The 57,671-nt window shown below is 57.7% G+C and carries 47 protein-coding genes and 1 pseudogene (2 of these 48 running past the window's edge); 21 read left to right on the forward strand and 27 right to left on the reverse strand.

From position 1 onward, the window contains the following. Positions 1-2,209, reverse strand: the 5' portion of a protein-coding gene (gene purL / locus AABM55_RS23810) for a phosphoribosylformylglycinamidine synthase (RefSeq protein ID WP_347927928.1). 1,688 nt of this gene lie to the left of the window's left edge; 2,209 of the gene's 3,897 nt are visible here — the first part of the coding sequence; its start codon is at positions 2,207-2,209; its stop codon lies beyond the left edge, outside the window. A 286-nt stretch (positions 2,210-2,495) separates the two neighbouring features. Between purL and mltF the strand changes: the two genes are divergently transcribed. After that, positions 2,496-3,956 carry a membrane-bound lytic murein transglycosylase MltF gene (gene mltF / locus AABM55_RS23815; protein ID WP_054593870.1) on the forward strand — a complete coding sequence of 487 codons (1,461 nt, stop codon included), beginning with the start codon at positions 2,496-2,498 and terminating at the stop codon, positions 3,954-3,956. 120 nt (positions 3,957-4,076) lie between these two features. On the opposite strand, the gene pdxJ is transcribed toward mltF, so the two are convergent. The 8 genes from pdxJ to lptF all read right to left on the reverse strand — a co-directional run bounded on the left by pdxJ (position 4,077) and on the right by lptF (position 12,528). After that, entirely contained in the window at positions 4,077-4,820 is a 744-nt protein-coding gene (gene pdxJ / locus AABM55_RS23820; protein ID WP_054593871.1) for a pyridoxine 5'-phosphate synthase, read from the reverse strand. Positions 4,821-4,869: 49 nt separating this feature from the next. Further along, a complete protein-coding gene (recO, locus tag AABM55_RS23825) occupies positions 4,870-5,559 on the reverse strand; it encodes a DNA repair protein RecO (protein ID WP_054593872.1) in 690 nt (229 codons plus the stop codon). Between the two features lie 201 nt (positions 5,560-5,760). After that, positions 5,761-6,663, reverse strand: coding sequence for a GTPase Era (gene era / locus AABM55_RS23830; RefSeq protein WP_054593873.1), 903 nt, complete (start codon positions 6,661-6,663; stop codon positions 5,761-5,763). Next, complete coding sequence (gene rnc / locus AABM55_RS23835; RefSeq protein WP_019691997.1) at positions 6,656-7,345, reverse strand: ribonuclease III; 690 nt, start codon at positions 7,343-7,345, stop codon at positions 6,656-6,658. The genes era and rnc overlap by 8 nt, the downstream gene beginning before the upstream one ends. Positions 7,346-7,524: 179 nt before the next feature. Then, positions 7,525-8,379, reverse strand: a complete 855-nt coding sequence (gene lepB / locus AABM55_RS23840; RefSeq protein ID WP_347927929.1) for a signal peptidase I — start codon at positions 8,377-8,379, stop codon at positions 7,525-7,527. A 5-nt stretch (positions 8,380-8,384) separates the two neighbouring features. Next, complete coding sequence (gene lepA / locus AABM55_RS23845; protein WP_054593875.1) at positions 8,385-10,184, reverse strand: translation elongation factor 4; 1,800 nt, start codon at positions 10,182-10,184, stop codon at positions 8,385-8,387. Between the two features lie 171 nt (positions 10,185-10,355). Then, positions 10,356-11,417 (reverse strand): LPS export ABC transporter permease LptG, encoded by a 1,062-nt coding sequence (gene lptG / locus AABM55_RS23850; RefSeq protein WP_054593876.1) that lies wholly within the window; start codon positions 11,415-11,417, stop codon positions 10,356-10,358. Next, entirely contained in the window at positions 11,410-12,528 is a 1,119-nt protein-coding gene (gene lptF / locus AABM55_RS23855; protein WP_054593877.1) for an LPS export ABC transporter permease LptF, read from the reverse strand. Before lptF ends, lptG begins: the two co-directional genes overlap by 8 nt. Before the next feature lie 307 nt (positions 12,529-12,835). Here lptF and AABM55_RS23860 point away from each other — a divergent pair, with 307 nt between their 5' ends. The 4 genes from AABM55_RS23860 (at position 12,836) to AABM55_RS23875 (ending at position 16,306) form a co-directional block, all read left to right on the forward strand. After that, positions 12,836-14,326 (forward strand): leucyl aminopeptidase, encoded by a 1,491-nt coding sequence (locus AABM55_RS23860; protein WP_054593878.1) that lies wholly within the window; start codon positions 12,836-12,838, stop codon positions 14,324-14,326. A 60-nt stretch (positions 14,327-14,386) separates the two neighbouring features. Continuing rightward, positions 14,387-14,815 (forward strand): DNA polymerase III subunit chi, encoded by a 429-nt coding sequence (locus AABM55_RS23865; RefSeq protein ID WP_347927930.1) that lies wholly within the window; start codon positions 14,387-14,389, stop codon positions 14,813-14,815. A gap of 7 nt (positions 14,816-14,822) precedes the next feature. Further along, entirely contained in the window at positions 14,823-15,245 is a 423-nt protein-coding gene (locus AABM55_RS23870; protein ID WP_347927931.1) for a DNA polymerase III subunit chi, read from the forward strand. A gap of 185 nt (positions 15,246-15,430) precedes the next feature. Next, entirely contained in the window at positions 15,431-16,306 is an 876-nt protein-coding gene (locus tag AABM55_RS23875) for an Ig-like domain-containing protein (protein WP_347927932.1), read from the forward strand. 428 nt (positions 16,307-16,734) lie between these two features. On the opposite strand, the gene AABM55_RS23880 is transcribed toward AABM55_RS23875, so the two are convergent. Continuing rightward, on the reverse strand, positions 16,735-17,040 hold the full coding sequence (locus AABM55_RS23880) for a hypothetical protein (protein WP_347927933.1): 306 nt from the start codon (positions 17,038-17,040) through the stop codon (positions 16,735-16,737). Between the two features lie 594 nt (positions 17,041-17,634). Between AABM55_RS23880 and AABM55_RS23885 the strand changes: the two genes are divergently transcribed. Together AABM55_RS23885 and AABM55_RS23890 are read left to right on the forward strand one after the other, a co-directional pair. Continuing rightward, on the forward strand, positions 17,635-20,481 hold the full coding sequence (locus tag AABM55_RS23885) for a valine--tRNA ligase (RefSeq protein WP_347927934.1): 2,847 nt from the start codon (positions 17,635-17,637) through the stop codon (positions 20,479-20,481). A 343-nt stretch (positions 20,482-20,824) separates the two neighbouring features. Further along, positions 20,825-26,122: an RHS repeat-associated core domain-containing protein gene (locus AABM55_RS23890; protein ID WP_347927935.1), complete on the forward strand. Its 5,298-nt coding sequence runs from the start codon at positions 20,825-20,827 to the stop codon at positions 26,120-26,122. A 409-nt stretch (positions 26,123-26,531) separates the two neighbouring features. Here the strand turns inward: AABM55_RS23890 and AABM55_RS23895 are convergent, their stop codons facing one another. Beyond that, complete coding sequence (locus tag AABM55_RS23895) at positions 26,532-26,960, reverse strand: hypothetical protein (protein ID WP_347927936.1); 429 nt, start codon at positions 26,958-26,960, stop codon at positions 26,532-26,534. A 268-nt stretch (positions 26,961-27,228) separates the two neighbouring features. Between AABM55_RS23895 and rlmF the strand changes: the two genes are divergently transcribed. Next, positions 27,229-28,251 carry a 23S rRNA (adenine(1618)-N(6))-methyltransferase RlmF gene (gene rlmF / locus AABM55_RS23900; RefSeq protein WP_123585122.1) on the forward strand — a complete coding sequence of 341 codons (1,023 nt, stop codon included), beginning with the start codon at positions 27,229-27,231 and terminating at the stop codon, positions 28,249-28,251. Positions 28,252-28,398: 147 nt separating this feature from the next. Here rlmF and AABM55_RS23905 read toward each other — a convergent pair whose 3' ends face one another. Then, positions 28,399-28,680: an HU family DNA-binding protein gene (locus AABM55_RS23905; RefSeq protein WP_007905514.1), complete on the reverse strand. Its 282-nt coding sequence runs from the start codon at positions 28,678-28,680 to the stop codon at positions 28,399-28,401. 396 nt (positions 28,681-29,076) lie between these two features. On the opposite strand from AABM55_RS23905, the gene yejK reads away from it, so the two are divergent. After that, positions 29,077-30,081, forward strand: coding sequence for a nucleoid-associated protein YejK (yejK, locus tag AABM55_RS23910; RefSeq protein ID WP_054593883.1), 1,005 nt, complete (start codon positions 29,077-29,079; stop codon positions 30,079-30,081). Continuing rightward, a complete protein-coding gene (locus tag AABM55_RS23915) occupies positions 30,081-30,431 on the forward strand; it encodes a glutaredoxin family protein (protein ID WP_347927937.1) in 351 nt (116 codons plus the stop codon). The genes yejK and AABM55_RS23915 overlap by 1 nt, the downstream gene beginning before the upstream one ends. 162 nt (positions 30,432-30,593) lie before the next feature. Here AABM55_RS23915 and AABM55_RS23920 read toward each other — a convergent pair whose 3' ends face one another. The 5 genes from AABM55_RS23920 to AABM55_RS23940 all read right to left on the reverse strand — a co-directional run bounded on the left by AABM55_RS23920 (position 30,594) and on the right by AABM55_RS23940 (position 34,526). Beyond that, on the reverse strand, positions 30,594-31,529 hold the full coding sequence (locus AABM55_RS23920; RefSeq protein WP_103315703.1) for a glutathione S-transferase family protein: 936 nt from the start codon (positions 31,527-31,529) through the stop codon (positions 30,594-30,596). Positions 31,530-31,616: 87 nt separating this feature from the next. Beyond that, entirely contained in the window at positions 31,617-31,937 is a 321-nt protein-coding gene (locus tag AABM55_RS23925) for a GIY-YIG nuclease family protein (protein WP_054593886.1), read from the reverse strand. 39 nt (positions 31,938-31,976) lie between these two features. Beyond that, positions 31,977-32,447 (reverse strand): nuclear transport factor 2 family protein, encoded by a 471-nt coding sequence (locus tag AABM55_RS23930; RefSeq protein WP_054593887.1) that lies wholly within the window; start codon positions 32,445-32,447, stop codon positions 31,977-31,979. Positions 32,448-32,560: 113 nt separating this feature from the next. Then, positions 32,561-33,877, reverse strand: a complete 1,317-nt coding sequence (locus AABM55_RS23935; protein ID WP_347927938.1) for a CynX/NimT family MFS transporter — start codon at positions 33,875-33,877, stop codon at positions 32,561-32,563. Continuing rightward, positions 33,867-34,526 carry a FadR/GntR family transcriptional regulator gene (locus AABM55_RS23940; protein WP_103315706.1) on the reverse strand — a complete coding sequence of 220 codons (660 nt, stop codon included), beginning with the start codon at positions 34,524-34,526 and terminating at the stop codon, positions 33,867-33,869. The genes AABM55_RS23935 and AABM55_RS23940 overlap by 11 nt, the downstream gene beginning before the upstream one ends. A 399-nt stretch (positions 34,527-34,925) precedes the next feature. Between AABM55_RS23940 and AABM55_RS23945 the strand changes: the two genes are divergently transcribed. Further along, positions 34,926-35,408, forward strand: coding sequence for a type II toxin-antitoxin system MqsA family antitoxin (locus AABM55_RS23945; protein ID WP_347927939.1), 483 nt, complete (start codon positions 34,926-34,928; stop codon positions 35,406-35,408). Between the two features lie 58 nt (positions 35,409-35,466). Here the strand turns inward: AABM55_RS23945 and AABM55_RS23950 are convergent, their stop codons facing one another. The 4 genes from AABM55_RS23950 to AABM55_RS23965 all read right to left on the reverse strand — a co-directional run bounded on the left by AABM55_RS23950 (position 35,467) and on the right by AABM55_RS23965 (position 39,628). Further along, entirely contained in the window at positions 35,467-36,231 is a 765-nt protein-coding gene (locus AABM55_RS23950; RefSeq protein ID WP_008053474.1) for an amino acid ABC transporter ATP-binding protein, read from the reverse strand. A gap of 10 nt (positions 36,232-36,241) precedes the next feature. Continuing rightward, a complete protein-coding gene (locus AABM55_RS23955; protein ID WP_347927940.1) occupies positions 36,242-37,339 on the reverse strand; it encodes an amino acid ABC transporter permease in 1,098 nt (365 codons plus the stop codon). Between the two features lie 10 nt (positions 37,340-37,349). Further along, positions 37,350-38,531, reverse strand: a complete 1,182-nt coding sequence (locus tag AABM55_RS23960; RefSeq protein ID WP_054593891.1) for an amino acid ABC transporter permease — start codon at positions 38,529-38,531, stop codon at positions 37,350-37,352. A 65-nt stretch (positions 38,532-38,596) separates the two neighbouring features. After that, entirely contained in the window at positions 38,597-39,628 is a 1,032-nt protein-coding gene (locus AABM55_RS23965) for an amino acid ABC transporter substrate-binding protein (RefSeq protein WP_019691964.1), read from the reverse strand. A gap of 466 nt (positions 39,629-40,094) precedes the next feature. Here AABM55_RS23965 and AABM55_RS23970 point away from each other — a divergent pair, with 466 nt between their 5' ends. The 5 genes from AABM55_RS23970 to AABM55_RS23990 all read left to right on the forward strand — a co-directional run bounded on the left by AABM55_RS23970 (position 40,095) and on the right by AABM55_RS23990 (position 45,312). Continuing rightward, positions 40,095-40,751, forward strand: coding sequence for an alpha/beta hydrolase (locus AABM55_RS23970; RefSeq protein ID WP_347927941.1), 657 nt, complete (start codon positions 40,095-40,097; stop codon positions 40,749-40,751). A 96-nt stretch (positions 40,752-40,847) separates the two neighbouring features. Continuing rightward, entirely contained in the window at positions 40,848-42,323 is a 1,476-nt protein-coding gene (rhlB, locus tag AABM55_RS23975) for an ATP-dependent RNA helicase RhlB (protein ID WP_347927942.1), read from the forward strand. Positions 42,324-42,451: 128 nt separating this feature from the next. Beyond that, on the forward strand, positions 42,452-43,399 hold the full coding sequence (locus AABM55_RS23980; protein ID WP_347927943.1) for an ornithine cyclodeaminase family protein: 948 nt from the start codon (positions 42,452-42,454) through the stop codon (positions 43,397-43,399). Positions 43,400-43,468: 69 nt separating this feature from the next. Next, entirely contained in the window at positions 43,469-44,596 is a 1,128-nt protein-coding gene (locus tag AABM55_RS23985; protein ID WP_347927944.1) for an FAD-binding oxidoreductase, read from the forward strand. A gap of 89 nt (positions 44,597-44,685) precedes the next feature. After that, complete coding sequence (locus tag AABM55_RS23990; protein ID WP_103315713.1) at positions 44,686-45,312, forward strand: transcriptional regulator; 627 nt, start codon at positions 44,686-44,688, stop codon at positions 45,310-45,312. A 148-nt stretch (positions 45,313-45,460) separates the two neighbouring features. Here AABM55_RS23990 and AABM55_RS23995 read toward each other — a convergent pair. From AABM55_RS23995 to AABM55_RS24020, 6 genes and pseudogenes are all read right to left on the reverse strand, one after another. Further along, positions 45,461-46,237: pseudogene (locus AABM55_RS23995) on the reverse strand (ABC transporter substrate-binding protein). Positions 46,238-46,547: 310 nt separating this feature from the next. Then, positions 46,548-47,000: a molybdopterin synthase catalytic subunit MoaE gene (gene moaE, locus AABM55_RS24000; RefSeq protein ID WP_103315715.1), complete on the reverse strand. Its 453-nt coding sequence runs from the start codon at positions 46,998-47,000 to the stop codon at positions 46,548-46,550. A 3-nt stretch (positions 47,001-47,003) separates the two neighbouring features. Beyond that, a complete protein-coding gene (locus AABM55_RS24005) occupies positions 47,004-47,246 on the reverse strand; it encodes a MoaD/ThiS family protein (protein ID WP_347927945.1) in 243 nt (80 codons plus the stop codon). Then, positions 47,243-47,716, reverse strand: a complete 474-nt coding sequence (moaC, locus tag AABM55_RS24010; RefSeq protein WP_054593900.1) for a cyclic pyranopterin monophosphate synthase MoaC — start codon at positions 47,714-47,716, stop codon at positions 47,243-47,245. The genes AABM55_RS24005 and moaC overlap by 4 nt, the downstream gene beginning before the upstream one ends. A gap of 238 nt (positions 47,717-47,954) precedes the next feature. Then, complete coding sequence (locus AABM55_RS24015) at positions 47,955-49,346, reverse strand: PhoH family protein (protein ID WP_054593901.1); 1,392 nt, start codon at positions 49,344-49,346, stop codon at positions 47,955-47,957. Positions 49,347-49,695: 349 nt separating this feature from the next. Further along, a complete protein-coding gene (locus AABM55_RS24020) occupies positions 49,696-50,820 on the reverse strand; it encodes a polysaccharide deacetylase family protein (RefSeq protein WP_347927946.1) in 1,125 nt (374 codons plus the stop codon). Between the two features lie 305 nt (positions 50,821-51,125). Between AABM55_RS24020 and yaaA the strand changes: the two genes are divergently transcribed. The 5 genes from yaaA to algK form a co-directional block, all read left to right on the forward strand. Next, positions 51,126-51,905: a peroxide stress protein YaaA gene (yaaA, locus tag AABM55_RS24025; RefSeq protein WP_054593903.1), complete on the forward strand. Its 780-nt coding sequence runs from the start codon at positions 51,126-51,128 to the stop codon at positions 51,903-51,905. Positions 51,906-52,709: 804 nt separating this feature from the next. Continuing rightward, positions 52,710-54,026 carry a nucleotide sugar dehydrogenase gene (locus AABM55_RS24030; protein WP_054593904.1) on the forward strand — a complete coding sequence of 439 codons (1,317 nt, stop codon included), beginning with the start codon at positions 52,710-52,712 and terminating at the stop codon, positions 54,024-54,026. 74 nt (positions 54,027-54,100) lie between these two features. Next, a complete protein-coding gene (gene alg8 / locus AABM55_RS24035; protein ID WP_162491268.1) occupies positions 54,101-55,582 on the forward strand; it encodes a mannuronan synthase in 1,482 nt (493 codons plus the stop codon). Between the two features lie 35 nt (positions 55,583-55,617). Further along, a complete protein-coding gene (locus AABM55_RS24040; protein ID WP_054593906.1) occupies positions 55,618-56,787 on the forward strand; it encodes an alginate biosynthesis protein Alg44 in 1,170 nt (389 codons plus the stop codon). Positions 56,788-56,796: 9 nt separating this feature from the next. Continuing rightward, positions 56,797-57,671, forward strand: the 5' portion of a protein-coding gene (algK, locus tag AABM55_RS24045) for an alginate biosynthesis TPR repeat lipoprotein AlgK (RefSeq protein WP_347927947.1). It continues 550 nt past the right edge of the window; 875 of the gene's 1,425 nt are visible here — the first part of the coding sequence; the start codon lies at positions 56,797-56,799; its stop codon lies beyond the right edge, outside the window.

A 57,671-nucleotide genomic window follows, 5' to 3' on the forward strand; every position in this document is an offset into this window, starting at 1 on the left:
TCGCCGACAGTTTGATGTCGGAGATCTTGCCGATGCGCGAGGCCGCGATGTTGGTCAGGGTTTCGCCGATGGCCATGCGGCCCGACGCCGGAGCGTCCAGCAGTGCCAGCGGAGTACGCTCGCCCATGGCCATGGCTTCACCGGTGTAGACGTCGAAGCTGGTGGCGGTGACGGCAACGTCAGCCACGGGAACCTGCCACGGGCCGACCATCTGATCACGGGCCACGAGGCCGGTGATGGTGCGGTCGCCGATGGTGATCAGGAAGCTTTTGCTGGCCACGGCCGGGTGATGCAGAACGCGCTCGACGCAGTCAGCAATGGCCAGGGTCGATGGATCGAAATCGTCGCCCAGTTCGGTTTCGCGAACAGCCGAACGGTGCATGCGCGGGGCTTTGCCCAGCAGCACTTCGAGTGGCATATCCACCGGGCTATTGCCGAAGTGGCTGTCGGTCACGGTCAGTTGCGGCTCGGCAGTCGCTTCGCCGACAACGGCAAACGGGCAACGCTCACGTTCGCAGATTGCCTTGAAGCGTTCGAAGTCGGCCGGGCCGACCGCCAGGACGTAGCGCTCCTGGGATTCGTTGCTCCAGATTTCGTGCGGGGCCATGCCCGGCTCGTCGTTTGGAATGTTGCGCAGTTCGAAGCGGCCGCCGCGGTCGCCATCGTTGACCAGTTCCGGGAAGGCGTTGGACAGACCGCCCGCGCCGACGTCGTGGATAAAGCTGATCGGGTTGCGTTCGCCCAACTGCCAGCAACGGTCGATGACTTCCTGGCAACGGCGTTCCATTTCCGGGTTTTCGCGTTGTACGGAAGCAAAGTCCAGGTCGGCCGAGCTGGTGCCGGTGGCCATGGAGGAAGCCGCGCCGCCGCCCAGACCGATCAGCATCGCCGGGCCGCCCAGCACGATCAGCTTGGAGCCCACGAGGATTTCGCCTTTCTTGACGTGTTCCTCACGGATGTTGCCCATGCCGCCGGCCAACATGATCGGCTTGTGATAACCACGCACTTCATCGCCACGCGGTGTGGTGATGGATTGTTCGAAGGTACGGAAATAACCGGTCAGCGCCGGACGGCCGAATTCGTTGTTGAATGCAGCGCCGCCCAATGGGCCTTCGATCATGATGTCCAGCGCGGTAACGATGCGCTCAGGCTTGCCGTACGGCACTTCCCATGGCTGTTCGAAGCCCGGGATTTGCAGGTTGGACACGGTGAAACCGGTCAGGCCAGCCTTTGGCTTGGCGCCGCGACCGGTAGCGCCTTCGTCACGGATCTCGCCACCGGAACCGGTGGATGCGCCCGGGAACGGGGCAATCGCGGTCGGGTGGTTGTGCGTCTCGACTTTCATCAGGATGTGCACCGGTTCCTGCACCGCGCCGTACTGGCGGGTCTCAGGGTCCGGGAAGAAACGCCCGGCGACAGAGCCGACGATCACCGAAGCGTTGTCCTTGTAAGCCGACAGAACGCCTTCGCTGTGCATCACGTAGGTGTTCTTGATCATGCCGAACAGGCTTTTTTCCTGGCTCTCGCCGTCGATGTCCCAACTGGCGTTGAAGATCTTGTGACGGCAGTGCTCGGAGTTCGCCTGGGCGAACATCATCAGTTCGATGTCGTGCGGGTTGCGCTTCAAGCCAATAAAGGCGTTGACCAGGTAGTCGATCTCGTCTTCCGCCAGGGCCAGGCCCAGCTCGACGTTAGCGGTTTCCAGTGCGGCGCGACCGCCACCCAGAACGTCGATCGCCGTCAACGGCTTCGGTTCGGAGTGACTGAACAGGCCAGCAGCCTGTTCGAGGTTTTCCAGCACGATCTGGGTCATGCGGTCGTGCAGACCGTCGGCAATCAGCTGTGCTTGTGCGTCGGTGAATTCACCGGTCACGTAGAAAGCGATACCGCGCTCCAGGCGCTGGATTTTCGCCAGGCCACAGTTGCGGGCGATATCGCTGGCCTTGCTCGACCAGGGCGAGATGGTGCCGAAACGCGGCAACACCAGGAACAGACGGCCGGTCGGCTCTTGTACCGGAACACTAGGACCGTACTTCAGAAGGCGCGCTAGCACCTGCTGTTCGTCGCCGGTCAGGACGCCGGTGACTTCGGCGAAGTGAGCGAATTCAGCATATAAGCCACTGACAGCCGGGACCTTCTGGCTCAGTTGCTCAAGGAGTTTGCTGTGGCGAAAGGCAGAAAGGGCAGGAGCGCCGCGCAGGATCAACATCTTCGGGACAGCCTCGGAAGGGGGTGTGCTTTGAGGCCGTGCATTCTAGCCTAAACCGCCCGCGACAGCACCCGAAACGCTACACCCGGTATTGTCCGAACGTCGGCCTGGGGCTCAAAGCCTGTAACCCATGCGCATCAAGGGGCGCGCCGGGGGTTATTTTTGTTGTCGCAATCAGGCCCGAGCGCCTGTTCTTGCGGGCTTTTGCCGATTTTTGAACGCTCTAGCAGACAAGCCCTTTACTGTCGAGATATGGCGGCCGTGGTCCTTTGCGTATACTGCGCAGATGTTTTCCCCAACGGCTTTGCGTCCGCGATTCGCCAAATGGCTCATCGCAACCGGACTCTTCCTGATGCTCAGTGGCTGTGTTGATAAACCCAACACACTGGAGCGCGTAAAGGAGGATGGCGTGCTGCGTGTGGTTACCCGCAACAGCCCCGCTACCTACTTTCAGGATCGCAACGGTGAAACCGGCTTCGAATACGAGCTGGTGAAGCGCTTCGCCGACGATCTGGGCGTGAAACTCAAGATCGAAACCGCAGACAACCTCGACGACCTGTACGGTCAGTTAGGCAAACCTGGCGGCCCGGTGCTGGCTGCCGCCGGTCTGGTCGGCAGCGACAAACGCAAACAGCAAGTGCGGTTTTCCCACTCGTATCTGGAAGTCACCCCACAGATCATCTACCGCAACGGCCAGTCCCGGCCGACCTCGGCAGCCGATCTGGTCGGCAAGACAATCATGGTGCTCAAGGGCAGCACCCACGCCGACCAACTGGCCGCGCTGAAAAAGAAATACCCCGGCATTGAATACGAAGAATCCGACGCGGTTGAGGTCGTTGACCTGCTGCGCATGGTTGATGAAGGTCAGATCGACCTGACGCTGGTCGACTCCAACGAAGTCGCGATGAACCAGGTGTACTTCACTAATGCGCGAGTCGCCTTCGACCTGGGCGACGCCAGCAACCAGAGCTGGGCGGTGGCCGCCGGTGACGACAACAGCCTGCTCAACGAGATCAACGACTTCCTCGACAAGGCGCAGAAAAATGGCACCCTGCAACGGCTGAAAGACCGCTATTACGGCCATGTCGATGTACTCGGCTACATGGGCGCCTACACCTTCGCCGAGCACTTGCAGCAACGACTGCCCAAGTACGAGAAGCACTTCAAGGCCTCGGCCAAGGAAGAGAAAGTCGACTGGCGACTGCTCGCCGCAATCGGTTATCAGGAATCGCTGTGGCAACCGGCGGTCACCTCGAAAACCGGCGTTCGCGGCCTGATGATGCTGACCCAGAACACCGCGCAGGCCATGGGCGTGTCCAATCGCCTGGACGCCAAGCAAAGCATCATGGGCGGCGCGAAGTACCTGGCTTACACGAAGGATCAACTCGACGACTCGATCCAGGAGCCGGATCGCACATGGTTTGCGCTGGCGGCCTACAACGTCGGCAGCGGTCACCTGGATGACGCGCGCAAACTCGCAGCCAAGGAAGGACTGAATCCGGACAAGTGGCTGGACGTGAAAAAGATCCTGCCGCGCCTGTCGCAGAAACAGTGGTACAGCAAAACCCGCTATGGCTACGCCCGGGGCGGTGAGCCGGTGCATTTTGTGGCGAACATCCGGCGTTACTACGACATTCTGACGTGGGTCACGCAGCCGCAGCTTGAGGGCGATCAGGTCACCCAAGGCAACCTGCATGTGCCGGGCATCGACAAAACCAAACCGCCCGAAGAAAACCCACCGCTCTAGGTACCCCCCTCCTCCCGTAGGCGCAAGGCTTGCCCGCGATGGCATCACCGCGGTGATTCAGGCGGACCGCGGCGCCTGCATCGCGGGCAAGCCTTGCTCCTACGGGTATGAGGTTGAGCGTCAGGCTTTTGCTGCGGCGAGGATCAGCGCTTTCATCTCTGAAACAGCCGACTTGAACCCGACGAACAGCGCATGCGCCACCAGCGCGTGGCCGATGTTCAGTTCGTTGATGCCTTTGATCGCCGCAACTGCCTCGACGTTGTGGTAGTGCAGACCGTGACCGGCGTTGACGATCAGGCCTTGCGTCAAGCCAAACGCCACGCCATCCGCCACACGCTTCAGCTCTTCAGCCACCGCAGTCGGCGTCTCGGCGTCCGCATAACGGCCGGTGTGCAATTCGATGGCCGGTGCGCCAACACGTTTCGAGGCTTCGATCTGGCGCTCGTCGGCATCAATGAACAGTGACACTTCGCAGCCGATTTTCGCCAGACGATCCACCGCCGCCTTGATCCGCGCTTCCTGCCCTGCCACATCCAGACCGCCTTCGGTGGTCAGTTCCTGACGGGTTTCCGGGACCAGGCAAATGTGCGCCGGACGAATGCGTTCAGCGAACGCCATCATTTCCTCGGTGACGCCCATCTCGAAGTTCATGCGGGTTTGCAGCACGTCCTTGAGCAACAACACGTCGCGCTCTTGAATGTGCCGACGGTCTTCACGCAAGTGCACGGTGATGCCATCAGCGCCTGCCTCTTCCGCGTCCAGCGCTGCTTTCACAGGGTCAGGGTAACGCGTACCCCGGGCCTGACGCAGGGTGGCAACGTGGTCGATGTTCACGCCAAGAAGAATGCGATTGCTGGTGGTCACGGAAGCGCTCCAGAAGAAGAGAAAGTTCGGTGCACAGCATACGGGTTGATCAGGGCTTGCGAAACAATTCGCGACTGACCAGTGGACGTCCGCCCAGGTGAACGGCCAACGCCTGACGCATCAAGCGCTTGGCGGCGGACAAGGCACCCGGTGCGCTCCAGTCGGCGTCGGCCATGGCCAACAGTTCGGTACCGTTGAACAGACCAGGCTGCAGCAGGTAAACCCGCTCCAGACCTGCATCGACCTGCAAGCGATACAGGCCGTCGGGTGCGATAGGTTCGCCGTGGATATCCGCGTTCAGCGCAAAGCCGTAGCCCAGGTCATCGAGCAGCCGCCATTCGAATGAGCGCAACAAAGGCTCCAACGGACGCCCTTCGGCCAGCGCCAGCAAGGTCGCGGCGTAATGATCGAATACCGCAGGATGAGGATCTTCGGACGGCAGCAGGCGGATCAGCAGCTCGTTGAGGTAGAGACCGCTGAACAGCGCCTCACCATTGAGCCAGGTGGAAACGCCCGCGCTTTCCATGCGACCGACGTTCTTCAGCTCGCCCCGACCACGGAACTCGACTTCCAGCGGCACGAATGGCCGCGCCAGCGTTCCGGCCTTGCCCCGCGCGCTGCGCAACACCGCCCGCAGCCGACCTTGCGGCGTGAGGAAATCCACCAACGCGCTATTTTCGCGGTAGGCACGGCTATGGAGCACGTAGGCGGGTTGGCCGGTTGGCGCGGTGGTCGACATCAGAGTCCAAATCTCAGAGGAGATCAACTGTGGCGAGGGAGCTTGCTCCCGCTGGGCTGCGAAGCAGCCCCGACATCAAGCAGCCGCGGAGAGTCAGGCACACCGGGGCAAATGGTTTTGGGGCCGCTTTGCGACCCAGCGGGAGCAAGCTCCCTCGCCACAAAGGCCAGCACAAGGCCTTGAACCTTGTGCCAAACCTGATTACAGGTCGCCGTAACCCAGCGAACGCAGGGCGCGTTCGTCGTCGGACCAGCCGCCTTTCACTTTGACCCAAAGGTTGAGCATGATCTTGGAGTCGAACAGCAGCTCCATGTCCTTGCGCGCTTCGGTGCCGATGCGTTTGATCCGCTCGCCCTTGTCGCCAATGATGATTTTCTTCTGACCGTCACGTTCGACGAGGATCAACGCATGGATGTGCAGGGTTTTCCCCTGCTGCTTGAACTCTTCGATTTCCACGGTGATCTGGTATGGCAGCTCGGCGCCCATCTGGCGCATGATTTTCTCACGCACCAGTTCGGCGGCGAGGAAACGGCTGCTGCGGTCGGTGATCTGGTCTTCCGGGAAGAAGTGATCGTTTTCCGGCAAGTGACCGGCGATCACCCGCTCCAGCGCATCGAGGTTGTGCCCGTGCTGCGCCGAAATCGGAATGATCTGCGCGTTCGGCAGCTGTTCCTGCAACCAGCTCAGGTGCGGCATCAGCTCGGCTTTGTCTTCGATGCGGTCGGTCTTGTTCAGCGCCACGATCAACGGGCCCGTCACGTACTGAACGCGCTCGAGCACCATCTGGTCCTCTTCGGTCCACTTGGTGCGATCAACCACGAAGATCACCACGTCGACGTCTTTCAACGCGGCCGAAGCGGTCTTGTTCATGTAGCGGTTGAGGGCTTTCTCGCCACCTTTGTGCATGCCGGGGGTGTCGACGTAGATCGCCTGCACATCGCCTTCGGTCTTGATACCGAGCATGTTGTGACGGGTGGTTTGCGGTTTGCGCGAGGTGATCGCCAGCTTCTGACCCAGGATGTGGTTCAGCAGCGTGGATTTGCCCACGTTCGGACGGCCGACGATGGCGACATAGCCACAGCGAGTTGCAGTTGAATCAGTCATGGCCATTCTCCACGCCCAGGGCAATCAGTGCTGCGGCGGCCGCTACCTGTTCGGCAATACGACGACTCACACCCTGACCTCGGCTTTTTTCGTTCAGTAAGGTGATTTCGCATTCGACGAAGAACGTCCGGCAATGCGGCTCACCCTGGATATCCACCACTTCGTAACGCGGCAGTTCACAGGCACGCGACTGCAAGAACTCCTGCAGGCGAGTCTTTGGATCTTTGTTGGTGTCGACCAGCGTCAGGCTGTCGAACTCGGACGTCAGCCAGGCCAGCACGCGTTCGCGCGCCATGTCCATGCCGGCATCCAGGTAGATCGCACCGATCAGCGCTTCGAGGGCATCGGCGAGGATCGATTCACGGCGGAACCCGCCGCTCTTCAACTCACCGGACCCCAGGCGCAGGTACTCGCCAAGATCGAAACCACGCGCCAATACGGCCAGCGTCTCACCTTTGACCAGGCGTGCGCGCAAACGCGACAGCTGGCCTTCGCGAGCCAGCGGAAAGCGGTCGAACAGCGCTTCACCGGCAACGAAGTTGAGAATGGCATCACCGAGGAATTCCAGGCGCTCGTTGTTGCGCCCGGCAAAGCTGCGATGTGTCAGGGCCAGGACCATCAGTTCCTGGTCCTTGAAGGTATAACCGAGCTGACGCTCGAGACGGCTTAAAGAGACGCTCACGGTTTACCCACGCTGAGTTCGTGGTCGACGTCCATCACAGCAACGCTGCTAGGCTCTTGGACAATTAACGCTGTGTTCAAAAATTACATCCTGAATATCGTTGGCTTCATGCATCTGCGGTGACCTTCTACAGGCTCCAGAAATGCATTCGGCGCTGTGTTCAACAGCGCCGTGGGTGATTACTTGATCAGGCCAACCCGCGAGAAATTCGGCAGGTGACTGAGTTTGGGTTCCGGCCAGCTCATCCAGACGGCGAAGGCCTTGCCGACGATATTCTTGTCGGGAACCATGCCCAGCAGATCCTTGGGAATAGTTGGATCATCCCAGTAGCGACTGTCGTTGGAGTTGTCGCGGTTGTCGCCCATCATGAAGTAGTGCCCGGCAGGCACGGTCCATTGATGGTCCGGGGTTGCGCGGTAGCGGCTCATTTCCTTGCGGATCAGGTGCTCGGCGGCGCCGAGTTTTTCCTTGTAGAGCTCGGCACTGCCCAGCGTACCCGGCTCGGAGCCAACCAGCTGCTCTGCGATCGACTCACCGTTGACGAACAGACGCTTGTCGGCGGTGTAACGAATCTGATCACCCGGCAAGCCCACTACACGCTTGATGTAGTTGACGTTCGGGTCGCTTGGGTAGCGGAACACCATCACATCGCCACGCTGCGGATCACCCACCTGGATGACTTTCGTATCGAGCACCGGCAAGCGGATCCCGTAAGAAAACTTGTTCACCAGAATGAAGTCGCCAACGTCCAGGGTCGGCTTCATCGAACCAGACGGAATCTGGAACGGCTCCACCAGGAACGAACGCAAGACCAGCACGATGAACAGCACTGGAAAGAACGATTTGCCGTATTCAACCAGCATCGGTTCTTTGTTCAGTTTCTCGACCACCATCATGTCAGGCTCAGTGACGCTACCCTGATAAGAGGTAATGGCGGCACGCCGACGCGGCGCCAGAAAGATCAGGTCGAGCAACCCCAACAGACCGCAAACGAAAACGGCGATGACCAGCAACAGCGGGAAATTTAGTGACATAGGACCTAACTATCCAACCTGAGCACAGCGAGGAAGGCTTCTTGTGGAATTTCCACGTTGCCGACCTGCTTCATGCGTTTTTTACCGGCCTTCTGCTTTTCCAACAGCTTGCGCTTACGGCTAACGTCACCACCGTAGCATTTGGCCAATACGTTCTTTCTGAGTGCCTTGACGGTTGTCCGCGCCACAATCTGTCCGCCAATGGCGGCCTGGATTGCCACGTCGAACATCTGCCGCGGAATCAGTTCTTTCATCTTCTCGGTCAACGCACGACCTTTGTAGTGCGCGTTGTCACGGTGCACGATCAACGCCAGGGCGTCGACTTTTTCACCGTTGATCAATACATCCAGCTTCACCAGATTAGCTGATTGATAACGATCGAAATGGTAATCCAGCGAAGCATAGCCGCGACTCGTGGATTTCAGGCGATCGAAGAAGTCCAGGACCACTTCGTTCATCGGCAAATCGTAGGTCACCTGGACCTGGCTACCGAGGAACAGCATATCGTGTTGAATGCCACGCTTCTCGATGCACAGGGTAATGACGTTGCCCAGGTGCTCCTGCGGCACAAGAATATTTGCCCGAACGATTGGCTCGCGCATGTCTTCAATAGACGACAGGTCCGGTAGCTTGGACGGGTTGTCGACGTAAATCGTTTCACCGGTTTTCAGCAACAGCTCGAAAATAACCGTCGGCGCCGTGGTGATCAGGTCCAGGTCGTACTCGCGCTCCAGGCGCTCCTGGATGATCTCCATGTGCAGCATGCCGAGGAACCCGCAACGGAAGCCGAAGCCCAGGGCGTCGGAGCTTTCCGGGGTGTATTGCAGCGACGAGTCGTTCAGCGTGAGCTTTTGCAGCGCTTCGCGGAAGTCTTCGAAGTCGTCGGAGCTGACCGGGAACAGACCGGCATACACCTGCGGCTGAATGCGTTTGAAACCTGGCAGCACGTCGACGTCCGGCGTCGAGCTCAAGGTCAGGGTGTCACCTACCGGCGCACCGTGAATGTCCTTGATGCCGGCGATGATGAAGCCTACTTCACCGGCTTTCAGATCAACGGTGGCGGTGTGCTTCGGATTGAACACACCGACGCTGTCGACCAGGTGGATCTTGCCGGTGGACTTCACCAGAATCTTGTCGCCCTTTTTCACGCGGCCGTGGCGCACGCGAACCAGGGAAACAACGCCCAGGTAGTTGTCGAACCAGGAGTCGATGATCAACGCTTGCAGCGGATCTTCGATGTTGCCGGTCGGCGCAGGAATGGTGTGTACCAGACGCTCGAGCACTTCATCGACACCCAGGCCGGTCTTGGCACTGCACTCGACCGCATCGGTGGCATCGATGCCGATGATTTTTTCGATTTCTTCTTTTACGCGGTCCGGATCAGCCTGTGGCAGGTCGATCTTGTTCAGGACCGGCATCACTTCCAGGCCCTGCTCGATTGCCGTGTAGCAGTTGGCAACCGATTGCGCCTCGACACCCTGACCGGCATCGACCACCAGCAAGGCACCTTCACAGGCCGCCAGCGACCGGCTGACTTCGTAGGTAAAGTCAACGTGGCCGGGGGTGTCAATGAAGTTCAGTTGGTACTTGATACCGTCACGGGCGGTGTAATACAGGGTAACGCTGTGAGCCTTGATGGTGATCCCGCGTTCACGCTCAAGGTCCATGGAGTCCAGTACCTGGGCTTCCATTTCACGCTCGGCCAGGCCGCCGCACATCTGGATGAAGCGATCGGCCAGAGTCGACTTGCCATGGTCAATGTGGGCGATGATGGAGAAATTGCGGATATGACTCAAATCACTCACGGATCAACACTCAAAAAGGCTGCAGGCATAGCCCGCCGAAAAATAGCCGGGAATTGTACCTGATACACGACGCAAGCGTCACGTTCACAGGTCAACGGTATTGGATACAAAAACGCCCCGCTCTTGCGAACGGGGCGTTTGGCTGTCAACCGGGGCAGGAAATACCTGCGATCAACCGGCTCGGCGCAGCATCCAGAGACCGGCCACCCCACAGATACCAGCCGGAACCAGCACCGCGAACAATGGCGAGAAACCGAAGACCAGGCTTGAAGGCCCGAGCAAATCCTGAGCGATACGGAAGGTAAAGCCGACCAGCACCCCTGTAAACACACGCTGACCCAGCGTCACAGAGCGCAGCGGGCCGAAGATAAAGGAAATCGCCATCAACACCAGGGCAACAGTGACCAGTGGCTGCAACACCTTGACCCAAAACGCCAGCCAGTAACGGCCATTGTTCAGGCCCTGATCCGCCAGATAGTGGATGTAACCCCACAAACCGCTGATCGACAACGATTCCGGCGCCATGATCACGGTGTTCAGCAGTTGCGGGCTCAACGGGACTTCCCAGCGTTCTTGCGGGGCCGTGACCACTTCAGTACTGCCGTCATGGAACACCGTGGTGGTGACGTCGTTCAGCTGCCAATGATCAGTTTCGAACTGCGCACGCTTGGAGAAGCTCGAAGTCAGCATGTGACGCTCGCGGTCAAAACGATAGCGAGTCACACCGTACAGAATGCCGTCCGGCTGCACCGAGTTGATGTGAATGAACTCATCACCCTGGCGGTGCCACATACCGTGCTTGGCGCTCTGCGCATCACCAATGCCCTGAGCCAGTGAGCGATTGGCCTGGGCCACGTTTTCCGCAGCGGGCGCAACGTACTCGCCGACCAGTACGCCTGCCAGCATCAACACCAGCATCGGCTTCATCACCGCCCAGACGATCCGGCCGATGGACACGCCAGCGGCGCGCATGATGGTCAATTCACTGCTGCTGGCCAGGCTGCCCAGGCCGATCAGGCAACCGATCAGTGCCGCCATCGGCAGCATGTCATAGACCCGACGTGGCGCTGTCAGCGCCACGTAGCTCAATACGTCGGTGAGGGTGTAGGTATCCGTGACATCACTCATCTCGTCGATGAAGGCAAACAAGGTCGCCAGGCCAAGAATGATCCCCAGTACCGCCAGGATCGCCATGAAAACACTGCCACCAATGTAGCGATCGAGCTTAACCACGGGTCACCTCCAGCGCACTGCGGCGACTCGCCATTTTCAAGCGCAACGGCTCCCAATAGAGCAGTCCCAGGCCAATGGCCAGGAATATTGCGTGAACCCACCACAGACCCAGTGCCGGGGGGATCTTGCCTTTTTCCAGAGCACCGCGTGCGGCGATCAGGATCGTCAGATAAGCCATATAGAGAAGAATCGCCGGCAGCAACTTGAGGAAACGTCCCTGGCGCGGATTGACCCGCGACAGCGGCACCGCCATCAACGTCACGATAAACACCAGCAACGGCAGCGACACACGCCACTCGAGCTCGGCGCGTGCACGAATATCCGGATTGTCCAGCAGGGTGCGGGTCGGCATCGCATCGCGATCGGTCACCTCGTCGCTGACATCCGGCTTGGGCAGCAGCACGCCATAGGTGTCGTACTTGATGGCCCGATAGTCGGCCAGCCCCGGCTGACCGTCGTAACGGTAGCCATTGTCGAGAATCAGGTAGCGGTTGCCGTCTTCCTTGATTTCCTGACGACCCTTCTCGGCCACCAGTACGGAAATACCGCGATCCTTCTGATCGGCGGAAAGACGCTTTTCCGAGATGAAGACGCCGCCCAGATTGATCCGGTCATCGGACAGCTGCTCGGTGTAGGTCACCCGCGAACCATCGCGCAACGCCTGAAAACGGCCCGGCACCAGCGTGTCGAACTCGGTCATGGCATCCTGCTTGTTCAGCAGCAACTGGAACTGATTGGCGCCTTGCGGTGCCAGGCTCAGGCTCAGCCAGGCCACGATCACGGCAACCAGCGCAGCCGGAAACAGGGTCATGCCCAGCAGACGCTGCTGGCTCATGCCGGTCGCGGAGAGCACGGTCATTTCACTTTCAAGGTACAGGCGACCGTAGGCCAGCAGGATCCCGAGAAACAGCCCCAAAGGCAGAATCAGTTGCAGGAAACCCGGCAGACGAAAGCCCATGATCAGAAACAGCGAGCCTGGGTCCAGGGCGCCCGAGGCGGCCTGGGCCAGGAACTTGATGAAGCGCCCACTCATGATGATGACCAGCAGCACAGCGCTGACGGCGCTCAAGGTCAACAGGACTTCGCGGGACAGATAACGGAAGACAATCAAACCAGACACTCCAGGGTTGTCAGGCTAAGGCGGCCAAACAAGCAAACATATCGGGCGACCCACAGGGCTGAGCCGCCGAAAAAGATGGCGCATTATCCTGTGATTGAACGCGCCTGTCACTGCGCACGCTCAAGCAGCCGCGCAATGGTGTAAAGATCACCTGCGCGAGGGTTGTCAGGCGCACGGAGCGAGGTTCAAACTGCGGCCTTTGTCGCTGGCCTGCACCAGCGTCTTTCTATAGATAGGCAAACGTGTGCGCGCATCGCGTAACACGCTGCACTTTGACCATTTATTCAGGGACCCGGACATGGAACTGGTTGTAAAAAGCGTTAGCCCAGAAACGTTGAAAACCGCCACTCTGGTGGTCGCCGTCGGCGAAGACCGCAAACTCGGCACGGTCGCCAAGCAGCTCGACGAGCTCTGCGGCGGCGCGATCAGCGCAGTCCTCAAACGCGGCGATCTGGCCGGCAAAGTGGGTCAGAGCCTGTTGCTGCACAGCCTGCCAAACCTCAAGGCCGAACGCGTGTTGCTGGTTGGCGTGGGTAAAGACGCCGAACTGGGCGACCGTCCATTCCGCAAAATCATCGCCGGCGTACTGAACTCCCTCAAAGGCCTGGGTGGCAGCGAAGCCGCTCTGGCGCTGGACGAAGTCGCGGTCAAAGGGCGTGACAGCTACGGCAAGACCCGCCTGCTGGCCGAAACCCTGGTCGACGGCGAATACACCTTCGAGCAGTTCAAGAGCCAGAAGGCTGATCCGCGCGCCCTGAAGAAAATCACCCTGCTGACCATCAAGGCCGCACAGGCTGAAGTCGAGCGCGCCGTGACTCACGCCACTGCAATCGCTAACGGCATGTCCTTCACCCGTGACCTGGGCAACCTGCCACCGAATATCTGCCATCCAAGCTTCCTCGCCGAACAGGCCAAGAGCCTGGGCAAGGCCAACAAGGGCCTGAAGGTCGAGATCCTCGATGAGAAGAAGATCAAGGAACTGGGCATGGGCGCGTTCTACGCCGTGGGCCAGGGTAGCGATCAACCGCCACGCCTGATCGTCATGCAATACCACGGCGCCAAGAAATCCGAGAAGCCTTACGTGCTGGTCGGCAAGGGCATCACCTTCGACACCGGCGGCATCAGCCTCAAGCCGGGCGCCGGCATGGATGAAATGAAGTACGACATGGGCGGCTCGGCCAGCGTCTTCGGCACCTTGCACGCAGTGCTCGAATTGAAACTGCCGATCAACCTGGTGTGCATCCTGGCCTGCGCCGAGAACATGCCAAGCGGCGGCGCGACCCGTCCTGGCGACATCGTCACTACCATGAGCGGCCAGACCGTGGAAATCCTCAACACCGACGCCGAAGGCCGCCTGGTGCTGTGCGACGCCCTGACCTACGCCGAACGCTTCAAGCCACAGGCGGTGATCGACATCGCGACCCTGACCGGCGCCTGCGTCGTCGCCCTCGGCGCCCACACCTCGGGCCTGCTGGGCAACAACGACGAACTGATCGGCCAGCTGCTGAGCGCGGGCCAACAGGCTGACGACCGCGCCTGGCAACTGCCGCTGTTCGATGAGTACCAGGAACAGCTGGACAGCCCGTTCGCCGACATCGCCAACATCGGCGGCCCGAAAGCCGGCACCATCACGGCGGCCTGCTTCCTGTCGCGCTTCACCAAGAACCTGAAGTGGGCGCACCTGGACATCGCCGGCACGGCCTGGACCAGCGGCGGCAAGGACAAGGGCGCCACTGGCCGTCCGGTTCCATTGCTGACCCAATACCTGCTGGACCGCGCCAAAGCCTGAAACTGAAGATCCTGAACGGCGTCATCCGCGGATGACGCCGCGCAGGCATCAGGAACCGCAATGACCAAAGTCGATTTTTATATCCTGCCCAGCGCCGATCCTTCGGCGCGGCTGGATTTTGCCTGCAAGCTCACCGAAAAAGCCTGGCGCATGGGCCACCGTATCTACCTGCATTGCAGCGATGCCGCCCAACGCGAAGATCTCGATGCACGCCTGTGGGCGTTCAAAGGCGAAAGCTTCGTGCCTCACGGCCCCGCCGAAAACGAACCGGACGGTTTAGTGGTGCTTGGTCTGGGAGACGATCCAGGACAACACCAGGACTTGCTGGTCAATCTTGACCTCAAAGTCCCGTCTTTTGCCCAGCGCTTTGCCCGTGTGGCCGAAGTGGTGGTTGAAGACCCGGCTATTCGTCAGGCCGCGCGGGAGTGTTTCCGTTTCTACCGCGAACAGGGCTATCCTCTGCAAGATCACCGTTTACAGCGACTCTGAGCACATGATGGACACGTCAAACCAGCTGCAAAAGTCCGCGCACCTGCTGGACGACCTCGAGTCGATCCGCCAGTTGCTCGGCGATGACAACCTGCAACCACCGCTGCTGACCGACACCGTCGAGCAAGTCAGTGATGAAGGCCAGATTCCGATGTTGTTCGATCAGGTCGGCGGCAAACCGCAGGCTGAAATCATCGAACCACCTGCCCCACCACCGGCACCCGCGCCTGCGCCTGTCGCGGCTCCGGCTCCGACCTCATCTGTCCAGCAAGGCGCCGATGTCATGCTGCACCTGAACGACGAACTGCGCGCTGCCGCGCAATTGATCATGCAAGACGTGATCGACGACTTCGCCCCGCACATCGAAACCGAGATCAAGCGTCGGCTGGATGCGCGGATGGAGCGGTTGTTGAGTCAATATCAGTCCTGAGTCCGCCTCGCTTGAAGCCCCACGGCAGTTCGCTGCCGTGCCTGCCACGCAACAACGCGACACTGCACGCATTCGCGATGGCGCGTCTTAGACCGCTTGTCTGAACTGTTATTTCTGACAGTAGGCACGTCCCTGAAAAAACGCAAGTGTGATCCCTTCACACTTTTGCGGCAGGAGACGATGACATGAGCGCTATAACCGTATTTCAACCCATTACCAAGCTTCATCCCCAAGACAAGCCTCTGTTTTCAGGAAAAACGGCACCAGAGAAATCGCTTAACGTTTGCCAGTCCAAAACCGGGCTAGTGCTAGCCAAAACGACCTCAGATAAAAATGGCTCCTGGCTAGTGCGCAGCTCCGTCAGTTTGCCTGAGGGCGAGTACTCCATTTCGGCTTACGTTGAAGGTACTTCGGTATACGCCGACAACGTCCCTTTCGTCGTAGAGGCGCTCTCCTCCGGAGCCCTGCCCAACGGCAGCGCGCCCACGGTCACCAGTTCGACCACCGTGACCACCCTGCGCCCCCTGCTCAAGGGCAAGGCGACTGCCAACGCCACCGTCCATGTGTATCAAGCCAACGGCGGACTTTTCGGCAGCGCAATCGCAGATAAAAATGGCGACTGGGAATTGCAACTGACGCAAGACCTCAGCGTCTCTGCCTCTGGCACATCAGACATTGCACTGATCGCGTACAACACGGCAGGTGCACCGGTATCGGGCTGGACGAGTGTCACGCTGACCGTAAACGTTACTTCGGGCAGTACCGCCCTGCCCAGCGGCAGCGCGCCCACAGTCACCAGTTCGACCACCGTGACCATCCTGCGCCCCCTACTCAAGGGCAAGGCAGCCGCCGATATCGTCGTTTATGTCTATCAAGCCGGCGGCAGCACTCTTTTCGGCAAGCCAACGGCCGACAAAGTTGGCGACTGGGAATTGCAACTGACGCAAGACCTCAGCGTCTCTGCCTCTGACACATCAGACATTGCACTGATCGCGTACAACACGGCGGGTGCACCTGTATCGGGCTGGACGAGTGTCACGCTGACCGTGAGCCGACCATAGAGCCCAGCTATAGAGACCGCGCAAGGTGCGGGATTGGAGGGCAAAAACTTGTTGACCATCAGCCCCTCCCCTTTCGAGCAATATTTGGAGGAGGGAGTTAAAAACATCAACGTTATAAGAGTTCACAGCAGGGAGGCAGTATAAAAAGCCACTCTCTGCTCGCGTATAAACCGGCGGGACTTAGCATATAAAATATTCTTACCCCACAAGTGCAACTGAGTATATGGATGCCCGCCTTCCACTTCGAAAAACGCTGCCGGACCAAAGCAAACTCCGACCGCTCATTCGTCGCAAGTCATGAACTGATTGCTAAGTTTAGCTAGCATCCAGCGCAGACCTCAAAAATTTAAACAACCGAAACATAAGTAAAAAAAGGGAGGCAAAGCCTCCCCAACTGAACAAATACCTACTTTATGCGCACAGAGTATTTAACCCTTTGAACCAGGAGGAGGCGTAACGAACCCGACACCACTCTCATTATTATATGTATTGCCAGATGAAAGACGCCAGCTTCTATCATTTTTGGCCGCTGTAAACTCAAGGTTATGCCCAGGATTAATTGAATGCTGACTACCATCCACATTATGGACGGTCGACTCATGAATCGTCCTGTTACACACAACAACTTTATTTTCAGTCGATGTAACATCATTCGTCGGCGGCAACTTCACTCCCCTGCCTTGCTGATAACTATCGTCAATATTAATCGTAGTCAAAACACCTTGTCCGCTCATCTCAAATACCTTTTATAGACTGGGCATCAAACACATTCATCGCATGCAAAAACTCACACAGGCTATATACAGCCACTTTCATGCAATACGTTTTCCGCCGGAGTGGTTTATTTAAACTTCCTACCCAAATAGGGGATCGAAAGCCAAACAACCTTAGCAACTCAGAAATCAGACATCAACTGTCACAAATGACAGTTGACAAGACAAACAACCTTCCGAAGTCTTACACTTTATTTCAACCTGACAGTCCACACATTCAAACACTTTCCTGCTCAACAGCCCTGCAGGGCCAGTCCTGCGAGGACTTTACTTCAATTCGCAACTTTCCCCACCCTAATGAAAATTACAGTTCGATAGAATAATAAAAATAGCCAGAGCATCGCCTTATAACTAATGCATCTCACCGCACGCCTGATAAGGTGGAGATCAGGATGTGAACAATTTCTTCTCCACCCTCCGTCAACACTAAAATCATGCACAGACCGAATGCACCGACGAACGGATCGCCGGGGCATTACTCACTCGCCCTTCGCCCCCTGCCCCGCTATACTTCCCGGCTTTTCCTGAATAAATGCCAATAGGGTCCCGCCGCGCATGGATAAGACCTACCAGCCGCACGCCATTGAAACTTCCTGGTACAACACCTGGGAGTCCGAGAATTATTTCGCCCCGCAAGGCGCGGGCGAGTCCTACACCATCATGATCCCGCCGCCGAACGTCACTGGCAGCCTGCACATGGGCCATGGCTTCAACAATGCGATCATGGACGCCCTGATCCGATTCCGCCGCATGCAGGGTCGCAACACCCTGTGGCAACCGGGCACCGACCACGCCGGTATCGCCACGCAAATGCTGGTGGAGCGTCAGCTCGAAGCCAAGGGTCAGAATCGCCACGATCTGGGCCGTGAAAAATTCCTCGAGAAAGTCTGGGAGTGGAAGGATGAGTCCGGCGGCAACATCAGCCGTCAAATCCGCCGCCTCGGCTCGTCTGTCGACTGGAGCCGCGAGCGCTTCACCATGGACGACGGCCTCTCGGAAGCGGTCAAGGAAGCCTTCGTGCGCCTGCACGAAGACGGTCTGATCTACCGCGGCAAGCGTCTGGTCAACTGGGACACCAAGCTGCACACGGCGATTTCCGACCTCGAAGTGGAAAACCACGACGAAAAAGGTTTCCTGTGGAACCTGAAGTACCCGCTGGCCGACGGCGCCAAGACCGCTGAAGGCAACGATTACCTGATCGTCGCGACCACTCGCCCGGAAACCATGCTCGGCGATGCTGCCGTGGCGGTTAACCCGAACGATGAACGCTACAAAGCCCTGATCGGCAAGTTTGTCGTGTTACCACTGGTTGGCCGCCGCATCCCGATCATCGCGGACGATTACTGCGACCCTGAATTCGGCACCGGCTGCGTGAAAATCACCCCGGCCCACGATTTCAACGACTACGAAGTCGGCAAGCGCCACAACCTGCCGCTGCTGAACATCTTCGACAAGAACGCCGAGGTGCTGCCAGCAGCCCAGGTCTTCAACCTCGATGGCAGCGTCAACGAAGAGATCGACGGCACGCTGCCCGCCGAATACGCCGGCCTCAACCGTTTCCAGGCCCGCAAGGAAATCGTTGCTGCGTTCGAAGCCGCCGGCCTGCTGGTCAGCGTCGACGATCACGCGCTGAAAGTACCGAAAGGCGACCGCTCCGGCACCATCATCGAGCCGTGGCTGACCGACCAATGGTACGTTTCCACCAAACCGCTGGCCGAGCCTGCGATTGCTGCCGTTGAAGACGGCCGCATCCAGTTCGTGCCCAAGCAGTACGAAAACATGTACTTCTCGTGGATGCGCGACATCCAGGACTGGTGCATCAGCCGTCAGCTGTGGTGGGGCCACCGGATTCCGGCCTGGTATGACGAGTCGGGCAAAGTCTACGTCGGTCGCGACGAAGCCGAAGTGCGTGCCAAGCACAACCTCGGCCCGGACGTTGCGCTGCAACAGGACAACGACGTGCTCGACACCTGGTTCAGCTCGGGCCTGTGGACGTTCTCCACCCTCGGCTGGCCGCAGCAAACTGAATTCCTGAAGAAGTTCCACTCCACCGACGTGCTGGTGACCGGCTTCGACATCATTTTCTTCTGGGTTGCCCGGATGATCATGCTCACCATGCATTTGGTGAAAAACGAAGACGGCACGCCTCAGGTTCCGTTCAAGACTGTGTATGTGCATGGTCTGGTGCGTGATGGCCAAGGCCAGAAAATGTCCAAGTCCAAGGGCAATGTCCTGGACCCGCTGGACATCATCGACGGTATCGAGCTTGAAGCACTGGTAGAGAAACGCACCTCGGGCCTGATGCAGCCAAAACTGGCGAAGAAGATCGAGAAGCAGACCCGCGAAGAGTTCGCCGACGGTATCGCCAGCTACGGCACCGACGCACTGCGCTTTACGTTCTGCTCGCTGGCCTCGACCGGCCGCGACATCAAGTTCGACATGGGCCGCGTCGAAGGCTATCGCAACTTCTGCAACAAAATCTGGAACGCTGCGCGCTACGTGCTGGACAAGGGCGAAGACTGCGGCCAGAACGGCGAGGCCTACGAGCTGTCGCTGGCGGATCGCTGGATCATTTCGCAGCTGCAACGCACCGAAGCCGAAGTGACCCGCCAACTCGACCAGTTCCGTTTCGACCTGGCGGCGCAAGCCTTGTACGAGTTCATCTGGAACCAGTATTGCGACTGGTACCTGGAACTCTCCAAGCCGGTGCTGTGGGACGAAAACGCAGCCGTAGAGCGTCAACGCGGTACCCGCCGCACGCTGGTTCGCGTGCTGGAAGTCGCCTTGCGTCTGGCCCACCCGTTCATGCCGTTCATCACCGAAGAAATCTGGCAGCGCATTGCGCCGCTGGCCGGTGTTCAAGGCAAGACGATCATGCTGCAGCCTTGGCCAGTGGCCGTTGAGGCACGCATCGATCAGGCCGCCGAAGACGACATCGAATGGCTCAAGGGCCTGATGCTTGGCACGCGTAACATTCGTGGCGAGATGAACATCGGCCCGGGCAAACCACTGCCGTTGTTCCTGAAGAACGTCAATACCGAAGACCAGCGTCGTCTCACCGAGAACGAAGTCCTGCTGAAGAAGCTGGCCAAGCTCGAGTCGATCACCGTGTTGGCGGCAGGCGAAGAGGCACCACTGTCTGCTACCGCACTGGTGGGCGAGATGGAAGTGCTGGTGCCGATGGCCGGCCTGATCGACAAAAACGCCGAACTGGCGCGCCTGGACAAGGAAATCCAGCGCCTGCAAGGTGAAGTGCAGCGGGTCGGCGGCAAGCTGTCCAACGCCGGCTTCGTTGACAAGGCCCCGGCCGACGTTATCGAGAAAGAACGCGCCAAACTGGCTGAAGCTGAACAGGCTTTGGGCAGACTGGCCGAGCAGCATGCGCGGATTGCCAGTTTGTAAGAGGCATGTCTAGTCCTGAATAGGTTTAACCTGTTTCAGGACGGGACAGATAAATCAAAAGGAGGCCTTTTCAGGCCTCCTTTTTTTATGCGTTTGTCCAGCCTCCAAGGTTCGACTCCATGGATTCCTTATAGATTCTGGATTTTCTGGATAGGCGCCTTTTAAATGTAAATGGTTATTTATTTAATAATTTTATATAGCATTTAACTATAAAAAACTGACACTTCTAACAGTATCCCGGTAGCGTCAATGGCGCATAGCATGAAGTCACCGGCACCTCAGCAAGCGCTTGCCCTTCTTCGGTGCTTCATCGCTTTGCCTCATAGCAAACAAGGAGTTAGCCATGTCTGGTACTGAAATCACTGCCTTTGACACCAAAAGCCCTGCCATTCATGGTGTTTCAGCTCAAACAGGGTCATTTCACACCTATCTGCCCATTGCAAAGCTATTGGACAATGATGGATTGGGACCCGAGCTTGATATCAAGCTCGTTTACTCTCCAGGTGCCAGGTTTTCTGTTTTTGGGAATTGGGCGCTAAACCTCAGCAATGAAACAACTTCATCACAGCGCCCTGATTTATTCAACCTCAATCTTTCAAATGGCGAATCATGGGAACTTAGTGATATTAATGATGAAAGGCTCTTCACACCCAACATCTATTCGCGCGACTATAACACCATAGTGCACAAGGATGGAACAATCGAAAGCTTTGTTGCTTTCCTTCACATAAACACAGACAAAAGCAAAGGCATAGAAGACTTTGACTTCGATGCCAACCCCGTCCGTAAGCTGCTTGTGAAAAAAACATCCTCCAGCGGAAGATCAATTACGCTGTCCTGGGGTTTAGTTAATCATGAATACAAAACGCACGGCGTTAAACGAGCAATCATTCTACCGCGACTTGAGTCCGTATCCAATGAGAATAAACAACTATTATTACGCATAGAATACACAGAAGAAAACTCTCAACAAAAAATCATATTTCATGTGTACCCAGGGACCGCAAACTACTATTCAGTTACCATTAAGCTGGATGATCAAGTACCTCTTAAAAAAAGAGAATATCTTAATTCACACCACCCCGCTCACTCAACCTTAAACATCTTCCCCTGGAACGGATTAACCGTTATAAGTACAACTCGTAGCGACCGTATTGGCACTACAGAATTTAGCTATACGCACAACACTGATAGAATAGATAAATACTCCCCCCCTCCTCCACCAATATTATATGATTCAACCTTCCCTATCTTTTCAACAATAAATACCATAACCCACCCATCAGGACTACTGGAAGAAATCCAGTATGACAATAAGAAAGTATCTACTCACACTATTTCCCTCAATAAACAGACCATCAGCAAGCAGAACTACAACCATTCCAGTATTGTTTATGGCTATTACAGCACCACCATCGACGAGGAAATCAGCGGCAGTCATTCCGTCCATCACTTCGACGCCAGCAAGAACCAACAAACCAAAGAAGTAGTGACTATCGGCGGGTGCAAAAAAACAATTGAAGTCTCGCGCGCCGTTATATTCAGCGCGATGGATACCACTTCCCTTCCGGCAAAAGAAATCAAACCAGGCAAAATGGAGGTCATCACCACAACAACCTACGAGAACCCAGGCAAACTAACCCGTTCTGAACAAGTCAGCGTCAGTCTGGATCTGCTGGGTAACATAATTGCCAAAACCGAAAACGGCGTTACCACGGAGTGGACGTACTACCAAGGCGCACCAAGAGAGTCAATTTTAGTCAAGAAAGAAACCTTTAACGAGAGCCCTAGCGTGACGGTGGCAGCCGGCTGGGTTGGTGACTACCTGAACCCCATCGGCTGGGGGTTCCATATTTTCGGCAAAGCGGGCCTGACCTGGGGTACCCGCGAAGTTCGTACCGTCACCCACTCGCCCTTTGTCACCGACACCGGCAAAAAGACCTTCAACCTACCAGTGGACATTACCTGCCCCGGAGACCCCAACTACTTCAGGGTCTACGTCGAATCCGAAAAGGTTTACACCCTCGAAGGAGGCAAGCGAACTGATTTGCGCTGGACCTTTTTTGGCTACGGTAAATTACCGGTTCAAGGTGCGGAGGTTAAAGGTCCGGCAGTCAGGCCTACGATTAAACTGACTATTTACAACCCCATCGCCGATGCTAGTGGAAAGCTCGTCTCCGGGGCAAACGACGCTATGACGGTAGAAGAAACCCAGTACATCACCGACGTGAAGGACGCACATCATGGCCGGGTGAAGTCCACCTCCCAGAAAATCCTGGATACCTCTGGCAGCACAGTTGCCGGCTCAATAGTGACCACTGAGTTCGTCTACAACCTGGAACATGGTGAACTCACCACCACCGCCAGCATTAGCGCCAGTAATACCCCAGCCGTTACGCAAAAACAGACCATCCTGACACTTACTGGTCAATTATTGACGACCACTGATTCCCTAGGAAATAAGACTAAGTATGAGTACGACCAACGGGGACGCACGACCTGGCAGGCCAATTACGGGAACGATGATGCGCCCTACGCCACGACTAACCTCAGTTATGTCGACTCGGCCACACAAGACAGCACCGTTACCCGTACCAGCGCCATTGGAGAACAATCCCGGGAGGTTTTCGATTCATTGGGACGGCTGACCCAAACCCAGCGGCTTCATTCGGACAGCATCACTTGGCTGACGCTCGACAATACGGTTTACAACTCACTGGGACGTGAAAGCGCGATCACAGAATATGACTACCACCCCGACGGATCTCAGTTTTTGAGCCGCACGCGGAATCTGGAATATGATGATTGGGGGGCCGTTTCCAAAATCAAATGGGTGGGCGGCATCACTCAAGGTTTCGAGTATGACCCCGTCTCACGGCAGCAAACACAGTGGACCACCTACGGCACGCACCAAAGTGGAAGCGTTTCAACAGTGTTTGATGAGCAGACAGGTACACGCAGGCACGAAACCTCTATTTTCACTAATGGCCAATTGCAGCGCTCATACACTGCCATCTACGACGCTTTGGGGAAACTCACAGAAGAGTCCTCCTCATTCGCTCCCAAACGCCAATACACTTACGATAAGTTTGGACGGCTGACTCGTATTACCGCCGCAAACGAGATAACCACTAATGACTATCCTACCCATACCCTGAGCGCCACCGCCAGTGCTGCTCGCCTGGAGAACGGGAAAGAACGTTGTGAGTTGGGCTCACGCACATTGGATAGCCTGGGACGCGTGACAAAAACTACTGTCGGAGGGCGGACTACCAATTTCACCTATACAGGCAGCAGCGACTGGGGCAAGTCCGACAGCAAACCAAACAGCGACATACAACAGGGGATTCCGGTCACCCTCGCTGCCGTGCATGAGTCGAAGCTGAACCAAGTGACGGAGACTACCACCGGCGGTATCGAGAGTGGTAGTAATCGGGAGACCAGCACGGCTCGGTACACCTGTTCATTACGCGGAGTGGTGCTGAGTGAAACGGATGCATTTGGCAACACCACCACATTCAACTATGACGTTCAAGGGCGCCTGAGCAGTACTTCAAGTGCAACAGCCAAGGTTGATTTCAGCTACGACAGTGCTGGCCGGTTAACAACAGAAACACTGGAGAATCTGATCGACAAGCGGTCGATGGCCACAAACTTCACGTACGACGACAAAGACCGGGAAACTCAACGCAAGTTTGAAGCCGAAGGCTTCAATACGTTGACGATAGTTCAGGATTACAACAACTCCTCTCAAATCGCCAGCATGACGCTGTACGAGGCTTCGACGTTACTACGCAAGGAGACCTTCACCTACAATGACAAGGGACAGTTGGCGAGCTATACCTGTGAGGGGCCGCGCAAACCAGTTACGCCAGAAGGTCTGATCCTGGACAGTCAGACCTTCACATACGACCTCGCCGGCAACCTCAAACAGTGCAACAACACCTCAAACGGTGGCACCTTTCAAGACAGGTACCAATATGATGGGACGGACCGTACTCAACTGGTCAGCGTGACTCGAGGGAAACCTGACAAAGTTGATCGGGCTTGCACCTTCAGCTACGACGACCAAGGCAGGCTGAGCAATAACGACGACGTGCAGTTGCAATACAACGACCTTGGAAGGTTGGGCGGACTGAAATTCCCCAAGAGCAAGAGGTTGTACAATTACTCTTACAACAACCTTCGCCAGCTAGTGGGTTGTGCAGGCAACGATTATTACGAGTTGTTCTATTATCAGGGCGACTCTCAATATGCACGCAAAGGAGGCCTTCAAACCAACGGCCGACGGATTTATCGCACCACAGTACTGCTCAACCAAAGTGCCGCCTGTGTGCTGCAGCAAAACACGCAGAAAATCCACGATGAGACCAAAACTGTCAGTCACAGCTTTGAGATCAAGGACATCAAGGGCACAGTAATTGCCAGCCACAACCTTCTCGACAACAGCTCAACCATTTTTGCCTACACGCCCTTTGGGTATCGCCCCTATGACTGGGCGCACCATTCTTGGATTGGCTTCAATGGCCAGCCTATCGATCGTGTCACCGGCTGTTATCACTTGGGCAATGGTGTAAGAGTTTACGACCCTGACTATCAGCGCTTTCAAACCAGGGACAAATTCAGCCCTTTTGGCAAAGGCGGTGCGAACAACCGCAGTTACTGCCACAACGATCCGGTGAACTATAGTGACCCCAGTGGGCATGCAGAAATTGTTCATCAATACACCGTGGTCACCCATGGTGCCGCGATACGGGATCCCATAGTACAAGCGGTGTTATTCGGTTCTGTGGGTATCTTGCTGGCGCCTTTTACCGGCGGCGCCTCAATCGGCTGGACAGCAGCGGCCGTAGGGATTGCAATTGTTTCCGCCGGGTTTGGCATCGCGTCGGCGGCTTTACAGGACAGCGATCCAAAATTGGCGACAGCGTTTGGCTGGGCCTCGCTAGGAACCGGGTTTGCCAGTGCCGGGGCAGGTGCTCTGGGGGCCAAGGTAGCGGCAAGGGCCAGCTTCAGGCTGGCACAAAGCAACCTGCCAGCGTCACAACGAATCGCACAAGGAACGATCTACCGCAGAGGGAATTTGCCAGCCGGGGACTCCACCACAGGGAATGTCAACGCCTTGCTGGAAGGAAAGCCTGTTAACTCAACCTACGAACTCTACAGTGGTGGCTTGGACAGTCGGATTTTATACATTGATGCTCATGGCACCGCGATGGCCTCAGAACACGTGCTCTCCCCCCTGTCAGCCGAGTTTCAATTTCGCTCCGCTCCAGGCGTCAAGGCTGCTGATGTCGGCACGAACTGGGAGACACGAGTACTGGGAAGAACAGCTTACAGGCATCCGCCTGGTGCGACGGATATCCCTAACTATATCCTTGACGAATTCACCGTCGCCGAACACGTAAAAATTGGTTCTCTCCCGTCAAATTATCAACCCATATTGAAGGAGCTGGCCAAGCAACTCAATGCCGACATACTGAGGCCGACCAGCATGGTATTGCTAAGTGATCTGATGACTGAAGTAACTCGCCAAGGCTACCACTACGACCGAATTGTCGGAAACTTTTGTCGGGGCACCATGGCGTACGACACACCGCCTCTCGTCCAAAGTATTCGGCGAGCCATCGGCGCATGGTAATGGAGCAGCAGGGACGGAATGCTCCATCAACTCGGGCGTCGTGCCAGATAGGTTAACGCTGGAACAAAGGGAAGACCCACGCAGACCTCTTGCCAGTCAGTTAAACTGACTGGCATTTTTTCTAATTGGATATTCCGGCGATTTAGGCCTGATGGTATTGGAAGTGACGTCGCGTGTGCCTCACTCGTTCATCACCGAAGAAATCTGACCACTCGATAAAACAGTTGAGCCAGGCTGTCAGAATAACAACAAGGCCAAAACCGAACAGATCTTGAAAAAGTTAGTGGAACAGCTTGTACGGATAGCCAATTTTTCAATGAAAGAAAATGCCGGGCCCTGAAACAGATTCATATCTATTTCAGGGCCCGGCACATTAATCGGGTCGATTAATAGTGTTAATCAACTCTGCTCAGCCCGCGCTTGGCGGAGAGATATTCTGCTGACCGTCAGGCAGAGCGCCAGGAGGAAGAGGATCACTATATTTACGCACCCCTTGAGACACCCACTTTGCCCCATCAAACTTAAATTGCAGATTCGCTTTTCCGGGCAATTCGACATCAGTATTCAAGTTAGTATTAATCGATTTCACAGTCGTAGGCTTTTCTCCTTTATTCTCGATTTGAAGGAGGGTGCCAACTTTGTACGTTGACTTGCCTGCCTCAATAGTAAGCGGGCTAGTATAACCACTCCACTCATCACCCAGAGTGTAAATATTAGCCCCCGCTCCTGACTCCGCCTTCACGGTGCCTGGAGGATTGTTCTCTTTGGGAGAGCCATCAATAGCCAGTACGCTCATTGACAACGACATTGCTCCGGCCAGTAAAAAAAATCTGTTCATATCCAACATCCTTATTAGTTATCTAAAATGCGAGAGAGGCAATTATTTTTCCTCAACGAAAAATTTAACACCGTTAAAAATATCGTCCACTGTCAAAACTAACAGTCGATCAGACCAATAAGAAATAACCTCAATTCTAACTATGCTATTTCGGGGAAGGGAGCGCCCACTACCGCACCTCGCATTTCCAAAAGTGGAGTCCCGTTTTCCAGCCGAAGATGTGGGACAATACTCGCCACTTTGAGCCAAAACCCTGAATCGACTTCCCATGACCGCCCCTAGCAAACCCAAAGCCCCGCGCCAAAAGCCAAAACCCGCGACCCCGGCCAAAGCCGTCGAGCCGCGTGAGAAGGCCAGCTTGCATCCACGCAACCGCCATCAGGGCCGTTACGACTTCCCGGCGCTGATCAAGACCACGCCTGAGCTGGCGAAGTTCGTGATCATCAATCCCTACGGCAAAGAGAGCATCGACTTCGCCAGCCCGGATGCAGTGCGGGTGTTCAACCGGGCGCTGCTCAAGTCGTTCTACGGCATTGCCCATTGGGACATCCCGGCCGATTACCTGTGCCCACCGGTTCCGGGCCGTGCCGACTACGTGCACTTCCTGGCTGACTTGCTGGCCAGTGTCAACGACGGCGAAATCCCGCGCGGCGCGCCAGTCAAGGTCCTCGATATCGGCATGGGCGCCAACTGCGTCTATCCGTTGATCGGCTACAGCGACTACCGCTGGCACTTCCTCGGCTCGGAAATCGACCCGACCGCCGTGGCCGCCGCCAAAGCCATCGTGCAGTCCAACGGGTTGAACAAAGCCATCCAGTTGCGCCAGCAAAGCAATCCAAAGCACATTTTGCTGGGTCTGCTCGAACCCGGCGAACGCTTTGACCTGACCATGTGCAACCCGCCGTTCCACGCCTCGATGGACGAGGCTACCAAGGGCAGCGAGCGTAAATGGCGCGCACTGGGCCGCGCCGACCCGAAGCGCAAGCTGCCGGTGCTGAACTTTGGTGGCCAATCGGCCGAACTGTGGTGTGAAGGTGGCGAAGCACGGTTTGTGACGCAACTGATCGCCGAGAGCGCGCACTTTCAGCACAAAGTGCTGTGGTTCAGCACCCTTGTCTCGAAAGCCTCAAACCTGCCTGCCATCCAGACCGCACTGAAAAAGGCCGGCGTACTGGAGAGCCAGGTCGTGGAAATGTCTCAGGGGCAGAAGCAAAGCCGTTTTGTCGCCTGGACCTTCCAGACTAAATCCGAGCAGCAGGTCTGGCGCGAACGCTGGGTTCGCAAGAGCTGAGTAACTGACCAACGCAGATCAACTGTGGGGAGGGCCGGGCGACGTTCGCTTGCTCGCTCCCACATTGGCTTGCAGCATTTGCTGAATAGCGGATACAAAAAAACCGTGCCCGGGTTGTCCCGGCGCACGGTTTTTTTTACTGCGGTCTTACTTGTTAACAGCGTCAGTCAGGCCTTTAGCCACGACCAGCTTGATAACTTTCTTGGCAGCGATTTCGATGGCAGCGCCAGTCGAAGGGTTGCGGCCGGTACGGGCAGGACGCTCGGTCACTTTCAGCTTGCCGATACCTGGCAGAGTGATTTCGCCGCCGTTTTCCAGTTGATCAGCAACGATTTGGCCCAGTTGGTCCAGAGCGTTACGCGCGGTGGTTTTTGGCGCGTCGATAGCTTCAGCGATATCGGCGATCAGTTGGTCTTTAGTAAGAGCCATGTGGTGTTCCTTCCCTATCAAATTCATATGGATTGCAGAGTGCAGTGTCAGCCATCGAGCCCGATCTTCTGGATCTGGCACCCTCGGCTACAACACCGACGGGTCGGGGTTATAGATGCCGAAATCAGGGTTTGGTTCGACCTGACAAATGCTGAATGCACGCTTAACGCAGTGACTTCGCGTAAGACCGGGCAAAACTAGCACAGAGACGGGGAAATATCCGCCTCTACCTACCCATTTGGTCAGCTTTATTGCTCTAAATCCGGAAAAAAGCGCATAAGCCCGGTCAGACACGCCTCGAACACCCTTCAAGCACCGCCAAAACCAGCAGGTGCGGTACACTGGGCACTTTTTTGGGGGAGCACGCCCTCCTCTCTTCAATCAGCCGAGAAGCCCATGCCGATCCGTCATTGCATCGTCCACCTGATCGACAAAAAACCCGACGGCACTCCTGCAGTTCTCCACGCCCGCGACTCCGAACTTGCTGAGTCCACGGCCATCGAGAATATGCTCGCCGACCTCAACGAAAGCTATAACGCCAAACAAGGCAAGGCCTGGGGTTTGTTCCATGCCGAGTCCGGCGCGCACCCGTTCAGCGGCTGGCTGAAGGAATACCTCGACGGCGGCAAGGACTTCACGGCGTTCAGCCGCGTTGCAGTGGAACACCTGCAAAAGTTGATGGAAGAATCCAACCTGTCGACCGGCGGCCACGTGCTGTTTGCGCACTATCAGCAAGGCATGACCGACTACCTGGCTATCGCACTGCTGCACCACAGCGAAGGCGTGGCGGTGACTGACCAGCTCGACGTGACGCCGTCCCGCCACCTGGATCTTGGCCAGTTGCACCTGGCAGCGCGAATCAACGTGTCCGAGTGGCAGAACAACAAGCAGTCCAAGCAGTACATTTCGTTCATCAAGGGCAAGAACGGCAAGAAGGTTTCGGAGTATTTCCGCGACTTCATCGGCTGCCAGGAAGGCGTCGACGGTCCGGGCGAAACCCGCACCCTGCTCAAGGCGTTCAGTGACTTCGTCGAAAGCGAAGACCTGCCGGAAGAGTCCGCCCGCGAGAAGACCAAGACCCTGGTCGACTACGCCAGCAGCCAGGCAAAACTCGGCGAACCGATGGGCCTCGAAGAGTTGTCTGAGCTGATCGACGAAGAACGCCCGAAAGCGTTCTACGATCACATCCGCAACAAGGATTACGGCCTGTCGCCAGAGATCCCGGCAGACAAACGCACCCTGAATCAGTTCCGCCGCTTCACCGGCCGCGCCGAAGGCCTGTCCATCAGCTTCGAAGCGCACCTGCTGGGCTCGAAGATCGAATACGACGAAGAAGCCGGCACGCTGATCATCAAGGGCCTGCCGACCCAGCTGACCGATCAGCTGAAGCGCCGCAACTGATGCTGAACGGCGTACTGAAGAAATTCCTGCTGATCCTGCTGGTGGTTGTGGCCTACCAGAACTGGGGCAAGATCGAGCGGGTGTTCAATCCTTCACAAGTGGTGTCCGAGCAGACCCAGGCCAATGCCAGGGTCGTGCTCTACGCCACCGACTGGTGCGGTTACTGCAAACTGACCCGGCACTTTCTCGACCAGAAAGGCATTCCTTACCGCGAGTTCGACATCGAGAAAGATGCCGAAGCACGCAAGACTTATGAAGCGCTGGGTGGACGCGGAATACCGATGCTGGACGTGAACGGCACATTGATCCGCGGTTATGAGCCTGAGGCGATCCTCACTGCCCTGAAATAGACTGTGGCGAGGGAGCTTGCTCCCGCTCGAGTGCGCAGCGCTCGCAAACAGGTAAACCGGTTCTGTCAGGCAAAACGCGAATACCATTTCTATGACTGCTTCGCCCGAACGCGGACCGGCCGACGGGAGCAAGCTCCCTCGCCACAAATGCCCGTGCCCGGGTCAGCGTGCCTCGATGCGAAAGCCAAACCGCGGGAAGTGCACATGCACCAGCCCGCCCCGCTCATCTTCGCGGCGCAGGATCAGTTCTTCGCGCCCAGCAAACAGCAACTCACCTACGACCGGATCAACGCCATAGTCAGTCGCCGCAATGACTACTTGCTGGCCGGCCTTGAAGCCGTTTGGTTCATCGAATTGCTCATCCGGCAAAGCCGCTGGTGTTGAATGACGCGAAACCTCCAGCGCCTCTTCAGAGGTCATTTCGCTGAATGCACCATGCCCGAAGCCCATGACCCGAACCAGCCATGCCGACACCGCCGGATAAACATCGACCAACGGTGCCGTCACCGGTGTGTCCTTGAGGAACCACAACGGGTGAGCCATGGCGAAGTCGGCAATCGAAGGTTCACCAAACAGGTAATCACCGTCCTCGCGCTGCAATTGCTGCTCAAGCCGCGCCATGATCGTCGGCCATTGATGCCTGGCCTGCTCGGCCGACAACCGCGTAGCGCTGCCACCGCTGAACAACCCGGCACGGTCAGCGACAAATGCCTTGATCGCTTCTGGAGACAACTTGGCAAAACGCACCGCCACCGATTCTGGCTGGAACACCAGGCTCACCGCATGCTGAAACACCACCGAATCAGCCCAGGCGGCAAAGCTCGCAGTGATCATCTCCCGACCCTCCGGAAACAATGCAGGCGAAGCCTTTTCCTGTTCCAGACGGCGGGCAATCAACGCTGTGTCGCAGTAGATATCGGCGCCAATCTGCAACACTGGGGTCTTGCGGTAACCACCGGTCAGTGCGGTCAAATCGGGTTTTGGCATCATTCGCGGGATCATCACGGAACGCCAGGACAAGCCTTTGAAACCGAGCAACAGTCGGGTTTTTTCTGCAAAGGGGGAAGTTGGGTAATGGTGAAGAATCAACTCTGGCATGCTGGGCCCGCCGCTGGTGTTAGATGTCAGCAGCTTAGCGCGCAATCGAATAGCGGCCTACCCATCTGCCTGATGGGCACTTATCAGTCAGATTGATAAACCCGCAGAGGCGCTCGCCACCAGACATTCCTTGGCGCTTTTCTTGAGTTTTTTGATCAGGCGTTCCTGACGCAGTGCTTCGCTTTTATCGCGGCAGGCTTCGGTGTACACCAAGGCAACAGCCGGGCTTGAGAGGAAGAAACGCGCACCTTTACCGCTTTGATGAGTGGCAAAACGCCGGACAGGGTCGTCACTGATCCCGCAGTACAGCGAACCGTTGGCCGCACGAACCAGATAGACGAACCAGGGTTTGCTCTGCGCGGGTGGGGTTGCAGGGTCGCTGACGGAGACTTCGCTCAAGGTGTTCACGTGACGATCAAGGCTTGTAGGAAACAAGCCGCGATCTTATCAGCGACTGGCCTGGAACGCCTTCAAGCCTTTCAAGGCCTGTGCGCGCACAGCGTTGCCCACCAATGGTGTCCAGCCCAGCAACAGACCTTTGAAACCCAATGCCTGACGCGACCAGCGCCACAGATCGAAATGGTCGTGGTGCTCGCAGATCTTGCCGTCACGGAAAACAAATCGCGCCTGAATGTCGTTGACCACCGTGTTGCCGGTCTGGCTGAACAGGTAGGTCGCCACCCAATGCGCACCGCCCGTACGCTCATCGGCGCGGACGTTATCGAAGGTCAGGGAAAAGTCTTTGGCGCGAGTCGTGAGCATGCGCCACATGTCGCCGGCATCGCGCCCACGCAGTTCGCCGAACGCCGGATCACTGAACACCACGTCGTCGGTGTAGCAGGCGCTCATGGCCTCGGCATCCAGCCGCTGGAAGGCTTGATAGAACTGGGTGATCAAGGCGCGGTTGGCATCACTCATGGGCAGGCTCCCTGCATTGGCAAAAACGGCTTCGAAAGATCCCTGCACGATAATCTGCCAATGCAGGGAAAACTACCGACATTCGCATCAGGAATATCGGCACTGCGCAGGCTTCAAACGCGTTCGCTTTCGACCTGTACGTACAGCGAACGCCCGGCACCGAGACCGGCGATGATCGCGCCGAGGCCAATAACCCCGAAGATCCAGCCCAGCGCGGTCCAGCCGCCGGTCCAGTCATGTACCAAACCGACCGCAAAAGGTCCCATTGAGGCCAACGTATAGCCGAACCCCTGGGCCATGCTCGACAGGTTGGCCGCCACATGGGCATCGCGCGAACGCAGCACGATCAGGGTCAGCGCCAGGCTGAACGTACCGCCCTGCCCCAGTCCGAGCAGAATCGCCCAGCCCCACAGGCCTTCGATCGGCGCATAGAGGCAGCCGAACAGACCGCCGAGGGTCAGGAGCATGACGACGACGATCGCCAGTCGCTGATCCTTGCCGCGAGTCGCCAGCCAAGGCGCGGCCAATGAGCTGGCCAACTGGATGATCACCGAACCGGACAGCACCAGCCCGGCCTGGGTCGGGGTCAGGCCACGGCCGATCAGGATCGACGGCAACCAACCGAAGACAATGTAGGCCAGCGAGGATTGCAGGCCCATGTAAAGGGTCACTTGCCAGGCCAGCGGATCACGCAGCAAACCGCGCACCCGATACGCCACATTGTGCGCGCCGTGTTTCTGGCCAACTTGCGGCAACCAGAACATCGCCGCGACCAGCGCCGGGATCACCCAGAAGCCCAGGCCCAGCGCCCAGCTTTCGTCGAAATGCTGGCTCAAAGGCACCGTCGCACCGGCCGCCATGGCCGCGCCAAGGCACAGGGCCATGGTGTAAACGCCGGTCATGGTGCCCGCGTGTTTGGCAAAATCACGTTTGACGATGCCCGGTAGCAGCACACCGATCACGCCAATGCTCGCGCCGGCCAGAATGCTGCCGGCGAACAGTCCGATCTCACCGAACGAACTGCGCAGAATGATCCCGCCAGCCAGCGCCAGCAAAATCCCCAGCACCACTCGCTCGGCGCCAAAGCGCCGCGCCAGCAGCGGTGCCAGCGGCGCGAACAGCCCAAGGCAAAGCACCGGCAAGGTGGTCAGCAAACCGGCCTGGGCCGCCGACAGCCCGAGACTTTTCGACACATCGCTGAGCAGCGGCGCCATGCTCGACAGCGCCGGGCGCAGGTTCAGCGCCACCAGAATCAGTCCCAGCAACAACAACCACGGACGACGTAAAACCGGATGGCTTTGCTGGACCTGTTCGTCATCAGCCTCGGCATCGATCAACAGCTCTTCGAGCTCAGCCGTGCGTTTGAGTTGGGTCGTGCTGCTGGTATTCGCCTGCTGGCTGGACATGAGGTTCTCGGTTTCAAGGTTCATTGATCAACTGCCTGGAAATGGCTTTGGCCCGTTCCGGATCGCGCTGCTCAACGGCATCGAGCAGTTCGATATGCAGATCGAACACCTCCTGACGTCTGGGAGTGATGTTGAGGGTCTGGCGCAGTTGCGCGCCGATGATGCTGGAGAAATAGCGATACAACTCGCTAAGCGTCGGGTTATGCGCGGCGTCCACCAAACGCCGGTGGAACACCAGGTCGCAGGCAATGTAGCTATCGAGATCGCCGTGGTAGTGACTGCCGCTGACACCCAGGGCTTCACGCAGTGCGATGAGGTCTTCATCGGTACGACGCAACGCCGCCAGACCGATGGCCTCGACCTCGAGGATGTGTCGGGTTTCCCGGGCCTGTTCGTGGGAGCAGCGGGACAAGGCTTTCATCGTGTCGAGCGGGTCGACAACCGCCCGCAGGTAACTGCCGTCGCCCTGCCGGATCTCGATCAAGCCGGAAAACGCCAACACCCGCATGGCTTCGCGCACGGTGTTGCGGCTGATACCCAGCTCGGTCGCCAGCTCAGGTTCAGTGGGCAGGCGCTGGCCGACTGACCAGGTGCCGTTGTTGATGCGCAGGCGCAACTGTTCTAGGGCCTGATCGACCAGAGAACGCTTAACCAGTGGGGATGTGTCTGTCATTGAATTCACCCTTTCATCCAATCATAGGATGAATTTTCTGACATGTTAGTCAGCTTCGTCCGAGAGGACAACGGGCTAGGGTTACAAAGCTGGAAATGGAGCGGGATTGTCGATTGTTAAAATTACCCTTTAAGGGTAATTTGTATCTCAAGGTGCAAGGTCTCTTATGGAAAAGAACACACCACTGTGGCGAGGGAGCTTGCTCCCGCTGGGGTGCGAAGCGCCCCCAAAAAACTGTCGCCACACCTCATCAGGCATATCTTTACCACAAAGAACACGACTGCTTCGCAGCCGAGCGGGAGCAAGCTCCCTCGCCACAAGTTTCCTGGAGATTTACCTCAAGGTGACCTGCCGCCCAGGCAGTGGTCCTCCGGTAATCTCCTTCAAGGAGAGAGACACATGAAAACACGGCAATGCTTCAGCTGCGGTACCCAGGACGGGATGCAGCATTTCGACGGGCGAAGCTTCACCATCGACTTCAGACAGTTGACGCGTCAGGTGCACGATATTTCCGGATGGGAATGCCAAGCCTGTAGTGAAATCGAATTCGACGACGGCAGTGCAGAACGTTACTCCGATGCGAGTGATCAATTGCTCGAGGACTCCCGGCAGCTCATGGCAGCCGAGATGAAACGCATCCGCCGCAAACTGCACCTTACGCAAAAAGAGGCAGTGAAATTGCTGTCAGGCGGTGGGCACAATGCCTTTTCCCGCTACGAGCGTGGCGAAATCGCTCCTCCTCAGCCGCTGTTCATGCTGATGCGCCTGCTTGATCGTCACCCTCACCTGATGGCTGAAGTGCAATCACTGAATGAAGGTCAGGATCTGCGCCAACGGCTGGAAATGAGGGATCAAGAACACGAAGGTGTTACCCCGCCTTAAACCCCGGACAAAAATAAACCCGGAACAGGTCCGGGTTTATTTCACTGCCTGGCTTCGATCAATGCAGGATCTGGCTCAGGAACAGCTTGGTGCGTTCGTTCTGCGGATTGTCGAAGAAGTCGTTCGGCGCAGCCTGTTCGACGATTTCGCCCTTGTCCATGAAGATCACGCGGTTGGCCACGGTCCGTGCGAAGCCCATTTCGTGGGTCACGCAGAGCATGGTCATGCCGTCTTCGGCCAAACCAATCATGGTGTCCAGAACCTCTTTCACCATCTCTGGATCGAGTGCCGAAGTCGGTTCGTCGAACAGCATGATTTTCGGCTTCATGCACAGCGCGCGGGCAATCGCCACACGCTGTTGCTGACCACCGGACAATTGCCCCGGATACTTGTGCGCCTGCTCTGGAATGCGTACGCGTTCCAGGTAATGCATGGCAATTTCTTCCGCCTTGCGCTTGGGCATCTTGCGCACCCACATCGGTGCCAGCGTGCAGTTCTGCAGGATGGTCAGGTGCGGGAACAGGTTGAAGTGCTGGAACACCATGCCGACTTCGCGACGAATCGCTTCGATCTGTTTCAGGTCGTTGGTCAGCTCTACACCATCGACCACGATGCGGCCCTGCTGGTGCTCTTCCAGACGGTTGAGACAGCGAATGGTGGTCGACTTGCCCGAACCGGACGGCCCGCACAGAACGATACGCTCGCCTTGCTTGACGTTCAGGTTGATGTCTTTCAATACGTGGAACTGGCCGTACCACTTGTTCACGCCCTGCATCTGAATAATGCCTTCAGGGCTCACAGGCTGTTTGATCGCTTCACTCATCACAAAACTCCTAACGCTTGTGGCCAGTGTCCAGCTTGCGTTCCAAATGCATGGAATAGCGGGACATACCAAAACAGAAAATCCAGAACACCAGGGCCGCGAATACATAGCCTTCAGTGGCCATGCCCAGCCATTTCGGGTCGGCAGCGGCTTGCTTGACGCTGTTGAGCAAGTCGAACAGGCCGATGATGATCACCAGGCTCGTGTCCTTGAACAGCGCAATGAAGGTGTTGACGATGCCCGGAATCACCAGCTTCAGGGCTTGCGGCAGAATCACCAGGCCCATGCTACGCCAGTAACCGAGCCCCATCGCGGCTGCGGCTTCGTACTGACCTTTGGGAATCGCTTGCAGACCACCGCGCACCACTTCGGCCACGTAGGCCGACTGGAACAGGATCACCCCGATCAAGGCCCGCAGCAGCTTGTCGAAGTTCATGCCCTCTGGCAGGAACAACGGCAGCATCACCGAGGACATGAACAGCACCGTGATCAACGGCACGCCGCGCCAGAACTCGATGAAGGTCACGCAGACCACACGAATCGCCGGCATGTTCGAGCGACGCCCCAGCGCCAGCATGATCCCCAGCGGCAACGCACCGACAATACCGACCGTGGCGATCACCAGGGTCAGCATCAGGCCGCCCCATTGACTGGTTGCAACGTTGGTCAGGCCAAGAATGTCACCGTGCAGCAGGATGTAGGCAACGATCGGATAGAGCACCAGAAAGCTCAGCCCGTACACCGCTTTACGCGGGAAGCGCGAGATGAACAACGGTGCCACGCCAATGACCGCCAACCACACGGTCAGGTCGACACGCCAGCGCAGTTCAGGCGGGTAATACCCGTACATGAACTGGCCAAAACGCTGCTGAATGAACACCCAGCAAGCGCCTTCCTTGGTGCAGTCGGCGCGCGTGGTGCCCACCCAGTTGGCATCCAGAATCGCCCAGTGCAGGATCGGCGGCACTACCAGATAAATCAGGTAGAACGCGAACAGCGTGAGCAGCGTGTTGATCCAACTGGAAAACATGTGCTCGCGCATCCACGCCAAGATACCGATTCTGGTGCCTGGCGGTGGCATGTCAGGTTTGAAAATATGAGTCGTCATGCGCTTTTCCTCACCGCTCGATCAGCGCAATGCGCTTGTTGTACCAGTTCATCAGCAGGGAAATGCTGATACTGATCGCCAGGTACACGCTCATGGTGATGGCGATGACTTCGATCGCTTGCCCGGTCTGGTTCAGCACCGTGCCGGCAAACAGCGAAACCATTTCCGGGTAACCGATACCGGCGGCCAGCGAGGAGTTCTTCGCCAGGTTCAGGTATTGGCTGGTCAGCGGCGGAATGATCACCCGCAGGGCTTGCGGGATGATGACCTTGCGCAGGGTTGGGCCGTTGCGCAGCCCCAGCGAACGTGCCGCTTCGGTCTGACCGTGGCTGACCGAGTTGATCCCGGAACGCACGATCTCGGCGATGAACGCCGCGGTGTACACCGTCAGGGCCAGGGTCAGGGCCAGCAGTTCCGGAATCAGCACCCAGCCGCCGACAAAGTTGAAGCCTTGCAGCTTCGGCATTTCCCAATGCAGTGGCACACCGAAGATCAGCGCGCACAAGGCTGGAATCAGCAGAAACAGTGCCAGGCCGACCCAGAACTTGTGGAACGGCACGCCGGTCGCTTCAAAACGCTTGTTGGCCCAACGGCACATCAGCACGATGGCGACGATCGCCACTACGATGCTGATCACAAACGCCCAGAACCCGTTGGCCATCTGCGCGGCCGGCATGTTCAGGCCGCGGCTGCTGACAAAGAAGGTGTCGGCGAAGTTATGGCTATTGCGTGGCCCTGGCATGGTCAGGAACACCGCAAAGTACCAGAACAGGATTTGCAGCAGCGGCGGAATGTTACGGAAAGTCTCAACGTAAACTGTTGCCAGCTTGTTGATGATCCAGTTCTTCGACAGCCGTGCCACGCCAACGATGAACCCCAGAATCGTCGCCAGGATCACGCCGATAAAGGTCACCAGCAAGGTGTTGAGCAAGCCGATGACAAACACCCGGGCATAGCTGTCCGATTCGGTGTAGTCAATCAGGTGTTGCGCGATGCCGAACCCGGCGCTGCGCTCCAGAAAGCTGAAACCGGAGGTAATGCCCCGGTGTTGCAAGTTGGTTTGAGTGTTGTTGAACAGGTACCAACCCATCGAGATCACCGCGACAATCGTGATGATCTGAAACAGCCACGCACGCACTCGCGGATCGCTGAGGCTGAGCCTCTGCTTTGGTGCGCCGATTGAATTTTGCATGAAGTGCCCCAGAAATAATGGAACAGAACATCACCCGGTGGTTGGCCCACCGGGTGATAGAACCATCAGCGCACTGGTGGTGCGTATTGAATGCCGCCGTTGGTCCACAGCGCATTCAGGCCACGGTCGATTTCCAGCGGAGTGCTCTTGCCGAGGTTTTTCTCGAAGACTTCGCCGTAGTTACCGACCTGCTTGACGATTTTCACCACCCAGTCTTTCGGCAGCTTCAGATCTTTACCGTACTCACCGTCAGTGCCCAGCAGACGGGCAACGTCCGGGTTCTTGGTCGACTTGGCTTCAGCCTCGACGTTTTTCGAGGTGATACCGGCCTCTTCGGCGTTGAGCATGGCGTAGCCAACCCAACGAACAATCGCCAGCCACTCATCGTCGCCGTTACGTACGACTGGACCCAGAGGCTCTTTGGAGATGGTTTCCGGCAGAACTACGTAATCTTTAGGCGAAGCCAGTTTGCTGCGCTGTGCATACAACTGGGACTTGTCGGAGGTCAGCACGTCGCAACGACCGGATTCCAGCGACTTGGCGCTTTCATCGGAGGTGTCGAAAGTAATCGGGGTGTACTTCAGGCCGTTGGCACGGAAGTAGTCGGACACGTTCAGCTCGGTGGTGGTACCGGCTTGAATACAGATGGTCGCACCATCCAGTTCCTTGGCACTTTTCACGCCCAGCTTGCTGTTGGCCAGGAAGCCTACGCCGTCGTAATAAGTAATGAAGCCAGGAAACTTCAGGCCCATGCCCGCGTCACGGGAACTGGTCATGGTGGAGTTACGCGACAGCATGTCGATTTCGCCGGATTGAAGCGCGGTGAAACGCTCCTTGGCATTCAACTGGCTGAATTTCACCTTGGTCGCGTCGCCGAATACGGCAGCGGCAACGGCGCGGCAGTAATCAGCATCGATACCGACGATCTTGCCGGTGGAGTCCGGAACCGAAAAACCTGGCAAACCGTCGCTCACGCCACATTGCACAAAGCCTTTCTTCTGCACCGCATCCAGGGTTGCACCCGCCTGAGCGAACCCACTGACACCGAGTACTGCGGCCGCAGTCACGACTGCCAGGGTGGATTTCAACATCTTCATTCAAACCTCCAGTTTTGCTCTTGTTGTGTCGGAGCTTGAGTCCTGCCGCACCCTTATGAGGCGCTGTTAACCCGTGTTGGCATTTCTTTGGGTCAAGCGGCGTAAGACCTTAGCTATGAGTCTAGTAGGAGAAAATCCACATAATGGAAAACTCACTTCTCACCAATCGGCCGAACGGGCTGTAGCCCTTTTACGTTCGCGAAGCCCGTAGCGGCCACTGGCGAACATCCATCACCGGATTCTTGCTATCCCACAGCCGACAGTGACTGATAGTGTTACCGCCGTGGCTGAGAGCAATCACTTCGTCTTCCCCATAGCAAGGCCCGTACCATAGTTGTGGCTTAAGCGTTTCAGCCATGGATCAATAGAAAAACTTATAGAATCACGACATTTTATTAACCAACAAACCAGTCGCGCCCTATCTTCTCGCACTGCCCGGGAGTACGCGCACCACAATGGAGCAACCATGACCGAGCCCTTGATTCTTCAGCCCAGCAAGCCTGTCGATGCCTGCGTTATATGGCTGCACGGCCTGGGCGCCGACCGCTATGACTTCCTGCCGGTGGCCGAAGCCCTGCAGGAAAGCCTGTTGACCACCCGCTTCGTCCTGCCCCAGGCGCCAACCCGCGCAGTGACCATCAACGGTGGTTACGAGATGCCGAGCTGGTACGACATCAAGGCCATGAGCCCCGCCCGGAGCATCAATCACGAAGAGCTGGAGGTGTCGGCCCAAACCGTCATAACGCTGATCGAAGAGCAGCGAGCCAGCGGAATAGACGCCTCGCGGATATTTCTTGCAGGGTTTTCCCAAGGCGGCGCCGTCGTGCTGCACAGCGCTTTCCTGAAATGGCAGGGACCGCTGGGTGGCGTACTTGCCCTCTCTACCTATGCGCCGACATTCAGCGATGAACTGGAGCTTTCAGCCAGCCAACAGCGGATCCCGGTGCTGTGCCTGCATGGCCAATACGACGATGTCGTGCAGAACTCCATGGGACGCAGTGCGTACGAGCATTTGAAGACCCGTGGTGTCACCGCGACATGGCAGGAATACCCAATGGGTCACGAAGTGTTACCCGAAGAAATTCGTGATATTGGCGTCTGGCTCGCGGATCGCTTGCGCTAATACAGAAACTTCCTGTAGCTGTATGAGCAACACACTACGCCGCGCCGGTTTCTTGCATTACACTGGCCGGCGTACATTCCTTAACCAATTGATGAGATGACCGTGCTCAAAGCACTCAAGAAAATGTTCGGTAAAAGCGAGGCTGAGCAGCTCGCGCCCAGCTCCAGCGCACCTTCCCACACACCCAGCAGCCGCACCGACGGTCATCAGCCTGGCCGGACCGCAGCTGTCGCGGCACCGAAACATACGCCCGCGAACACACCGGCTGCCGAGCCTGTTGCGGAAAAACCGCGCAGCGAAACGCCAAAACCTGCGCAACCGCGCCGCGAACGTGCGCCGAAACCGCCCGTAGTCGCCTGGAAACTCGAAGATTTCGTCGTAGAGCCCCAGGAAGGCAAAACCCGCTTCCATGATTTCAAGTTGGCCCCGGAACTGATGCACGCCATCCAGGACCTGGGTTTCCCGTACTGCACACCGATCCAGGCGCAAGTATTGGGTTTTACCCTGGCCGGCAAAGACGCCATCGGTCGCGCCCAGACCGGCACCGGCAAAACCGCCGCATTCCTGATCTCGATCATCACCCAGCTGCTGCAAACCCCGCCGCCAAAAGAGCGCTACATGGGCGAGCCACGGGCGCTGATCATTGCACCGACCCGTGAACTGGTGGTGCAGATCGCCAAGGATGCGGCCGACCTGACCAAGTACACCGGTCTCAACGTCATGACCTTCGTTGGCGGCATGGACTTCGACAAGCAACTCAAGCACCTCGAAGCCCGCCACTGCGACATCCTCGTTGCGACCCCGGGCCGCCTGCTGGACTTCAACCAGCGCGGCGACGTGCACCTGGACATGGTCGAAGTGATGGTGCTCGACGAAGCCGACCGGATGCTCGACATGGGTTTCATCCCACAAGTGCGTCAGATCATTCGCCAGACCCCACCGAAAAGCGAACGTCAGACCCTGCTGTTCTCCGCCACCTTCACCGAAGACGTGATGAACCTGGCCAAGCAATGGACCACCGACCCGTCCATCGTTGAAATCGAATCCGAGAACGTTGCCAGCGAAAACGTCGAACAGCACATCTACGCCGTTGCCGGCGCCGATAAATACAAGCTGCTCTACAACCTGATCACCGACAACGGCTGGGAACGGGTGATGGTCTTCGCCAACCGCAAGGATGAAGTGCGGCGCATCGAAGAACGCCTGGTACGAGACGGCGTCAACGCGGCCCAACTGTCGGGTGACGTTCCGCAGCACAAGCGTATCAAGACCCTGGAAGGATTCCGCGAAGGCAAGATCCGCGTGCTGGTGGCCACCGATGTTGCCGGTCGCGGGATTCACATCGACGGTATCAGCCACGTGATCAACTTCACCCTGCCGGAAGTGCCAGACGATTACGTACACCGCATCGGTCGTACCGGTCGTGCTGGCGCCGAGGGCGTGTCCATCAGCTTTGCCGGTGAAGACGACTCCTACCAGCTACCGTCCATCGAGGCGTTGCTGGGTCGCAAGATCAGTTGTGAAACCCCGCCGACTCATCTGTTGCGAGCGGTTGAACGCAAACGCCCTTAAACTCGCGTCGCAACGACAAAGCGCAGCCGGAAACGGACTGCGCTTTTTTTGCGCCTGGATATTGCCAAACGGAACAATAAGTCCAGAATGGACAAATTAGTTTATTTGCGAATCCACGGAGCATCCGCATGCCCAGCACACCTTATGTGATCGCCAAACCCCAGGCCCGCGAACTGCTTGATCAAGTCGACGTGCCGAAGATCCTGCGCAAGCTGTTCCGCGATCTGGCCGCGGGTCAGGCCGTGCAACCGGCCCAGCAATGGGTGGAGTTTCCGCAAGGCGCCGGTGACTTCATCAACTACCTCGGGGTGTTGGCCGAAGACGGTGTGTACGGCGTGAAAACCTCGCCCTACATCGTGCGCCAGGACGGTCCGCTGGTGACCGCCTGGACGCTGCTGATGTCGATGCACACCGGCCAGCCGTTGCTGCTCTGCGATGCTGGTGAACTGACCACCGCGCGCACCGCCGCGACCACTGCTGTCGCCATTGATGCACTCGCCCCGCCGAACGCCAGGCATCTGGCAATCATCGGCAGCGGCCCGGTCGCCCAGGCTCACCTGCATTACGCGAGGAGCGTGCGGCAATGGCAAAGCATCAGCCTCTATTCGCCGAACCTGGCGAGCCGGGATCCGCACTTGCTCGCACAACTGACGGCCATCGACTCACGCTTGAAGGTGTTCGATAGCCGCGAAGTCGCGATCCAGGACGCCGATGTGATCATGCTCTGCACCTCCTCTGCCGGCCCCGTCATCGACCCACGGACCCTGAGCAAACCGACACTGATTACCTCCATCAGTACCAACGCGGTGCGCGCCCACGAGGTGCCACCTGCAGCGCTCAGCGAGATGCAGGTCTATTGCGACTATCGCCTGACCACTCCGGACTCCGCCGGCGAAATGCTGATTGCCAGTGAACAGCATGGCTGGGACAAAAGTGCGATTGCGGGCGACCTGGCCGAACTGCTGAGCGAACAGACGCCACGTCCGGCTTATGATCGCCATGTATTCTTCCGTTCCATCGGTCTGGGTCTGGAAGACATCGCTCTGGCCAATGCCCTTTACCATTTGCTGAAGTAACACCCCCCCTTTGGCTGCTCCTACAGGGGCATCTATACCATTGGCATTTACGCCCATCAGGAGACGTTCATGACCCAGGCAGACTTCATCATCATCGGCGGTGGTATCGCCGGTGCTTCCAGCGGTTTTTGGCTGTCACGACACGGTCGGGTAATCGTGCTCGAACGCGAATCCCACCCGGCCTATCACTCCACCGGGCGTTCGGCCGCTTTGTACACCGCCGCTTACGGTACGCCGCAAGTGCGCGCACTGACCCAGGCCAGCCGGGACTTCTTCGATGCGCCGCCTGCCGGTTTTTGCGAACACCCGCTGCTGACCCCGCGTGGAGAGATGACGGTCGACTTCACTGGCGACCCGAACGAGTTGAACAATCAGTACCTGAGCGCCAAGGCGACCGTGCCGCAAATGCAACTGCTCAGCGCCGACGAAGCTTGTGCCCGCATCCCGATCCTGCGTCGCGAGAAGGTTCACGGAGCGATCTACGACCCAACCGCCACGGACATCGACACCGATGCCCTGCATCAAGGCTACCTGCGCGGCATCCGCCGCAACCAGGGCGAAGTGCACACCGATAGCGAAGTGCTGAGCCTGACGCGCGATGCCGACAATCTCTGGCACGTGAAAACCGCCCAGCAGACTTTCAGCGCACCGATCATCATCAATGCGGCCGGCGCCTGGGCCGACCAACTCGGTGAGATGGCCGGCGCCAAACCTCTGGGCCTGGTCCCCAAACGTCGTGCAGCCTTCATCTTCGCCGGCCCCGAAGGTGTGGATATCCACGACTGGCCGATGCTGGTCAGCCTCGACGAATCGTTCTACATGAAGCCCGATGCCGGAATGTTCCTCGGTTCGCCGGCCAATGCCGACCCGGTCGAGCCGCATGACGTGCAGCCTGAAGAGCTGGACATCGCCATGGGCATTTACCAGATCGAAGAAGCCACCACCCTGACCATCCGTCGACCAACCCGCACCTGGGCGGGTTTACGCAGTTTTGTCGGCGACGGTGATCTGATCAGCGGCTTCGATCCGCATGTACCGGGGCTATTCTGGGTCGCTGCGCAGGGCGGTTACGGCATTCAAACCTCGCCCGCCATGGGCCAGGCCAGTGCCGCGTTGGTTCGCGGCGAAGCCTTGCCGGAAGAGCTCAGTCGCTTTGGCCTCAGCGCCGCGATGCTCTCGCCTTCCCGCCTTGGCTGAACCTGCCTGCGGGGTGACGTCTGCCCCCGATTACGGCAAACTCCCAGCGCCCTTTTTCTACAGGGCGCTGATTGCCTGGAGCAACACCCATGACCCCACCTCTTCAAGATCCCGCACTGGATAACTACCGGGCGATCGCCGACGCCATTGCCACGCTGTTTTTCCCCCACGCCGAGGTGGTGCTGCACGACCTGCGCACGCAGAAAATCGACTACATCGCCAACAACCTGTCCAAACGTGAAGTCGGTGACGATGCAGCACTGGAAGACATGCTCAGCGAAGAAGTCAGCGAGCGGAATATCGGACCGTACGAAAAGCTCAATTGGGATGGGCAAAAAATCCGCAGCCTCAGCAGCGTGCTGCGCGACAGCGAAGGGCGTCCGATTGCCGTGCTGTGCATCAACCTGAATATCTCGCTGTTTGAAAACGCCAAGGCGGCGCTGGATCTGTTTCTCTCACCGAGTAAATTGATCCCACAACCTGACGCACTGTTTCGCGACGACTGGCAGGAGCGCATCAACACCTTCCTGCATAACTGGCTGCGAGAGCGACAATTGGGTCTGAATATGCTGACACGCGAGCACAAACGCGAGCTGGTGTTGGCGTTGCACGCCGAAGGCGCCTTCAAAGGCAAAAGCGCTTCCAACTATGTGGCCAACGTGCTGAACATGGGACGGGCGACGGTGTACAAGCATTTGAAAGAGTTGAAAGGCTGAGATTAGCCATGTGGCGAGGGAGCTTGCTCCCGCTCGGCTGCGAAGCAGTCGTGAAGCCGGCAAACGCTTTGTACCTGACAAAGCGCACTGCCTGAGTTCAGGGCCGCTTCGCGCCCCAGCGGGAGCAAGCTCCCTCGCCACAGATCAATCAATCGCCGTAGATATCCGATTTGAAGTACTTGGCTTCAATCTTCTGGTATTCGCCATTGGCGCGAATCCCATCGATGGCATTGTTCAGTTGGCTAACCAATTCGGTGTTGCCCTTGCGCACCGCAATCCCGGCGCCCTCACCCACATATTTCGGATCCTTGAGCTCCGGCCCGACAAAGGCGTAGCCCTTGCCGCGTGGCATCGACAGGAAGTCGCTCAGCGGAATGGTATCGGCGAAAATGGCATCCAGACGCCCGGCGGCCAGGTCCATGTAGATCTCTTCATTGTTGCTCTAGCGCGCCACCTTGATGCCCTTGGGCTCGAAGACTTCCGTGGCGTAACGGTCGGTGGTGGTTGCCCGTTGCACACCAATGGTCTTGCCCTTGAGGCTTGCGTACTGGTCATCAACCACCGCACCGTCTTTCATCACCAGCCGCGATGAGGTGAAGTAGTACTTGTGGGTGAAATCCACCGACTTTTTACGGTCTTCGTTAATGGTCATGGACGACAGCGCAGCGTCGATTTTCTTCACCTTGAGCGAAGGAATCAAACCATCGAACTCGCCCTCGACCCACTCGCACTTGACCTTCATCTGGGCGCACAACGCGTTGCCGATGTCGTAGTCGAAACCGATGATTTTTCCATCCGAAGTCTTGGAGGCAAACGGCGGATAGGCCGCTTCGATACCAATGCGCAGGGTTTTCTCGGCGGCAAACAGACTGCTGCACGCCAACAGGCTCAGGGCCAGGCCACCGATCAGGGGGAGCTTCTTCATGTTCGTTTTCTCGCGGGTTGTTGTTGGTTTGGCAAGACAGAAGAAAGTGAAACGGGAAACGCCTTTTTTGTACTTATAATTCCATACTGGACTTTTATGTATTTTCCGTCAATCGGGCGTGCGCAGTTCTTTGCGCCTCGGTCGGGCAGTGAATCAGAGAGAGTTTGGGCGCGTCTGTTGGCCTCATCGCGGGCAAGCCTTGCTCCTACGGTTTTATGTCGTTCGCGAATACGCGGTCGACTCAACACCTGTAGGAGCGGGGGGACGCCTAGTTCTTGCCCGCGATGACGTACTCAAGAGCGCTGAGGGACTACTTCTTCCAGCGATCAGCCGCCGCATGATCACTGTCGCGCCCTTCCACCCAGCGCGGGCCGTCGTTGGTGGTTTCTTTTTTCCAGAACGGTGCGCGGGTTTTCAGGTAGTCCATGACAAAGGCGCAGGCGTCGAATGCCGCCTGGCGATGGGCACTCGCCGCACCGACGAAGACGATCGGCTCGCCCGGCTCCAATGCGCCGACGCGATGCAGCACTTCCAGTTTGAGCAACGGCCAGCGTTGCTCGGCCTCGACGACAATCTTGCCGAGGGCCTTTTCGGTCATGCCCGGGTAGTGCTCAAGAAACATCCCGGCCACATCGAGCCCATCGTTGAAGTCGCGGACATAACCGACAAAACTCACCACCGCACCGACACCGACATTCGCCGCATGCATCGCATTGACTTCAGCACCAGGGTCAAACGCCGTGGACTGCACGCGAATCGCCATCGATCAGCCTCCGGTAACGGTGGGGAAAAACGCCACTTCATCACCATCAACGAGCGGTTCGTCGAGCTGGCACAAGTCTTCATTACGCGCGCACATCAGGTTCTGCTCGCTCAGCACCTCGGCGCCCTCGCGTTGCGCCAGCAGCAAACGCACATCGTCGACCGAAGCGAAATCACCTTCGACGCTCAACGAATCAACACCCAGTGCCTCGCGGTAACGGGCAAAAAACTTCACGGTCAGCTTCATTGATCGGCCACCTGATAGTGCCCGCTCTTACCGCCGAGCTTCTCCAGCAGGCGCACGGTTTCGATGACCATGCCACGGTCCACGGCCTTGCACATGTCGTAGATCGTCAGAGCAGCGACACTGGCCGCGGTCAGTGCTTCCATTTCAACCCCGGTCTGTCCGGACAGTTTGCAGCGGGCGACGATGCGCACCGCATCGAGGCCTTCGGCACTCAGTTCGACCTTGACGCTGGTGAGCATCAGCGGATGGCACAGCGGGATCAAATCGGAGGTTTTCTTCGCCGCCTGAATACCGGCAATGCGCGCCACGGCAAACACGTCACCTTTGGGGTGACCACCGCTGACAATCATTTGCAGGGTTTCAGGGAGCATACGCACAAGCGCTTCGGCCGTGGCTTCACGGAACGTCACGGCTTTTTCGGTGACGTCGACCATATTGGCGCGACCTTGGGAATCGAGATGAGTCAGCACAGCCTTACTCCTGATCAGGAGCACCGATTGTAAACCCGTGGGTCAATTTTTCGCGAGTTTGATTGTTGAATCGATACGCCCCTGTAGGAGCAAGGCTTGCCCGCGATGAACGATGACGCGTTACATCTGACAGACCGCGTCGTCGGTATCGCGGGCAAGCCTTGCTCCTACAGGAGGGGATGGTCGTCGGGCATAAAAAACCGGGCGGCTTTGGGGCCGCCCGGTTCTGGTGGGACATTTACAAATGCGATTCGGCGTATTCGGCCAGAATCGAACGTGGCACCCCTTGCAGGGTGATGTGCACCCCGTTAGGGAAGTCCTTGAAGCGTTCAGTCAGGTAAGTCAGCCCGGAGCTGGTCGCGGACAGGTAAGGGGTGTCGATCTGCGCCAGGTTGCCCAGGCACACCACTTTGGAACCGGCGCCGGCACGGGTGATGATGGTTTTCATCTGGTGCGGCGTGAGGTTCTGGCATTCGTCGATCAGGATCAGGCTTTGCTGGAAGCTGCGGCCCCGGATGTAGTTGAGGGATTTGAACTGCAACGGCACTTTGCTGAGGATGTAGTCGACGCTGCCATGGGTGCTTTCGTCATCCATGTGCAAGGCTTCGAGGTTATCGGTGATGGCGCCCAGCCAAGGCTCCATTTTTTCTGCTTCGGTGCCCGGCAGGAAACCGATCTCCTGGTCCAGCCCCTGCACGCTACGGGTGGCGATGATGCGCCGGTAGCGCTTGCTGACCATGGTCTGCTCGATTGCCGCAGCCAGCGCCAGGATGGTTTTACCCGAACCCGCAGCACCCGACAGGTTGACCAGGTGAATGTCCGGGTCGAGCAAGGCGTACAGCGCCAGGCTCTGATAGATGTCGCGTGGTTTCAGGCCCCAGGCTTCCTGGTGCAACAGGGGTTCCTGATGCAGGTCGAGGATCAGCAGCTTATCGACCTGGATTTCCTTGATCCAGCCGACAAATCCCTGTTCGTCGATGATGAACTCGTTGATATGCACGGCCGGCAGGTTGTCGATCAGTTGCACCTGGTGCCAGGTGCGGCCATGGTCCTGACGGGTTTCGACCTTGCTCACACGGTCCCAGAACGAGCCCGTCATGTTGTGATACCCGTTGGGCAGCAACGACACGTCGTCAACCAACTGGTCAGTGCTGTAGTCCTCGGCCGCAATCCCGCAGGCCCGGGCCTTGAGGCGCATGTTGATGTCTTTGGTCACCAGCACCACGCGCAGTTCCTTGTCCCGCGCGTGCAGGTCGATCAACTGGTTGATGATGATGTTGTCGTTCAGGTGTTCGGGCAGAACGATGTTCGGCTCGGTACGCTTGCTCATCAGAATCGACAGCAAACCCTTGGGCCCGCTTTTTCCGCGCTGGATCGGTACACCCTGTTCAACGTCTTCGGGAGAGGCGTCGCCCAGTGTGTTGTCGATCAGCCGAATGGCCTGACGACATTCGGCCGCAACGCTGTGATGGCCGCTCTTGAGCTTGTCCAGCTCTTCAAGGACGGTCATCGGGATGGCAACGTGGTGTTCTTCGAAGTTCAGGAGCGCGTTTGGATCGTGGATCAATACGTTGGTATCGAGTACATAAAGGATTGGCAGGTTGGAGGGGCTACGTCCGTGATCATCCATACTCGGTCACCTTTGTGGGAGCCAGTCGACGCAATACCATGACAGTGCTGCGCCTCGAAGTGGCCACCGAATTCACCTGTCGTACTGAAATGAACTGCACGACTCAAGTGAACTGCACACACGGGGTCTTGGAAGACGCCACCTGTGTTGCAGGTTTCGGCGGTCTGTCTTCGTAATACTCCAAAACCCATGACAGAAAAAAGCACTTTGACGCTTTTTTGAAGTTTATTTTTCAGAGTGACGAAAAGCCCTTGGCGCGCCGCGCCGGCACCGTTAAAGTCGGAAGTCCGTCTGTATCGAAATCCCTTCTGAAATCCCCCCTGCCCCACTGTTTACTGGGTTCCGCGTTTCAGCGAAAAGCCTCCTGACAATCTTCCCAGCCGATCCCGCTTTGCGCGGTGTGCATCAGCAGCCAGGGCATTGCCGTTTTCACCACGTCCTGTTTGGCGTTGAAATTGATCACCCCGTGGCGCCACAGCAGCATCAATGTCAGCACCCGCTGTGCGCTCTGCTCAGCCGTGAGCTGCCGACTGCCGTCCGCAGGATCGATGTCCCACAGCGCAACCTGCACCCCCTGAGCCTTGAAGAAACCCTGCGCATCGGCGCGACGCTGGCCGTTCGGCGGGCGGAACAACGGCACGAAGTTTTCTGGCAGTTTGCTCTTCACCAGTTCGACGCTGCGAGTCACTGAGTACTGCCAATCCTGCCAATGGCTGTGGGAGCGGAACTCCCAGCCCTGCACCCCGATGCATTGCTTTGAGTACAACGTTTGCAGCTCGGCCACCGAATGCTGTGCCAAGCGGTTCTGGATATCGCTGCCTAGCACAAAGAAGGTCCCGCTCAGGTTAGCCTTGCGCAGGTACTCGGCCAGCCACGCAGTGTTGTCCGGCGCGAGGTTGGCGGCGCTATCGAAACTCAGCACAAACAGCCGATCGTTGAGTTCATCGCCGTTACGCTCGTAGTCGCCAAACAGTTCGACTTCGCTGCTGGTCTGTGGAAACAGAGCGGCCTTGCGCAATTGTTCGTCCAGATAGCGCTCGTGAAAATGCCGGCTCGGCTCGGCCCAGCGGGCGTAATAGGACTCTTCGCCGAGTTCGAACTTGGCGGCCTGCTCGCGCAGGGTGTCCATGTCTTCGACCAGAAAACAGAAGGACGCATCCTGATCACAGCTCTGCTGGGCAAAGTTATAGTTGGCAAGCAAACGCTTCCACATACGCGCGCGTAGCGTGTTGATCGACTCGAGGTTGATCATGCGCAACCCCAGGCGCTGCTTTAAAGCAGCTTCATCCAGCGCTTCACTGGCGAGCAAGGCCCGGGCGAAGGTGAGAATTTCCGCGCGTGAGGCGACATCGAACAGGGTCGGGCTGCCCAGTTGCTCCGGCCAGGTGCTGCGGTCCAGCGTGGCAGGGTCGTTGGGCGCGGCATAGGCACTCACGCTGAACAACCAGGCACAAAACAGTAAAGCGATACGCAAAGGGATGTCTCCATAACAAAACCCGCGCGGCACTATAGCTGATCTTGCGACCCTCCCTGCTGCGCCTGCGTACCCAATGTGGCGAGGGAGCTTGCTCCCGCTCGATCGCGAAGCGGTCGCAAAGCCAGCGACCACGATTTGCCTGACATGATGAAGTTGCAAACTTCAGGGCCGCTTCGCAGCCCAACGGGAGCAAGCTCCCTCGCCACAAAGGACTCGACACCACCGATCAGCTATCACTTCCATAGCTGGAGTCAACCGGGACAACCCCCTAGAATCCCCGCACGATTAAAGGAGACGACTTCATGCTGATGGTGATTTCCCCCGCCAAGACCCTCGATTACGAAACACCGCCGGCCACCCAGCGTTTCACTCAACCGCAATACCTGGACCATTCCCAGGAGCTGATCCTGCAATTGCGCGAGCTGAGCCCGGCACAGATCAGCGAGTTGATGCACGTTTCCGACAAGATCGGCGGCCTCAACGCTGCACGCTTCGGCAGCTGGACCCCGGCGTTTACGCCAGCCAATGCCAAGCAGGCGCTGCTGGCGTTCAAGGGTGACGTGTACACCGGCATGAATGCCCAGACCTTCAGCGAAGCCGATTTCGACTACGCCCAGCAACACTTGCGCATGCTCTCGGGCCTCTACGGCCTGCTGCGCCCGCTGGACCTGATGCAACCGTATCGGCTGGAGATGGGCACCAAACTGGCCAATGCCCGCGGCAAGGACCTGTATGCCTTCTGGGGCACGCAAATCAGCGAATGGCTGAACGAAGCCCTGGCCGAGCAAGGCGATGACGTGCTGCTCAACCTGGCCTCCAACGAGTACTTCTCGGCGGTCAAACGCAGCGCCTTGAACGCCCGGATCATCAACACCGAGTTCAAGGACCTGAAGAACGGCCAGTACAAGATCATCAGCTTCTACGCGAAGAAAGCCCGCGGGATGATGAGCCGTTTCGTGATCCAGGAACGCATCAACGACCCGGCTGCGCTCAAGCAATTTGACGTGCAGGGTTACCGTTACAGCGCCGAACAGTCGAAACCCGACAACCTGGTTTTCCTGCGCGACCACGCCCCCGAATAAAGCATCACGATGGCGCACGACATTGATCAATGTGCGTGCGCCGAAACGTGGTTTCCCCCTACATCTCCCCCGCCTAATTCGTCATTTTTCTGGCGCCAAAAACACATCAATTCCATTTATGAAATTTCTTTCACTCGACAAGCGTGAATTTTTTCAGTAGTGGCACGCATTTTTTTCAAGCGTAGTGGCAAAAAACTATTCACGTTAATTAACTCCCCATTAATAAAGGTCGAAACGGCAAGTGCTATCAATATGAGAGCAGTGCCATCTTTTGCAATATTTCAGGAAATTTCAAAAATCGGGATAAGCCGCCATGAACTATCTGAAAATACACAGCTCATACCACCGGTAACGATTATCTCTGAGCGTGTACGAGATAACTTACACAGCGTGCAGGCCCTATCGCCAAGTTGTCATGTTCAACTTTGCTTTCAGGCCACTTATTTGCAATAACAGGAGATAACGCACCATTACTATCCCCTACAAGGCCAAGGCTGCCCCCCTGTAAACGTGCTCACCTGAGCACCTGAGTGCTTGATATTGCTGGCTTTATGCCAACTTTCAAGTACCACCAGCCTTTTGCACCACGGTATTCAAAAGAAATGCCGGCTGCAGTTCAGGGCACGCCTTCACTATCAGGCCAAGTTTCGCACACCTTGAGTGCACTTATTTAGACACTCGGAATTGAGTATGCCTGCACACGGTACTGTGGCGCCTGCCGTCCACACTTCCGAGTGCACTTCGACCGCTGAACACTATTAACTTCGCGCCTTTAATGGCGTGATCAATACAGAGGTAATTGCGATGCGCATCAGCATATTTGGTTTGGGTTACGTCGGCGCAGTCTGTGCCGGTTGCCTGTCTGCACGAGGCCACGACGTGGTTGGCGTGGACATTTCCAAAGACAAGATCGACCTGATCAATGCCGGTAAATCTCCGATCGTTGAACCGGGTCTGGGCGAGCTGCTGACCCAGGGCATTCATACCGGTCGTCTGCGCGGCACCACCAACTTCGCAGAAGCCATCCGTGACACCGACCTGTCGATGATCTGCGTCGGTACACCGAGCAAGAAGAACGGCGATCTGGAACTCAACTACATCGAATCGGTGTGCCGCGAGATCGGCTTTGTCCTGCGTGACAAAACCACCCGCCACACCATCGTGGTCCGCAGCACCGTGTTGCCGGGCACCGTGAAAAACGTGGTGATTCCGATCCTCGAAGACTGCTCGGGCAAAAAGGCCGGCGTCGATTTCGGCGTTGCCGTGAACCCTGAGTTCCTGCGTGAAAGCACCGCGATCAAGGACTACGACCTGCCACCGATGACGGTCATCGGTGAGTTCGACAAGGCCAGCGGTGACGTTCTGCAATCGCTGTACGAAGAGCTCGACGCGCCGATCATCCGCAAGGACATCGAAGTCGCCGAGATGATCAAGTACACCTGCAACGTCTGGCATGCCACCAAAGTGACCTTCGCCAACGAGATCGGCAACATCGCCAAAGCGGTCGGCGTCGATGGTCGCGAAGTGATGGAAGTGGTCTGCCAGGACAAGACCCTCAACCTGTCCCAGTACTACATGCGCCCGGGCTTCGCATTTGGTGGCTCGTGCCTGCCGAAGGACGTGCGCGCCCTGACCTACCGCGCAAGCTCCCTGGACATCGAAGCGCCGCTGCTCAACTCGCTGATGCGCAGTAACGAATCCCAGGTGCAGAACGCCTTTGACATCGTTTCCAGCCACGACAAACGCAAAGTCGCCCTGCTCGGCCTGAGCTTCAAGGCCGGCACCGATGACCTGCGCGAAAGCCCGCTGGTGGAGCTGGCGGAAATGCTGATCGGCAAGGGTTACGACCTGAGCATCTACGACAGCAACGTCGAATACGCCCGCGTCCACGGTGCGAACAAGGATTACATCGAGTCGAAGATTCCTCACGTCTCGTCCTTGCTCAACTCGGACTTCGACTCGGTGATCGACAACTCCGACGTGATCATCCTCGGCAACCGCGACGAGAAGTTCCGCGCCCTGGCCGAGACCGCGCCGCACGGCAAGCAAGTGGTCGACCTGGTCGGCTTCATGTCCAAAGCCACCAGCGTCAGTGGCCGCACCGAAGGTATCTGCTGGTAACCGCCGTTCCCCGTAGGCGCTGGTTCTGCCAGCGCCTACGACTGCTCATCGCCGAAACACAATGGATGCAGATTATGCACAGGCTAAAGCACCGCCTACTTCAGGCTGCCGGTTGGCTGTTTTACCTCAGTTTATTGATGGGCATCGCCATGGCGCTGCCTGTGAGCACTTTCGACTCGCAGTCCAAGGACTTCATTTTCCTGATTGGCGCCGTTGGTATCTGGCGCTATTCGATGGGTGCCACGCACTTTCTGCGCGGCATGCTGTTTCTCTACGTGGTCTACCCGCACCTGCGGCGCAAAGTGCGCAAGCTCGGCAAGACGGCAGACCCGTCCCACGTGTTTTTGATGGTCACCAGTTTTCGTATCGACGCGCTGACCACCGCCCAGGTCTACAGCTCGGTGATTCGCGAAGCGATCGAGTGCGAGCTTCCGACCACCGTGGTCTGCTCGATCGTGGAAATGTCCGATGAGCTGTTGGTGAAAAGCCTCTGGGCCAAAATGAACCCGCCGGACCGGGTCAAGCTCGACTTCGTGCGCATCCCCGGCACCGGCAAACGCGATGGCCTGGCCTTCGGTTTCCGCGCCATCTCGCGCCACCTGCCGGACGACCGCGCGGTCGTGGCGGTGATCGATGGCGACACCGTGCTTGCCGAAGGCGTAGTACGTAAAACCGTGCCGTGGTTCCAGCTGTTCGGCAATGTCGGCGGCCTGACCACCAACGAGTTTTGCGAAGTGCGCGGCGGCTACATCATGAGCGAATGGCACAAGCTGCGCTTCGCCCAGCGTCACATCAACATGTGCTCGATGGCCCTGTCCAAGCGCGTGCTGACCATGACCGGGCGCATGTCGGTATTTCGCGCCAGCGTGGTCACCGACCCGGACTTCATCGCCGACGTCGAAAGCGACTCGCTGCAACACTGGCGCCTGGGCCGTTTCAAGTTTCTCACCGGCGACGACAAGTCCAGCTGGTTCAGCCTGATGCGCCTGGGTTACGACACCTTCTACGTGCCTGACGCTGCGATCAACACCGTTGAACACCCGCCGGAAAAGAGCTTCATCAAGGCCAGCCGCAAGCTGATGTTCCGCTGGTACGGCAACAATCTGCGGCAGAACTCCCGGGCACTGGGCCTGGGGATGAAACGCCTGGGCCTGTTCACCTCGGTGGTGCTGTTCGACCAACGCGTGTCGATGTGGACCTCGCTGCTGGGCCTGACCGTGGCACTGATCGCCAGCTTCAAATACGGCACTGCGTTCATCCTCGTGTACCTGCTGTGGATCGGCATCACCCGCCTGATCCTGACTCTGTTGCTCTCCTGCTCGGGACACAAGATCGGCCCGGCCTACCCGGCGATTCTTTATTACAACCAGATCGTTGGCGCGCTGGTGAAGATCTACGTGTTCTTCCGCCTCGACCAACAGTCCTGGACCCGTCAGGACACCAAATTGACCCGTGATCTGGCCAGCTTTCAACGTTGGTTCAACACCTGGTCGTCTCGGACCATGACCTTCTCCGCCGGCAGCATCTTCGTCGCCGTGCTGCTGTTGATGGTCTGACCTGCCTTGCCTGAATTAACGAGGAAATACCCCCTATGAATACCGCCGCGAACATCAACGTAGTGCATGAATCCGAAGCCCAACGCCAACACGCCCGGGTGAAAATCCCGGCCAAGTTGCGCTTCTTCGGACCCGACCGTACGCCTGTGGACGCACGCCTCATCGACCTGTCCGCCGGTGGCCTGAGCTTCAATGCCGGCCAAGTACTGCTCAAGGTCGGGGATGTGCACAAGGGCCGACTGCAATTCTTGATCGACAACCTCGGCCTGGCCATGGACGTCGAGATACAGATTCGCTCGTTCGACCGCCAGACCGGCCGCACCGGTTGCCAGTTCCAGAACCTCGAACCGCAGGACATCTCGACCCTGCGCCACCTGATCACGTCGCACCTGTCCGGTGACATCGTGACCATGGGCGACGTGCTGGCGACCCTGCAACGCGACAACTTCACCAAGGCGCGCAAGCTCAAGGACGGTGGCCACGGCATGAGCGCTTTCGGGCGCTTGCGGGCAGTGACCTTCAGCCTGGGGATTTTCGTCGTCGGCCTCGCAGCGTTCGGCTTCGTTTTCAAATCGGTGTACGGCATGTACTTCGTCAGCCACGCCCAGGCCGGTCTGGTCAGTGTTTCCGGCATGAACGTCACCATGCCTCGCGATGGCACCGTACAAAGCCTGATCAAGACCGATGGCGTTGCGGCCAAGGGCGCGCCACTGGCGACGTTCAGTACCAGCATGCTCGACGTGCTCAAGGGTCATCTGGACGAAAACCAGTTGCAGCCGGCCAAGGTTGAAGAGCTGTTCGGCAAGCAGATGACCGGCACCCTCACCTCGCCGTGCGATTGCACCGTGGCCCAACAAATGGTCGCCGACGGTCAGTACGCCAGCAAAGGCGACGTGATCTTCAAACTGGTGCCGCAGGGCAGCCAGGCCAGTGTCGAAGCACGCTTCTCCTATCGCCAGTTCGCTGACGTGCGTCCGGGTACGAAAGTGAGCTTCCAGATCGCCGGCGAAGACGCTACGCGCACCGGCACCATCGTCAGCAGCACCAGCCTGAAAAGCGAAGACCTGTCGTCCGACATCCGCGTGCAGATCAAGCCTGACGCGCCACTGGACAGCACCTTCGCCGGTCGCCCGGCAGAAGTCAGCAGCAACCGCGGCCCGTCCTTGAACTGGCTGATCGACAAAGCCATGGCCGCGGGTCTTTAAGCGGAGGACATGCCTGTGACCACTCCACCTATCCTCAGAACACCGCGCTCCCACATGGGAACACTGTGCGCAGTCGCTCTTGCGGTGAGCCTGGCCGGTTGCGCCGGCCTGCCCGACCAGCGTCTGGCCAATGAAGCCCTGAAGCGCGGCGACACTGCGCTCGCGCAGCAGAACTACAAACAACTGGCCGACCTGGGTTACAGCGAAGCACAGGTCGGGCTGGCCGATATCCAGGTGGAAAGCCGCAACCCGGCGCAGATCAAAGCCGCCGAAGCCACCTACCGCGCCGCCGCCGATACCTCGCCGCGAGCACAAGCGCGCCTGGGTCGTCTGCTGGTGGCCAAACCGGGATCGACCGAAGCCGAGCAACACGAGGCCGAAGGCCTGCTGAAGAAAGCCTTTGCCAATGGCGAAGGCAACACCCTGATCCCATTGGCCATGCTGTACCTGCAATATCCCCACAGCTTCCCGAACATCAACGCCCAGCAGCAGATCAACCAATGGCGCGCCGCCCGCTATCCGGAAGCCGGTCTGGCGCAAGTGCTGCTGTATCGCACGCAAGGCACTTACGACCAGCACCTGGATGACGTCGAACGCATCTGCAAAGCGTCGCTGAACACCACCGACATCTGCTACGTCGAGCTGGCCACGGTCTATCAGAAACGTGCCCAACCGGAACTACAGGCGCAACTGCTCAAGCAACTGCAAGCCGGTTACAGCCTTGGCAAAGTTTCCGCCCAACGCATGGACAGCGTGGCCCGCGTGCTCGGCGATGCCAGCCTTGGCAAACCGGACGAAAAAACCGCGCAAGCCATGCTCGAGCAAATCGCCCCCGGCTACCCGGCGTCCTGGGTCAGCCTGGCGCAGTTGCTCTACGACTTCCC

It is taken from the genome of Pseudomonas helvetica (genome assembly GCF_039908645.1).
GTDB classification, from domain to species: Bacteria; Pseudomonadota; Gammaproteobacteria; order Pseudomonadales; family Pseudomonadaceae; genus Aquipseudomonas; species Aquipseudomonas helvetica.

Coding starts and splice junctions, on each gene's coding strand:
- AABM55_RS23990 (WP_103315713.1), top strand. CDS start 44,686: ATGACCCCACCTCTTCAAGATCCCGCACTGGATAACTACCGGGCGATC.
- yejK (WP_054593883.1), top strand. CDS start 29,077: ATGCCGATCCGTCATTGCATCGTCCACCTGATCGACAAAAAACCCGAC.
- AABM55_RS23960 (WP_054593891.1), bottom strand. CDS start 38,531: ATGCAAAATTCAATCGGCGCACCAAAGCAGAGGCTCAGCCTCAGCGAT.
- AABM55_RS24015 (WP_054593901.1), bottom strand. CDS start 49,346: ATGGATGATCACGGACGTAGCCCCTCCAACCTGCCAATCCTTTATGTA.
- rlmF (WP_123585122.1), top strand. CDS start 27,229: ATGACCGCCCCTAGCAAACCCAAAGCCCCGCGCCAAAAGCCAAAACCC.
- AABM55_RS24005 (WP_347927945.1), bottom strand. CDS start 47,246: ATGAAGCTGACCGTGAAGTTTTTTGCCCGTTACCGCGAGGCACTGGGT.
- AABM55_RS23865 (WP_347927930.1), top strand. CDS start 14,387: ATGACCAAAGTCGATTTTTATATCCTGCCCAGCGCCGATCCTTCGGCG.
- alg8 (WP_162491268.1), top strand. CDS start 54,101: ATGCACAGGCTAAAGCACCGCCTACTTCAGGCTGCCGGTTGGCTGTTT.
- AABM55_RS23930 (WP_054593887.1), bottom strand. CDS start 32,447: ATGAGTGATGCCAACCGCGCCTTGATCACCCAGTTCTATCAAGCCTTC.
- AABM55_RS23945 (WP_347927939.1), top strand. CDS start 34,926: ATGAAAACACGGCAATGCTTCAGCTGCGGTACCCAGGACGGGATGCAG.
- AABM55_RS23940 (WP_103315706.1), bottom strand. CDS start 34,526: ATGACAGACACATCCCCACTGGTTAAGCGTTCTCTGGTCGATCAGGCC.
- AABM55_RS23920 (WP_103315703.1), bottom strand. CDS start 31,529: ATGCCAGAGTTGATTCTTCACCATTACCCAACTTCCCCCTTTGCAGAA.
- AABM55_RS23955 (WP_347927940.1), bottom strand. CDS start 37,339: ATGACGACTCATATTTTCAAACCTGACATGCCACCGCCAGGCACCAGA.
- AABM55_RS23860 (WP_054593878.1), top strand. CDS start 12,836: ATGGAACTGGTTGTAAAAAGCGTTAGCCCAGAAACGTTGAAAACCGCC.
- AABM55_RS24030 (WP_054593904.1), top strand. CDS start 52,710: ATGCGCATCAGCATATTTGGTTTGGGTTACGTCGGCGCAGTCTGTGCC.
- lepB (WP_347927929.1), bottom strand. CDS start 8,379: ATGTCACTAAATTTCCCGCTGTTGCTGGTCATCGCCGTTTTCGTTTGC.
- AABM55_RS23985 (WP_347927944.1), top strand. CDS start 43,469: ATGACCCAGGCAGACTTCATCATCATCGGCGGTGGTATCGCCGGTGCT.
- AABM55_RS23895 (WP_347927936.1), bottom strand. CDS start 26,960: ATGAACAGATTTTTTTTACTGGCCGGAGCAATGTCGTTGTCAATGAGC.
- AABM55_RS23950 (WP_008053474.1), bottom strand. CDS start 36,231: ATGAGTGAAGCGATCAAACAGCCTGTGAGCCCTGAAGGCATTATTCAG.
- AABM55_RS23905 (WP_007905514.1), bottom strand. CDS start 28,680: ATGGCTCTTACTAAAGACCAACTGATCGCCGATATCGCTGAAGCTATC.
- AABM55_RS23915 (WP_347927937.1), top strand. CDS start 30,081: ATGCTGAACGGCGTACTGAAGAAATTCCTGCTGATCCTGCTGGTGGTT.
- AABM55_RS23890 (WP_347927935.1), top strand. CDS start 20,825: ATGTCTGGTACTGAAATCACTGCCTTTGACACCAAAAGCCCTGCCATT.
- AABM55_RS23965 (WP_019691964.1), bottom strand. CDS start 39,628: ATGAAGATGTTGAAATCCACCCTGGCAGTCGTGACTGCGGCCGCAGTA.
- AABM55_RS24040 (WP_054593906.1), top strand. CDS start 55,618: ATGAATACCGCCGCGAACATCAACGTAGTGCATGAATCCGAAGCCCAA.
- AABM55_RS23980 (WP_347927943.1), top strand. CDS start 42,452: ATGCCCAGCACACCTTATGTGATCGCCAAACCCCAGGCCCGCGAACTG.
- rhlB (WP_347927942.1), top strand. CDS start 40,848: ATGACCGTGCTCAAAGCACTCAAGAAAATGTTCGGTAAAAGCGAGGCT.
- mltF (WP_054593870.1), top strand. CDS start 2,496: ATGTTTTCCCCAACGGCTTTGCGTCCGCGATTCGCCAAATGGCTCATC.
- AABM55_RS23885 (WP_347927934.1), top strand. CDS start 17,635: ATGGATAAGACCTACCAGCCGCACGCCATTGAAACTTCCTGGTACAAC.
- moaE (WP_103315715.1), bottom strand. CDS start 47,000: ATGGCGATTCGCGTGCAGTCCACGGCGTTTGACCCTGGTGCTGAAGTC.
- AABM55_RS23935 (WP_347927938.1), bottom strand. CDS start 33,877: ATGAACCTTGAAACCGAGAACCTCATGTCCAGCCAGCAGGCGAATACC.
- AABM55_RS23870 (WP_347927931.1), top strand. CDS start 14,823: ATGGACACGTCAAACCAGCTGCAAAAGTCCGCGCACCTGCTGGACGAC.
- AABM55_RS23875 (WP_347927932.1), top strand. CDS start 15,431: ATGAGCGCTATAACCGTATTTCAACCCATTACCAAGCTTCATCCCCAA.
- era (WP_054593873.1), bottom strand. CDS start 6,663: ATGACTGATTCAACTGCAACTCGCTGTGGCTATGTCGCCATCGTCGGC.
- AABM55_RS23880 (WP_347927933.1), bottom strand. CDS start 17,040: ATGAGCGGACAAGGTGTTTTGACTACGATTAATATTGACGATAGTTAT.
- AABM55_RS23970 (WP_347927941.1), top strand. CDS start 40,095: ATGACCGAGCCCTTGATTCTTCAGCCCAGCAAGCCTGTCGATGCCTGC.
- recO (WP_054593872.1), bottom strand. CDS start 5,559: ATGTCGACCACCGCGCCAACCGGCCAACCCGCCTACGTGCTCCATAGC.
- yaaA (WP_054593903.1), top strand. CDS start 51,126: ATGCTGATGGTGATTTCCCCCGCCAAGACCCTCGATTACGAAACACCG.